Below are 57044 nucleotides of genomic sequence, written 5' to 3'. Positions count from 1 at the left end.
GACTCATGGCCGCCCACCGCGGCCGGGTGACCGTGAGGAGCCAGACCGGCGTCGGCACGAGCTTTACCCTGCTCTTCCCCGTTGCCCCCGTCACCCCCTAGGGCGGCGGGAGCCCGTGCTTCCTTCCCCTGAAACCGATTCGCCCCACCCCGCCAGGAGGCCCTTCCGATGACCGACGACACACGCCCCATCGTCCTCGTGGTGGATGACACCCCCGACAACCTCAAGGTCATGAGCGCCCTCCTAAAAGACCTCTACCGGGTCAAGATTGCGAACAGCGGAGAAAAGGCCCTGGCCATCACCACGTCCGACACCCCGCCTGACTTGATCCTGCTGGACATCATGATGCCGGAGATGGACGGCTACGAGGTCTGCAAGCGCTTGAAGACCGACCGCAAGACCAGGGACATCCCCATCATCTTTCTCACCGCGATGACGGCGACGGAGGACGAGGAGAAGGGCCTGAGGCTCGGTGCGGTGGACTACATCACCAAGCCCATCAGCCCGCCGGTGGTCCTGGCTCGGGTGGAGACCCATCTCAAGCTCAAGGCCAGCGCCGATTTCTTGCGCAGCAAGGCCGATTTCCTAGAGGCTGAGGTGAACCGCCGGACCCGGGAGGTGGTGGCCATCCAGGACGTGACCATCCTCTCCATGGCTTCCCTGGCAGAGACCAGGGACTCCGACACGGGCAACCACATCCGCCGCACCCAGCGCTATGTAATATTGCTGGCCAAGCAGCTGATGGACCACCCCCGCTTCTCCGCCTACCTGGACGAGGCTCGGATCAACCTGCTCTACAAGTCGGCGCCACTGCACGACATCGGCAAGGTGGGGATCCCAGACCGGATCCTGCTGAAGCCCGCCCGGTTCGAGCCCCACGAGTTCGAGATCATGAAGCGCCATACCATCCTGGGGCGCGACGCCATCGAGCACGCGGAGCAGTCCCTGGGCATGCCGGTGGAGTTCCTGGCCCTGGCCAAGGAGATCGCCATCTCCCATCACGAAAAGTGGGACGGCACGGGCTACCCCGAGGGACTGAGCGGCGACGACATCCCGATTCCGGCCCGGCTCATGGCCGTGGCCGACGTCTACGACGCCCTGATCAGTCGGCGGATCTACAAGGAGGGCATGCCCCACGCCATGGCCTACCAGATCATCGTAGAGGGCGCGGGGACCCACTTTGATCCCGATGTGGCCGAGGCCTTCACGAACCTCGCAGACGACTTCCAGGCCATCGCCCAGAAGTTCTCGGACAAGGATGCGGACATGGACAAGAAGAAGACCTACTTCGCCGAGGCCATCGGACACCCATGAGGCCGCTGGGTCCGGGCCGCATCGCGCGGACTGGACTCGATGGTCGGCAGGCGATCCAATCCGACGTTATTGGACCCCATGAGCTCACGATCTCCCCGGAGGCCATTCTCGATCAGGAGATTCTTCGCACGGCGAGAGAGCTTCTTGATCGCCAATTCCCGCCTGGAAGCCTCACTCCTGCACCCAACCAGTTCGCGGTAGACCACAACCAGGACGCCCCGACCACGGGTGTACTTTGCGCCCCTGCCAGCCTGATGCTTCGAAAGCCGCCCATCAACGTCTGTCGCAATGCCGGTGTAGAGCGTGTCATCACCACAGCGAAGGATGTAGACCCACCACTCGGGCTTTGGACCTGGGCTGGGCATGAATCCTCCGGATGCTGTCGGTAGCCAGACAAGGATTGTATGCTTTCACCCAGACCGTGCCCGCCTTTACACCTTTCGGCCCAATTGGACTCGGTCGGCTCCATCCATAACCGGTAAACTCACGACTTGATGGAGGTCCCATGCGTCTGGCGATTCCCCTCTCCGCCCTTTTCCTTGGCACCCTGATCGCCTGTTCTCCCCTACAGGTCAAGTACGACTATGATGCCCGTGCCGACTACGCTCAGTATCACTCCTTCGATTGGGAGGCCGACTCAAAAGATACCTTCACCGAACGACGGATCCGGGCTGCAGTGGAAAAAGATCTGACAGCCAAAGGCTTCCGAAGAGCTGAAGGCAACCCGCCCGATCTCCTGGTGAGCGCCTATCCCGTCTACCGCGATGAAAGGGTCCGCAGCGTTGGGGTTGGCGTCGGCATCGGCCTGCGCATCCTGCCAGGCGTCAGTGTCGGGGTGGGAACCGGTTCGGCCAAGGCGAAGGTGCAGACCATCGGGGGCATCGTCATGGCGTTCAAGGACACCCGGAACAGCCAGCTGATCTGGAAGGCCGAAACAGAGGACGCCCTGGAGGAAGGCAGCACCCCAGAGGAGTCCGAGGAGGCCATCCAGGCCGCCGTAACCAGGATGCTGGAACGCTTCCCGCCCGAGGCGCGGCCATCTAAATAGCGCGGAGTTTCCGCGACTACGCCAAGCTTCTCAGGCGGTTGGCCGTACTCTCGATCTCGGTGATGCGGAAGGCGAAGTTGCCGTCCACCACCACCACCTCGCCCTTGGCGATCTGCTTCCCGTTGACCAGCAGCTCGACGGGTGCGTCGGCGGCCCGGTTGAGCTCCAGGATGGAGCCCGGGGTGAGCTTCAGGAGATCCCCCAAGGGCATCTCGGTCTGGCCCATGCGGACCATCAGGGGCAATTCGATATCCAGCAAGAGGTCCAGATTGCCCGTATCCACAGGCGCCCCCATGGGGGCCGAAGAGCCCGCCGCCGCCCGTGGCGCTGCGGCGGGTGCGGGGGCCTGGGATACAACCGGCTCCGGAGCTCCGACGGGTTCGGGCGGAGGAGGTGGGGCGGCCACCTCACCAAACCCGAGCTTCCGCTTCATCTGCTCGGAAAGAAGATCGGGGATCAGGACATGGATGAGGGCCTGAAGCGATTCCTGGGTGGTTTCCAGGGGCAGGTCGAAGAAGGGGCCAGGCCCCAGGAGCTCTTCGAGCATGGACTGACCCGCCTCGGTGGATGCATGGATCTCCACATTGGAGATGGAAAGCGTCTCCCCTGCCATATCCGATAGGGCCTGATTGGCGCTGCCCATGCTCTGGTTGATGGTCTCCGCAAGGGCATCCTTGGAGTCCCCGGCCAGTTCCTCCGAGGGTGCCCCATCGCCCCCAAGCATGAGGTCCACCAGCATGGTGCCCTCCCTGAGCGGCATCGCGAAGAGCATGGGGCCGGTCATCCCCTTGGTGTACTGAACCTTGGCATAGACTGCGGGCCCATCGTAGAGGGCAGTGATACCAGCATGATCCACCAACACCCCCTCCTTTGGGGTGATGGCGAAATCCCGGCCCGTAAGCATGGAGAACACGGAGCCCATGCTTTCCGCGAAGCATCCTCCAACTTTTTTCCCCAGTTCCTCCATCGCGGAATCCATGTCAAACCTCCTGTTTCATGCTTGATATCTGGAAGATCCGCTTCTGATTGGCATTGAGGGCCACGTAGCCATGGAACCTGGGAATGCCGTCCAAGGTCAGATCCAAGGGAGCATCAAACCGCTGGGTCAGGGGAATGATGTCCCCGACCTGGAGGGCGAGGATATCCGACAGCCGGAGGTTGGTGCCCCGGATCTCCGCGCAGACCCTCATATCGCAGCGCTTGATACTCTCCATCAGCAGACGGGCTTCTTCATAATTGGAGGATTTCTTGTAGCCCGTGTACATCTCCTGGTCGAACTTCCCGGCGACGGGCTCCAGGATGATGGAGGGGATGGCCAGATTTACCATGCCCACCACCGAGCCCATCTTCACCTCGAAGACCACCAGGAGCACCACCTCGTTGGGAGCCACGATCTGGATGAGCTGGGGACTCGTCTCCCGGGCCTGGATCCTGAATTCCAGGTCGATGATGCCCCGCCAGGCCTCCCGGAGATCATCCAGCAGCAGCTTGAGCACACCGTCGAAAATGCTCTGTTCAATGTCGGTCATGGTCCGCATCTGCTTCAGGGGCTCGCCGGGACCGCCCAGCATCTTGTCGATGATGGGAAAAACCAGCTGGGGATTCACCTCCAGGGCGAAGGCCCCCTCCAGAGGTCGAATGGAGATGGCGTTGAAGCAGGTGGGATCCGGAACGGAAAGGAGGAATTCCTGGTAGGAGAGCTGCTCCACGGAGACCAGATTCACTTCCGTGATGGTCCGCAGGTAGGCAGAAAGGGAACTGGAGAAGTTCCGCGCGAAGCGGTCGTGCATGAAGTGCAGGGTCCGCATCTGCTCCCGGCTCACCCGATCCGGGCGGCGGAAGTTGTAGAGGCTGACCTTCTTCTGAATCTGGGCTTTTTTTGCCCTCTGGGCGGCGCCCGCCGAGGCCCGCTCGGGGGCTGGCGCGGCGGCAGGTCCCGCCTTGGCCCCCTTGGCGTGGGACCTCAGTAGGGCATCGACCTCTTCCTGGCTAAGTATCTTCGCCATGCATCAACCTTCGATCCGATGTTCCTTGAGTCGGCCCCGCAGCCGGAGCATGGACTTGGTATGCAATTGCGATACCCGACTCTCGGTAATATTCAGGAGCGTACCGATTTCTTTCATGGTCAGCTCATCAAAGTAGTAGAGCTGCACCACGAAGCGTTCTTTGGTCGGCAGGCGGTCGATGCTCTCCTTGAGGAGGGCCTTCAGCTCCCTGGCATGGAGGGTGAGCTGGGGATCCTCCGCATCAGGATCGGGCACAAAGCTGATGAGGTTCTCCCCCTCCCCATCGTCGCCCGCATCCATGAAGGTGCCGAGGGTCACGCCCTTGAGCTCGTCAAGGGAGTGGTGGAGATCCTCCAGGCTCAACCCGAGGTGCTGTGCCACTTCCTCATCGGAGGCGGCCCGCCCCAACTGCTGTTCCAGGAGGTGGTAGGCCGTCTCGATATCCTTCTTCTTCCGGCGCAGGCTGCGGGGCACCCAATCCAGATCCCGCAGGCCATCCAGGATGGCCCCCCGGATCCGCTGCTCCGCATAGGTCTTGAACTTGACGTTGCGCCCGGGCTCGAACTTCTTCACCGCGTCCATGAGCCCCAGGATGCCGGAGTGGATCAGGTCCTCCACATCCACATGGGAGGGTAGACGGCTGGAGATGCGGTGGGCAACGAACTTCACCAGAGGCAGGCAGTCCGTGATGAGTGCATCCCGGTCCATGATCTCCAGATCCTCAGGGAGATCCTCCATATGGGGATTCTCCTGGGGAGGCTCAGGTGTCGGTGGCGTCTGGGCATAGGCTGCCAGAGCGGCCTTGGCCACTGGGGATGGAGGGGCCCCACCTTTCTTCACAACCGGATTCATGATTCCTCAGCAGTAAGCTGTTTCCAGAATGCTGCAAAACCGTCCTTTTGTAAGGGCACTTTTTTCTTCAGTTGATCCGCGAAGGCCCGGAAGGCCTGGGCCGAAGGGGACCGGGGATAGAGCTCGACCACGCCCCGCTGCTGGCGGACCGACTGCAGCAGGTGGGGGTCGGTGGGAATCATGCCCAGAATGTTCAGTTCCTTCCCCAGGAAGCGCAAGGTGGCGGCCTGGAGTTGCTCCAGGGTCTCCTCCGCCTCTGACTCCACCTGGGCGTTGTTCACCACCACCCAGATGGGCTTCTCGGGATCCCTCAGATGAATCACCTTGACCATGGCGTAGGCGTCCACCAGGGAGGTGGGCTCTGGGGTGGTCACCAGGATGACCTCCTGGGCCGCCATGAGGAGCTTCACCACGGAATCATGGATGCCAGCGGCGGTATCGATGAGCAGCCAGTCCTGGGTCTCGGCCACCCGCTGGAGCCCCTGCACGAGGCGCAGCTCGGACATGGTGTCCAGGCGAGTCAGTTCCTGGATGCCGCTGGAGGCGGGAATGACCTTGATGCCCAGGGGGCCATCGAGAATGATCTCCTCAAGGATCTTCTCGCCCCGGAGGACGTGCTCCAGGGTATGGGTGGGCGTGAGCCCCAGCAGGATGTCCAGATTGGCCAAGCCAAAGTCAGCATCCAGCACCACCACCCGCTGCCCCACCCTGGCCAGGGACATGGCCAGACCCGCCACCACATTGGTCTTGCCGACACCACCCTTCCCGCTGGTAACCGCCAGCACCCTGGAGGGGAACAGGGTGCTGTCAGCCTGCTGGCCCTGTGCCATGGCCCGGAGCCGGGATGCCTGATCGATCATAGGTTCACCTGGGGAACAGGAAGGATGAGATCCGCCACCCGACGAGAGGTGGCCATTTCGAGGTCCTGGGGCACTTCCTGCCCAGTTCCCAGATAACTCAAGGGGCGCTTGACCCGCACCAGGGTCGAGAGGATGGGACCGTAGGTGCTGGTTTCATCCAACTTGGTGAAGATGATACGCCCGGGTTTCAGGGGTTCGAAGCGTTGGGCCAGATCGGCGAGATCCTTGGGCTTGGTGGTGGCGGAGAGCACCAGGTGCGTCTCCACCTCCGGCAGTTCGTCCAGGAAGCGCCGCAACTGCCCGAGCATCTCGGTGTCCTTGGGGTTGTGGCCGGGCGTATCGATGAGCACCAGGGCGCGGTCCTGATAGAAACGGAGGGCGCTGCGGAGGTCCTCCACCGTCAGGGCCACATGGATGGGCACCTGGAGGATCTGGGCGTACTGCTGGAGCTGGTCCACCGCCGCCACGCGAAAGGTATCCAGGGTGAGGAGGGCCACCTTCTGCTTCAGCTCCAGCTTGGCGTAGGCCGCCAGCTTGGCGATGGTGGTGGTCTTGCCGACCCCCGTGGGCCCCACCAGGGCCGCCACCCGCATCTTGCCCGGATCCAGCTGGATGGGAGCCGCCACCGGGATGAAGTTGGCGATGACCCGCCGCATGAAGATGCGGGCCTTCTCGGGATCCACCGTCTCATCCCCGCACTGCTCCAGCAGGGAACGCTGGGTGTATTCACAAAGCCTCAGGGCGATGAGGGGATCCACGTCATTGCCCACCAGATCCCCGTAGAGTTCCAGAAGGCTCGGGGGCAGGTGGAGCTGGGCCTGAGGCATCCCCTGCTTCTGGATGCGGCTCAGCATGGCCTTGAGCTGATCCAGCTCCCGGAGAATGGAGGTGTTCTTGGACTCCTGTTCCTTGAGGGCCTCCACAGCGCCCTTGATCTCCAGCAATTCCCGCCGGAGGGGTTGGAGATCCACTGGAGGCGGAGGAGGAGGGGGTGGGGGCGAGACCTTGGGTAGAGCCGCCTTGAGGACCGGTGCCGCTTCGCTCCGGAGAGGCATGGGAGGATCCACCTGGACCGGACGAGGGTTTCGCCCTGCGAGAGGTGACCTCAGCCCATAGGTGTCCCCCACCGCCAGGGCGGGCTCGGGAGCCCCGACCGGAGCCATGGCCTCATCCACCGCCGCCGTCACCTCGATGAGGGCGGTCCCGGAGGGGTTCTTCCGGGTCTTGGTGGAAAGGATGAAGGCCTCCTCCCCCATCTCCCGCTTGATCGTTTCAAGAGCATCCTGCATGGAGGCAGCTTCAAAGGTCTTCACACGCATAGGGCACCAAAAGAAAATTCAACCACCAAGGCACCAAGACACGAAGAAAAGACCAAGGAATTGTTATATTTAATATTTATTTCTTTTATCATTTCTTTCTTTGCTTTTCCTTGGTGCCTTGGTGTCTTGGTGGTGGAATTCTTCATTCTTTTCATGACACCGTCCCCAGGTTCACCACCCGCACATCCAGGGGGATTTCGCTGTGGCTCAGCACCACGAGGTGGGGCATGACCCGCTCCAGGAGGCGCCGGAGATGGGGGCGCACCACGGGATTGGTCAGGAGCACGGGCTGGGCCCCGGGCAGAAGCTGATTGATGCCGCTGGTGATGCGGTTCAGGACCTCCTGGATCCGACCGGGGTCCATGGCCAGGAAGCTGCCCCGATCCGTGGTCTCGATCCCCCCCTGAAGGGCCTGCTCAAGACCGGGGTCCAGCACCAGAACACCCAGCTCGTTGTTCTCCGAGAGGTGGGGAGTGGTGAGGGTGCGGCCCAGGTGCTGACGCACGTATTCCGTGAGCATAAGAGGATCGCGGGTGATGAGGGCCGCGTCTCCCGTGGCCTCCAGAATGCGCCCGAGATCCCGGACGGAAACCCGCTCCCGCAGAAGGTTCTGGAGCACCTTCTGCAGCGTCCCGGTGTTGACGACCCCCGGCACCAGTTCCTCCACCAGCTTGGGCGAGTGTTCCTTGAGCGTCTCCAGGAGCTGCTGCACCTCGGTCCGCCCCAGGAGTTCGGGGGCCTGCTGCTTGACGAGTTCAGAGAGGTGGGTGGAGATGACGGTGGCGACATCCACCACGGTGTAGCCCATGAGCTGAGCCCGATCCCGCTGGTTCTCCTGAATCCAGAAGGCCGGAAGACCGAAGGCGGGTTCGGTAGTGGAGATGCCCTGGATGTCCTCGGAGGCGGTTCCGGGATTCATGGCCAGGAAGAGGCCCGGAGAGACCTCGCTGCGGCCGATCTCCTCGCCCCGCAACAGGACACGATATGCGTTGGCTGGAAGCTGAAGATTGTCCCGGATTCGGATGGGAGGCACCACGATACCCAGATCCTGGGCCATCTGCCGCCGGATGGCCTTGATGCGCTCCAGCACCGTGCCACCCTGGGCCGCATCCAGCAGGGGGATCAGGCCATAACCCACTTCCAGCCCAAGGGGGTCCACCCTGAGAAGGGCCTCCACCCGCTCGGGTCCCTCGGCGGGTTTGAGTTTCTCCTTGGCATCGGCCAACGCCTTCTCATCGGCCTTCTGATGGCTCAGCTTCCAGGCAGCGTAGGCAAGGATGCCAAAGATGATGCCCATCGCCCAGAAAGGCACCAGGGGGAGTCCAGGAACCGCGCCAAAGAGGATGAGCACCGAAGCGGCGATGGCCAGAGGCCGGTAGTCGATGCCAAGCTGCCCGACGATCTGGGAGCCAAGGTTGAGGGACTGGCTGCCGCTGCGGGTCGTCAGAATGGCACCCCCCACCGAAATGAGGAGGCTGGGGATGGCCGTCACCAGACCGTCGCCCACGGTCAGGAGGGTGAAGGTCTCCATGGCCTGCATCACGGGCACGTTGTATTTGATGATCCCGATGAGGATGCCCGCCACGATATTGACGGCCAGGATAATGAGGGCCGCCACGGAGTCCCGCTGGGTGAACTTCACCGCACCGTCCATGGCGCCATAGAAGCTTGCCTCCTCCTGAATATCCTTGCGCCGCCGCCGCGCCTCGTGCTCATCGATGTAACCCGCATTCAGATCGGCATCGATGGCCATCTGCTTGCCGGGCATGGCATCCAGTGTGAAGCGGGCCGTGACCTCAGCAATGCGTCCAGCGCCGTGATTGATGACCAGGAACTGGATAGCCAGCAGGATCAGGAAGACCACCAGACCGATGACGTAACTGCCTCCCACCACGAACTGGCCGAAGGCCTGGATCATGTGCCCGGCGGCTTCAGGCCCTTGCTCACCACCGTATAGCAGGATGCGCCGGGTGGCCGCCACGTTCAGCGAGAGACGGAAAAGGGTGACGATCAGGAGCACCGAGGGGTAGGCATTGAACTCCTGGGGCCGCGCCACATACATGCCCACGATCAGGATCAGCAGGGAAACGGTGATATTGAGAACGATGAGCACGTCCAGCACAAAGGCCGGCAAGGGCAGCACCATCACCACCAGGACAATGATGACAAACACCGGCGCAGCCAAATCCACCCGCTTGGAGAGTCGGGCCATATAGGGCAGCAATCGGTCCAGAAAAGTCAGCATGTTGACACCGTCAGGGACGGGGGCGAAAGGGGTGCCACATGGCGTCCAGAGAGCGATGTTCGCCCCAGGAGACCCAAAACCCTTTGGATGGATTCTCCATCCCCCCTACTTCCTTCTCGAGAAAAGGACTATCCTGGTGACTGGAATCGCCCAAGAACCAATAGAGGAGGCACCATTGAAGATCCTGGTTGTCGATGACTCTTCAACGATGCGCCGCATCATCATCAACACCCTCTCCCGCATCGGCTACACCGATGTCGTGGAGGCCGAGCACGGCAAGGCGGGCCTGGCCAAGCTGGCCCTAGGCGGAGTCGAGATGATCATCACCGACTGGAACATGCCCGAGATGGATGGCCTGGAGTTCGTCCAGAATGTTCGCACCCAGAATGCGGCCATCCCCATCCTCATGGTCACCACCAACGCTGCCAAAGAGGACATCGTCCAGGCCCTCCAGTCCGGCGTGAACAACTATGTCGTGAAGCCCTTCACCCCTGAAACCCTCAAGGAGAAGATCGAATCTCTCCTGGGCTGATGTCCACAAGACTTGCTTCTATGTTCAACAGGAGCCGATTCCGGCTCCTTTTTTTGGCCCAGCCGCTTCCCTCCATGTCAGCTTTCCGCGCCCTCCGCCACCGCGATTTCTCCATCTATTTCGCAGGCCAACTCATCTCCCTGGTGGGAACCTGGATGCAGAGCGTGGCTCTGGGATGGTGGGTGTACCGCCTCACCGGCCGGGTTTCTCTTCTCGGCCTTGTGATGTTCGCAGCCCAGGCTCCGACCCTGCTGCTGGCTCCCCTCGGAGGAATGCTGGCGGACCGCATGCCCGCCCGAACCCTTCTCCTGATCACCCAGGCGACCTACCTGGTGCAAGCCCTCGGCATGACGCTCCTGGCCTTCTCCGGGCACCCCACCATCCCCATGATTCTGGGCCTTGCGGTTGCCTCCGGGGCCATCACAGCCTTCGACCTGCCCGGACGCCAAGTCCTGGTTGCCCAGGTCGTGGACCAGGAGACCCTGCCCAACGCCATCGCCCTCCAGAGCGCGATCTTCCATGGCAGCCGCATCGTCGGCCCCTTCTTCGCCCTGCACATCGTGGCCATCAGTCACGAGGGATGGTGCTTCCTGGTGAACGCCGTCAGCTACATGGCCTCCATTGCGGCCCTGGCAGTACTGCGCACCCGTTACCAGCCGGAGTACAAGGAGCGGCACAGCGCCCTGCAGCAGATCACGGAGGGGTTCCAGTTCATCTGGGAACGCCCCGCCTTCCGACACCTCATGGGCCTGCTGGCCCTGATCGTCGGACTGGGGATGCCTTTCACAACGCTCCTTCCCGCCCTGGCCCAGGGGGTACTGCACATCGACGCCCGGGGCCTGGGCTGGCTCGTGGTCAGTTCAGGCCTCGGGGCTACCGCCGGCGCCATGCTCCTGGCCACCCGAAAGGAAGTGAAGGGCTTGGACCGGATGGTGTTCGCCTCAGCCGTCTTCTTCGCCGCCTCCCTAGGATGCTTCGCCCAGGCCCGCAGCCTGACCCCCGCCATGATCCTCCTGCCCCTCGCCAGCTTCGGCCTGGTGGCCTTCAACACCGCCACCAACACCCTCGCCCAGCTCATGACCCCCAATGCCATGCGGGGTCGCGTCACCTCCCTCTATAGCATGGTCTTCATGTTCGCCATGCCCCTGGGCATCCTGGGCACCGGTTTCCTGGGACAGCGCCTGGGTTTGCCCCTCACCCTGGGACTGGGAGCTGGAGGCTGCCTGGTGGGCGCCCTGGTCTTCGCCGGGGTCTACCCGAAGCGAACGGTGGCTCCGGTGGACACCGTCGCCTGAGGCGAAGGATCCGAACCTTGACATGGCATTCAATTGAGATAGAGTCTCAATATGCTGGAACTCTTGGATCATTCCAGCACGAAAGGGTGTCCCGCATGCGCTCCCCGATCCCCGAAAGAAGCCCTGCCCAATGGCTGTCTCTGGCCCGAGGTCTGGCTTGGTTCACCATTTTCTATAATCTCGTGGAGGGCTTGGTCTCCATGGGCTTCGGTATGACCGACGACTCTTTGGCCCTCTTCGGGTTCGGGGCGGACAGCTTCATCGAAGTAGGGTCGGCCATCCTGGTCCTGTGGCGCCTGAAGACCTCTGGATGTGCAGCGACGCGCCTGAGGCGGGAGCGGATGGCCACCCAGGGAATCGCACTCCTGCTGATCCTTCTGGCCATTCTCACGATCCTGGGGGCCATCTGGCGTCTCTGGAAGCACCAGCATCCGGAGACAAGCCTCCCCGGGCTCATCATTTCCCTACTCAGTCTCAGCTTCATGTACTGGCTCTGGCGTTCGAAGAAACAGTGCGCGAGGGCCATGGACAGCAGGGCCCTGGTGAGTGATGCGGCGTGCAGCCTCGCCTGCATGCAGCTCTCCGGGGTTCTTCTCCTGGGCAGCTTGGCTTTTTTGCTCCTTCCCGCCCTGTGGTGGATCGATTCGGCTGCCGCCCTGGCCATTGCCGCCTTCATACTGAAGGAAGGTCTGGGCAGCCTTCGCGCAGCCCGGCACCCTGACTTTTCCGGCGGCTGCGGCTGCCACTGAGGGAGCATTCTTGAACCAGTCCAGCCAGAGCCTGCGTGTAGCCATCGTGGATACAGAAACCACAGGCCTCTACCCCAGCCGGGATCGCATCATCGAAATCGCCATCGTCCTGGTTGAGGCCGAGCGCCCCACAGGACGGATCCTGGGGGAATTGGCCAGGTACGACGCCCTTCAGGACCCTGGCTTTCCCATGCCCTACGGAGCCTATGCCGTCCATGGCATCAGTGATGGCATGGTGAGGGGGAAGCGCATCGACACAGGAGCCGTGCAAGAACTGCTGGGACAGGCGGACCTGCTGGTGGCCCACAACGCGGGCTTCGACAAGGGCTTCGTGGCCCAGGTGATGCCAGAATGCGCCGACCTCACCTGGGGCTGTTCCTGCCGGGGCATCCCATGGAGGCGCCACTTCCCCGTGGACTCAGCCAAGCTCCAGGTCCTGGCCGAGCATCTTCAGCTCCAGCGCGGCACCGCGCACCGGGCCATGGGGGACGTGGAAACCACCCTGGCCCTCCTGAAGACCGAACTGCCCGGACAGGATCTGACGGCCCTGGGACACCTCATCCGCAAGAAGGTCCCCTGTCCGGCCTGAGCAGCTAAAGTCACGACCTTTTCACAGCAATGTCCGCAGAGAACCCCATCCTTGGGTTGGGACAACTCCTGCGCCGCGGAGGTTGCCATGGCAAGCGCCAGCGTCCTTCATCACCTGGACATCCACTGGTTTGAATCCCACGACAGGCTCCTGGACTGGATATTGGTCGTCCTGGGAGCCTTGGTTGGCTTCATGGTCTACAGCTCCAATCCAGAGGCATTCTGGCACTGACCTACCCGTTCGACCGCCCCTTGCCGTGGCCTTTGCCACGCTCCTTGTCCTTACCCTTACCCTGGCCACCCTGGGGCCTGCCATCAAAGCGAAGATCCCCACGCTTCAGGGCATGGAACTCCGCTGAACCGGGCTTGATGCCCAGTTCCTTTGCCATCGCCCGCCAGCCGTGGCAGGCATGGCCAGGAAAACCAGGGCCGCTGGGATCAGATGGTTCATGGTGTCCTCCTTGGCGGCCGGAAGCCCGCCACCGCATCCTACACCTTCAGACCGGCGGGAAATCTCACAGAATCTCACCAATCCACAGAAAAAACCGGAGACCGCCAAAGACGGCCTCCGGTTTCCAGGAAAGCACGAAGACTAGAGTTCGACGACGCGGCAATCGGTGTCGATGACGATATCGGCGTCGGTCTTTTCCTTGATGAACTCCGCCGTGTAGGGAGCGAAGACTTCGCGGAGGTGGAAGCGGTCGCCCACGACCTCGAAGAGGCCGAGGTCGGTCACCACGAAGTTGACTTCGCGGGCGGCGGTCAGGGGCAGGGTGCAGTGGCGCTTCATGCGGGAGGCACCCGAGGGCTCGAAGTGCAGGGTGGAGGCGATCACCACCCGGGCACCGGACACGAGGTCCATGGCGCCGCCCATGCCGGGAACCATCTTGCCCGGCACCTTGTAGTTGGCCAGGTTGCCCATCTGGTCCACTTCCAGCACGCCCAGGACCGTGTAGTCCACGTGGCCGCCCCGGATGATGCCGAAGCTGGTGGCGCTATCGAAGAAGCAGCCACCGGTGAGGACGCTGACGGGTGAACCGCCGGCGTTCACGACGTCGTAGTTCTCCTGGCCGGCCTCGGGGGCAGGGCCAAGGCCCATCATGCCGTTCTCGGACTGGAGGATGATGGTGATTCCCTCGGGGACGTAGTTGCCCACCAGGGTCGGAAGCCCGATGCCCAGGTTGACCACGTCGCCGTTGTGGAACATGCGGGCGATGCGCTTGGCGATATTCTCTTTGTTGGCTACGTATTCCATGCCGTCCCCCTTACATGTCCAGCTTTTCAGCTTTGACGATGAAATCCACGAAGATCGACGCGGTGTGAACATCGTTGGGATCGATCTCGCCGATCTCCACCAGTTCCTCCACCTCGGCAACCACCAGCTTGGCGGCGGTGGCCATCATGGGGTTGAAGTTGCGGGCGGTCCCGGCATAGACCAAGTTGCCGGCCTTGTCGCCCTTCTTGGCCTTCACGAAGGCCACGTCGGCGGTGAGGGGCAGTTCCAGCAGGTACGCCTTGTTGTCCACCGTGATGACCTGCTTGCCTTCCTGGACCTCGGTGCCCACGCCAGTGGGGGTCAGGATGCCGCCCAGACCGGCGCCGCCGGCCCGGATCTTCTCGGCCAGGGAGCCCTGGGGCACCAGCTCGACCTCGGTCTCGCCGGAATTCATCTGCCGCTGGGTCTCCTGATTGAGGCCGATGTGGCTGGCGAAGATCTTCTTGAACTGCTTGTTGGCCACCAGGATCCCGATACCATTGACCACATTGGTCTTGAAGTTATGGGTGGCGGTATCCGTGCAGATCAGGGTGAGCCCCTTGGGAGCAGTCTCCTTGATGGCATCGATGACGGTGTAAGGGGAGCCGGAGGCCATGAAGCCACCGATCATGATGGTGTCCCCTTCCTTGATCTTGGCGGCTGCTTCAGCCGCAGTGATGATGGGTTTCTCTATCACTAGACCCTCCTGTTTGTAGACATAGGCAACCTGCGGGATCCACACCCGCACTTGATAAGACCAGTCCAGGCGGAAGAAGGCCACACGCTCCGCACAACCCACCTTGCCGCTCCCCTATCCTAGCCACTTTTTTGGCTCGCCTGACGAGGGAAGAGAAGGCCAAATCTAAAAAACTTGTGACCGGGGTCCCAAAAGACTCAGGCCCGGACCGTTGGCGCGATCCGGGCCTGAAATGTGAATCACCAGAGTCTAGAGATGATTCGTCTTTTCCCAGCGACGCGTGAAGGTCGTGGCGGAGGCGTAGCTGCTGACCGGAGTCCCCAGCATCGGCGCCAGGCAGAAGGCCCTGGGAGCGGCATCAGCCAGGTAGACGTTGGGAGTCTCGCTGGAGAGGGTGGCATAGCGAGGGAGCAATCCCACAATGGCACTGCGCACACCAGTCAGGTCCAGCTTGGTCCCGCCCGTCGCCTGGAGAGCCTCGCCCAGGAAGCTGACGTTGTCGAAGCCTGCCAGGGGCTTGAAGGCCCGGCGGAACTTGATCACCCGACCGTCGAAGGCAACGGTGGAACCGTCCTCCTCGGCGAGGGGGCTCAGGGGCACCCGCACATCGGCGCGCTCCGTAGCCTCGGTTCCGAAGAGATCGAGGACGGCGGTGAACGGGACCTTGGCCAGCGCCTCGGCACAGGGCAGCGCCTCAGGGTCGACCCCCAGCAGGACCACGGCCTTGATGGCGCCGGAAGCCAGGGCAGCCTGGGCCTTGACCAGATCATCGCTGGAGGCGAAGCCGCCACCATAGACGATGTCCTGGAAGCCCTGGCCATTGGCCTCGTTCCGGACCACCAGAAGCCCGGCGCCCGTCAGGAGTGCCAGATCGGCGGCCCACTGAAGTTCCGAGCCATCGCTCCCGGCAGCGGCATCCCGGTTCACGATCACGGCTGGCTTGGCAGCGTCCTTGAAGAAGGCGGCTGCGCGTTCGATGGCCTCCGAAGCAGCCGCGAAGCCGAAGCCCTGAAGGGCGGCGGCGTTCGAAGCGGTGGCCACGCTTGCGCCATCCTGGAGACCGGCCTTGAGAATGGCGCCGGACAGAGCCGAAAGCACCTGGGCCTCTTCCCCGGCAGCGCAGGGGATGTGGCAGGTGGCCAGACGCTTCCAGGCCAGATCCGCGGGGCCGACGTGGATCAGCTTGGCACCGGCCGTGAGGGCCCGGCGAACCTTGAAGGCGAAGACCGGGTTGTACGTCACCACGTTCTCGCCCACGGTGACGATGAGGTCTGCCTGCTCCACGGCCTCCTGCTTCAGGGTGGAAGCGATGGCGCCCGGGAGCGAGGGCCGACGGAGGTCCTCCGCCGCGAAGACATTGCGGGAACCAAATTGCTTGGCCAGGGAGGCGAAGAGGAAGGCCGTCTCGTTGGAGATGCGGGGGGAGGCCAGGAAGAGGATCTCCTCGCCATTGAAGGCCTTGAGGCCCGCAGCCAGGGCGCTGGCGGCAGCCCCCATCTCCACCTTACCCCTGCCCTTCAGCTCGGGGTTGGCAATGCGATCCCTGGAGCCCACATAGTAGGTTCCGAAACGGCCCTTGGCGCAAAGTTCCCCTTCGATGAAGGGATCGATGGGCTTGGCGGTGACGAAGAAGTAGTCGCGCCCGGAGTGGTTGATGTCGAGTTCGCAGCCCACGCCGCAGAAGGAGCAGGCGGAGCGGTAGGGAGCGGTGCGGTAGGGACCGGGCTTCTCCAGGTTCGCCTTGAAGGTGATGGCGCCGGTGGGGCAGACCTCGATGCAGTTGCCGCAGGAGATGCAGGTGGTATCGGCCAGGGCCTTGTTGAGGCTGGGCTTGACCACCGTATCGTAGCCGCGGTCGATGAAGCCCAGGGCGCTGACATTGATGAGCTCACCGCAGTAGCGCACGCAGCGTCCGCACAGGATGCACTTGTTGGCATCCAGGATGATGTAGGGGTGCCGATCATCCATCTTGTGCTTCTTGAGCTTGCCCTTGAAGTGCTCCTGCTGGACATCATAGTTGCCCGAGAAGACCTTCAGATCGCAATCGAAGACGCTGTTGCAGCCGCAGGAGAGGCAGCGGTTGGTCTCGGCCTTCACCTGGTCGGCGGTGACACCCAGGTCCACCTCCTCCCAGTTCTTGGCCCGCTCGTGGCGGTCCAGCTTGGGCATTTCGGGGCGCTCGGCCTTCTGGTAGCCCACGAAGAAGTCGGAGGTGGGAACCTCCAGGACGGCGCGCTTGCTGAGGAAGCCCGCCTGGAACTTCTCGACCTTGCCGGTCTTGAACCACTTCTCGATGATCTTGGCGGCCCGGCCACCGGCGGCGATGGCGTCGATGGCGGCGGCGGGGCCGGACATGGCGTCACCCCCGGCGAAGACCCCTTCCACACTGGTGAGCAGGGTCTCGGGATCGGCCTCAATGCTGTTCCACTTGGTGGTCTTGATCTCGCCCAGGGTCTGGTTCTTGAGGCCCGAGAGGTCCTGGTCCTGACCGATGGCGGAAACCACCCAGTCGGCCTTGAAGAGGAATTCGCTGCCCTTGACCTTCTCGGGCTTGCGGCGCCCCGAGGCGTCGGGCTCGCCCAGTTCCATCAGATAGCACTCCAGGCCCAGGAGCTTGTCGCCCTCGGTCACCACCTTGTTGGGGGCCGTCAGGTAGGCGAACTCCACGCCCTCCTCGATGGCGTCCTCGACTTCAATATCATCGGCGGGCATCTCGGTGCGGGTGCGGCGATAGAGGACCGTCACCTTGTCGGCGCCGCAGCGCAGGGCGGTGCGGGCCGCGTCGATGGCGGTGTTGCCGCCGCCCACGATGGCCACATTGCCCTTCAGCTCCGGGGGACCGTTACGCTTCACGCCCTCCAGGAAGACGATGCCCGGCAGGATATTGGGGTGGTTCTCGTTCTCAAGGCCCATGCCCTTGGCCACCCAGGAACCCAGGGCCAGGTAGATGGCATCGAAGCCCTCGGCCTTGAGGCTGTCCAGGGTGAAGTCCTGGCCCAGCTTGACCTCGGTGCGGACCTGGATGCCGCCGGACAGGAGCTGCTTCACTTCCTTGTCGAGGACGGCCTGAGGCAGACGGTACTCGGGGATGCCGTAGCGCAGCATGCCGCCCAGCTTGGGCTGCTTGTCGAGGATGGTGACCTCGAAGCCCTGCTGGCGGAGATAGTAGCCGCAGGTGAGGCCCGAAGGACCGCCACCCACGATGGCCACCTTCTTGCCGTTGCTGGGCACAGGCTCGGGCGTGCCCAGGCGATCGTATTCCAGGTCGGCGACGTAGCGCTTCATGAAGTTGATGGCACCCGGGGAGTCCACATCCTGGCGGCGACAGTTGGCCTCGCAGTAGCGCACACAGACGCGGCCGCAGGAGAGGGGCATGGGGTTGGTCTCACGGATGAGATCCAGGGCCTCCTTGTAGAGCCCGGCATTGGCGAAGGCCAGGTAACCCTGGATATCGACATTGGCAGGGCACTTCACGTAGCAGGGCCCACGGCAGTCGGCGTAGTGGTTGGAGAGCAGCATCTCCAGGGCCGACTTGCGGGCCTTGAGGGCTGACTCGCTGTCCGTCCAGATGTCCATGCCCTCGCCCACGGGCGTAGTGCAGGACATGAGGGTGCGCCCCATGTTGCGGACTTCCACCACACAGACCAGGCAGGAGCCGTAGGGGGGGAGGCGGGGGTCGTAGCAGAGGGTCGGGATATCCACCCCGTTGTCCCGAGCGACCTGAAGGATGGTCTTAGAATTGTCGGCAACGACCTCTTTGCCGTTGAGCTTGAAGGTGACACTGGCCATGGAATCGGTCCTCAAACTTTGCTGATAGCGCTGAAGTTACAGACGGTGTAGCACTTCCCGCACTTGATGCACTGGGATTCATCGATCAGGTGGGGCTTCTTGGCCTCACCGCTGATGCACTTGGCGGGGCACTGGCGGGCACAGAGGGTGCAGCCCACGCACTTGACCTCGTTCACCACGAACTTCACCAGGGCGCCGCAGGAGTGGGCGGGGCAGCGGTGCTCGCGGATGTGGGCCTCGTACTCGTCCCGGAAATACTTCATGGTGGTGAGCACGGGGTTGGGGGCGGTCTGGCCCAGACCACACTGGGAGGAGCCCTTGATGATCTGCCCCAGCTCCTCGAGCTGCGCCAGGTGCTCTTCCTTGCCGCGACCGGCGACGATTTCCTCCAGGATCTCCAGCATCCGCAGGGTGCCGATGCGGCAGGAGGTGCACTTGCCACAGGATTCCAGCTGGGTGAAGGTGAGGAAGAAGCGGGCCATTTCCACCATGCAGGTGGTGTCGTCCATGACCACCATGCCACCGGAGCCCATGATGGCGCCGGTCTTGGTGATCTGCTCGTAGTCGATGATGGTGTCCGCCAGGGAGGCCGGGATGCAGCCGCCGGAGGGTCCGCCCATCTGCACCGCCTTGAACGGCCGATCGTCCTTGATGCCGCCACAGACATCGAAGACCACGTTCTTGATGGTGAGGCCCATGGGGACTTCCACCAGACCGGTGCGCTTGGCCTTGCCCGCGATGGCGAAGACCTTGGTGCCCTTGCTCTTCTCGGTGCCCATGGCGGCGTATTTCTCGGCGCCGTTGAGGATGATCCAGGGCACGTTGGCGAAGGTCTCGACGTTATTGATGTTGGTGGGCTTGCCCCAGAGCCCCTTGATGGCGGGGTAGGGGGGACGGGGGCGCGGTGTGCCGCGCTTGCCTTCGATGGAGGCCATGAGGGCCGTTTCCTCACCGCAGACGAAGGCGCCAGCGCCCTCCTTGACCTTCACCTCGAAGCTGAAGCTGGAGCCGAAGATGTTGTGGCCGAGGTAGCCCTTGGCCTTGAGCTTCTCAATGGTGCTCCGCAGCCGCTTCACCGCCAGGGGGTACTCGGCGCGGCAGTAGATGTAAGCGTGCTCGGCGCCGATGGCGTAGCCCGCGAGCATCATGCCCTCGATGACGGAGTTGGGGTCCCCTTCCAGCACCGAACGATCCATGAAGGCCCCGGGATCACCCTCGTCGGCGTTGCAGATCATGTATTTGGTGTCGCTGACGGAGGCGGCAGCGAACTTCCATTTCATGCCCGTGAGGAAGCCGCCACCGCCCCGCCCCTTGAGGCCGGAGTCCAGGACCGTCTGGATCACGTCGGCAGGCGTCATCTCCTTCAGGGCCTTCTGGATGGCCTTGTAGCCATCCCGGGCCTCATATTCCTCGACGGAATCAGGATCCATGAAGCCGCAGTTCCGCAGCACGACCTTCACCTGACGGTCCAGGTAGGAGAATTCGGGCCCCTCGCTGTAATCCTTCAGGGCCACGTACTGGGAAAGTTCAACGCCCCCGAGGACATGGCCATCGAAGACCTCCTTGGCCTTCTCGGCGGTCATATCGCCGTAGAGGGTGCGGTGATCGCCCTCCCAGATCTCCACCAGGGGCTCGCGGTAGCACATGCCCACGCAGCCCGTCGTAGCCAGTTCTGCCTTATCGGCATTGGAGGCCACCAGGCCCTTGAAGGCTTCAAGCACCTTGGCGGCCCCGGCAGAGACGCCACAGGTGCCCATTCCAACCACAATCTTTTTCATCATTGTCCTCGTCACAAGGGAGAGCTGGATCAGCCCTTCTTCCGGTAGTCGTTGAGGATCACGCGGACCTTCTGGGGCGTCAGGCCGCCGAAGGTCTCGTCATTGACCATGATCACCGGCGCCAGGGAGCAGCAGCCCAGACAGGCCACAGGGCTGATGGTGAAGAGACCGTCCGCCGTGGTGTCACCCGTCTCGATCTTCAGGCTGTCATAGAGCACGTCCAACAGGGTGCTGGCGCCCATCACGTGGCAGGCGGTGCCATCGCAGACCTTGATCAAGTATTTGCCAGGTGGCTGAAGCCGGAACTGTTTATAGAAGGTGATCACGCTGAAGATGTCGCTCTCGGGTGTGCCCGTGATTTCGCAGATCTCCCTGATGGCGCCTTCAGGCACGTAGCCGTGCTTCTCCTGGACAACCTGAAGCAGCGGAATGACCTGACTGCCATCCCCCCTGCAGGGCTCAACCGCCTGCAGGTCAAAGTAAGTATAGGATGTAACCGACATCACAAAAACCTCCAGTAGTCATACGGTATTATCAAGATGAAATTTTCTACACAAACAACGCACTTAGCCTATTGAAGCTCTATTCACTCACCATGGTAATCGAAGATGTTATTCACCTGCAAAAGGGAATTTATTCTCGATTCCGCAAATGGGAAGCTATGAGCTATAGCACACGTTTGAAGAGAACCTCGTTCTCGAGATAGATGTGCTGCATGAGGCTGTCCGCCAGCACCTCGAAGGCATGGTAGAGCCTTCTCTGGAGAGCCTGGGCCGACTCCGGTGGCTGGAAGCCCTCCGTCAGCTTATGGATCCGGACCAGCAGCCCCGCGGCGGCATTGTGCTCATCCTCGAAGAGTTCAAGGGGCTCCATGATCTCCTTGTCCATCTGGAACGCCCGCCCTTGCTCCTTGGCGAGAATGGCCGGAAACAGGGTGGCCTCCTCCATCCGAAGGTGGTCGCGCATCTCTCTGCAGAAGAGATCAACCTCATCGCGGATGGCCAGGAGTTCGGGAAAGTGGTGCCCTTCCATGAGCGCCGCCTCTTCCACCAGGTTCTCCAGCTCCGCCATCCCGTGACGGGTCTCCCAGTGGTAGTGCTCCATGAGATGGCGGATCAGGTCCACGACAGGGACCTCCATCCAAGCGTCCAGCGCCGCCCGATCCGCCTCCCTGTGTGCATCCGCCATGGACATATGAACTCCTTGCCGCCAAAAGCCATCTTCAGCTATTTCCTTCCAGATTAACCGAAAGGGGCGGAGGGTCATTCCTCTGTGAATGCCAGGGCGAGTGCGGTGGCCTCCGGGGAGAGGTGGGCGAATCGCATCAGACGGTCGTTGAACTCCGCGTGCAGTTCCCGATCCTCATCCAGGATCAGTTCAACGTGCTCCCGGTGCACAGTCTCGTCCGAGAGGTAGCGCCAGTAGAGGGCCTCCCCCAGAGATTCCAGCCCCCGTGCCTTGGCTTCCCAGTAGACCTTGACAAGGGTGCGCCATCCCACCATCCGCATCCCCCCCTCGCTCAGAATGGCCTCCTGCCATAGGGGACCCGCCCAGAGCTGCACCAGCTCCACAGCCCCTTCCTCCCGACGCTGAGCCAGACTGAGCACCAGTTCACCCATGTCGAAGACCACCGTCTTGAGCCCGAAGCTCATGCCCACTTCCTCGGCCAGACGCCCGTATGCAATCAGGTGCTCGGCCGCCCGGTACATATGATCCGGCTGCTCCAGGAAGGCCTCGATGAGCAGACGATAGTGGTACGAAAGATTCTGGAATCGCCGCAGATCCTTCTCTTCAATGGACTCCCGGAGCAGAGAATTGAACGCCATGATGTGAAGTTCCACCACCTGATCCCGCCCAAGCACAGAAGCCAGCTCGGCACTCTCCACCAACTGGCTGGCAAGCTCTGCCATCAGTTCATGCTGGCGCTTGTTGGCCACCTCCATCACCTTGAGGAGCTGGGCCAGAAGGTAGGCCTCGGGCCAGAGGCATTCCTTCACAAGGAAAGCCTGCCCTTCCCGCGCCAATCCCGGCACGAAGTGGGGCCGGAGGGGGCGCCAGGGGGAGGGTTCGAGGCACCCGCCGCCCACCAGCTCAGTAAGGATGGAGTGAATGGACTGGATGGAGAGCAGCACCAGCTGCCTGTCCCCCCTGGCCATGCCCGTGAGGGCGATGTTGGCAGCCACATCCGTGAATTCGAACAGATCCCTGGAATTCGCCTCCACCTTCCGGCCCCGCAGGACTTGTCCCAGACAGCGGATGGCCTTCCGGGTGAGCATGGGCATGAAGAAGCTCGGTCTCAGGAACTGGCTCAGACCATAAAGGAACGGCAGGGTTCCCGCCAGCACCAGGAACAGGAAGAAGGCCATCACTGCCGTGTATGCACGGAAGACGGGAAGGCCCCTTGGAACGAAAACCGCCCCCAGCAGGAGCAAGTGGGTGAACAGAAGCACCGAAAGCCCTGAGACGATGATGGGATGAGCCACATAGAGCTTCACGAGCTTCGGGGAGTAAAGATTGGCCGTCAGGGGGATGATCAGGGCGATGCTGGTCACCACCACCGCCGTGATCTGGTTCACCATCCGGCTGGGCACCGCGAATTCCGAACGTTCGAAGCCCCCCATGGAGCCGAATAGCGACAGCCCTCCCCCGGCCAGCAGTGCCCCCAGAAGGCATACTGCCACCAGAGACAAGCTGGTACTGCGGCTGGAGGATGGATCTATCCGATGATTGACCATGCCCCGTTTTCGGCGGGAAAGCAGCTTCCACTGAATATCAGGATTTCAGAAGCCCCTGGATCGTGAGATGGAAGTCCAGCAGGGAGAATGGGCGGGCCAGAAAGGCCGACTTGCTGGCCTGCACCCGACCGCTGGCCTCCCATTCCGAGAAGAGCCCCCCGTGAAAGAGAACAGGCAGATCACCGATCAGGCTCCGGCATCGACCCAAGGCAGGATCCGTGGCTCGCGACAGATCGGTGACCACCAGATCCGGGAGGAACTCAGGCACCATTGAGATCGCCTCCTCAAGGGTGTCGCACTCCTGGATTTCAAAGCCATGGAGCTGAAGGAAGCGACGGAAGACCCGACGATCGTCTGGACCATCCACCAACAGAGCCTTCTTTGGAACACCTCTTTGCATATGCAAAACTCATTAAATGGATGCGTTTTTACACTAAGTCCTCTACGAAAAGGTACATTTCCCCCCTCGAAGCACCTGCTGCCCGACAGGGAATGACAGATCTTCCACAGGGAATGACACACCTTCGTCACGGAGCGCCCCAAGAGGGACAACTTAGGTCTACAACCCCAGACGCATCGCCAGATCCTGGCTCCCCTTCCGGCTGGCGGCATATTCCTGACCGTCCGCCAGAAGCACCATGCGCCGGCCATAGGGGAGCACCCGGAGGCCGCGCACGGATTCGGGGCGCACCGTGATGGTCCGGTTGAGCCGCACCAGAGAAAGCAGCGGAAGAGCGGCTTCCACCTGCATCAAAGAGCGCCAGCGGGTCAGGAAGCGCCCATGGGAGGCACAGACAAAGACATTCCCCCCTTCGATCTCGAAGTGACTGATCTTGGCCAGTTCCAGGAGGACCGTGCCCTTCCCGGCGATCACAGCGATCTTAGTGGGGGTGGAAAGCGCAGGCAGGGCGCTCCGCCCCAGGGTCCGTCGACGAAGCCGTTCCAAGGTCTTGGCCAGCCTGGCTTCCTCCACCGGCTTGAGCAGAAAGTCCGCTGCGGCGAAATCGAAGGCGGAAACAGCGAATTCCGAATTGCTGGTGACCAGCACGATGGGCACCCGCTCCTGGAACTCCGCCAGGATATCGAGCCCAGTGGCTCCTGGCATCTTGACATCAAGAAAGAGGCAGTCCGGCAGTGGATGATCCTTGAGCCAGTCCACCATGGCCATCCCATCCCGGAACTGAGCCAGCACCTCGCAACCACCCCGCTCCAGGAGACGCGCCAAACGCATCAGAGCCAGGGGCTCGTCATCCGCAATGGCCACCCGAATCCTGGAATCCATCATCCCTGCCTGTGAGGTTGGCACAAGCATAGCAGTATGTGTTCAAGCCGCCGGATGAGGGCGTTTACAGCGTTCCACAGCTCCCGGATCCTTGTATGATTAGGGGCCGTACCTTGAAGGCTCCGGAGCATCATGGAACCCACGCTTTATATGTTTTGCGCTCCCCACCATCCCCTGGAGCAGGTCGGCGAGCATGTTGTATCTGAAGGCCTTCCCGAGAAGCTGAAGGAGTGGCAGCGGAAAACCGGAGCCCGTGAACTGGTCTACCTCTGTACCTGCCAGCGTGTCCTGTGGATGCTCTGGGAAGGGGATGTCCAGGGTCTCTCCCTGGCACCGGAGGTCATGAAGCTCACGGGCGATGCCGCCTGGCTGCACCTCCTCTCCCTCGCCTCGGGCCTGGAGAGCGCCAATGTCGGGGACCGGGAGATCCCCGGGCAGATCCGGACCGCCCTGGACACCGCCCTGGACGCGGGCACCGCCGGGGAGGAAGCCCTGTCGGCCCTGGAGGACATCCTCCGGGAAGCCCATCGTCTCCGTTCCCGCATCGGGCTGGACCACGGCCAGGCTAGCGTCGCCACCGTGGCATTGAAGCACGTCGAGCGATTCCTGGACACCTCGGGACACGTCCTGCTGGTGGGCGTCGGCCCCATGACCCAGTACCTGGCCGCCCGACTCCCGGAGCGGGGCTACCGGGTCACCGTCACCAACCGGAGCCTTTCCAGGGCCCACGAGATGGCAGATCCCCTCGGGCTTCCGGTGGTCCCCCTGGACCTCATCCAGCGCGATCCCGGCACCTATGACTGTCTGGTGACGGCCACCGCCAGTCCTGAGCCCATCTTTACGCGAGCCGCCTGGCAGCACTGCGAACGCGAGAACCGGTTGCTGATCCTCGATCTGGCCCTCCCCCCGGATTCGGAGCCCAGCCTGGAGCAGCTCCCCTGGGTGCAGCGCCTCAATCTGGGCAACTGCCTGGAGGAGACCGAACAGGCCAAGCGTCACCGCAAGGAAGCGGCCCGTCAGGCCGACCCCTTCCTGAACGATGGCGTGGAGCGCCTGAGGGGCCGCGCCCGCAAGCGGGCGGCCAAGCGGCGGCGGGCCATGGCACACGAACGCCTCAGCATCGCCTGGGAGGCCCTGAACGCCGAAGCGGCGGAGGGCCCCCTGGCGGAACTGCTTCCCGACCAGGCCCTGGCCCTCCAGGCCATCCTGCGCCGGGGCCGCACCCTGGCCTTCCGGGCCCTGGCCCAGAGCGAACCCCGGGCCACCGGTGAGGAATCGCCCGAGGACGAGGACGACCAGTGAGCCGAATCATCGTCGGCACCCGAAACAGCCTGCTGGCCATGGGGCAGGCCCGTCCCATGGTCGACTGGCTCAAGGCCCAGGGACATGAGGTCATCTGGAAGGAATTCACCACCCACGGGGACCGCTGGCTGGCGGGCCCCCTGGAGAAGGCCGGAGCCACGGGCCTCTTCACCAAGGAACTGGAGGATGCCCAGGCTGCCCGGGAGGTGGATCTCCTGATCCACAGCCTCAAGGACGTCTCCATGGAGCGCCCGGCGGGAACCCTTCGGGCCTGCATCCCCCTGCGGGAGGACCCCTTCGATCTCCTGATCCTCCGCCCAGACCGCCCCGAGCACCCCACCCTGGGCACCAGTGCCGTACGCCGGGAACGGATGCTCCGCCAGGCCATGCCCCAGGCCCGCTTCACCTGGATCCGGGGAAATGTCCCCACACGACTCCAGCGGGTCCGGGACGGCATCCTGCGGGAGGAACCCCTCCACGGCACCCTCCTGGCCGCCGCCGGCGTCAAGCGGCTGGCCCTGGATCTTTCGGGGCTGGAGGTGCGTCCCCTGAGCCCCGAAGAGCTCCTTCCGGCCCCGGGACAGGGCGCCCTGCTGGCCGAGACCCGCGCGGACCGCCCCGATATCGTCGAGGCCCTGCGGCCCCTGCACCACAGCGACACGGCCCTTTGCGTGGATCTGGAGCGCCGGGTGCTTGCAGGACTCGGCGGCGGCTGCCAGCAGCCCCTGGGTGCCCTGGCCGAAGTGCTCGAAGGCGGCCGGGTACGCCTCCGGGCCGCCTTCGCCCAGGAGGATCGCGTGGTGCATGCCCAGGCAGAGGGAGAACCCGACGAGGCCCTGGGCAGTGTCCTCGCCCAGTTCCGGGCCGAAGGCCTGACATGGGCCCACTGAAACCGAGCTTCCGACGCCTTGCCCTGGCCCGTCCCGGGGACCACCCCCTCTCCGAGTGCGTCCGGGCGGCTGGCTGGACGCCGGTGGCCTACTCCTGCACCACCATGTCCCCCACTCCGGAACCCCCGCCCCCGGGCCCCTGGGATGCCGTCCTCATCCTGAGCCCCGCCGGAGCCCGGGCCATCCGCTCCCAGCTCCCGGGCGGCACCCCCTGTCTCGTGACGGGAGCCGGCACCGCCGAGGCCCTGAAGGGCTGGGATCTGCTTCCCACCCTTCCCGCCGAGCCCCGGGCCGAAGGGCTCTGGTCGGAACTCCAGGCCCGCTTCCCCTCCGGCGGCGCCTTTCTCCTGGTGAGGGGTGAGCGGAGCCGCGCCTTCCTGGAAGCCGCAGCCGAAGGTTCCCCCTGGCACCTGACGCCCTGGCTGAGCCACGGCGAGATCCCCCTGGATCCCGTCCCCCCCCTGCCAAGCGTGGAGGGTGTCCTGGCCCTCAGCCCCCTCCAGGCGGAAGTCCTGGCCCCCCTGAGCCGGGATATACTCCGCTTCGCCTGGGGGGAGCGATCCGCCCAGGCCTTCGCCTCGGTCGGCTTCCCGGCCACCGCCTGGTGCCAACCCAGCCCCTCGGCGCTGGAGATCCTGCTTCGATCCGTGTAAGGAGTTGCCATGTTCATCCGTCCCCGCCGCCTCCGCCGCACCAAGGCCATCCGGGATCTCGTCGCCGAAACCGATCTGAGGGCCCGCCACCTCATCCAGCCCTACTTTGTCCAGGATGCGGAGGGCGTGAGCCCCATCGCCAGCCTGCCGGGCATCGCCCGCACTGGCCTCCAGGCCACCCTGAAGCAGGTGGAGGCCGATCTCAAGCTCGGCCTCCGCTCGGTGGTGCTCTTCGGGGTGCCCGACACCAAAAGCCCCCTGGCCGAACATAGCCATGACCCCAAGGGCTCCCTGCCCCGGACCATCAGCGCGCTCAAGCAGGCCTTCGGGGACGATCTGATCGTCATGACGGACGTCTGCCTCTGCGCCTACACGGACCACGGCCACTGCGGCGTGGTGGAGAACGGCGAGATCGTCAACGATGCCAGCGTGGCCATCCTGGCGGAGATGGCCCTCACCCATGCCCAGGCCGGGGCCGACGTGGTGAGCCCCTCGGACATGATGGACGGCCGGGTGGCCGCCATCCGGGCCCGCCTGGACGAAGAGGGATTCCAGAACACCGCCATCCTCTCCTACGCCATCAAACACAATGGCGCCTACTACGGCCCCTTCCGGGAAGCGGCGGACTCCAGCCCCAAGTTCGGCGATCGCCGCACCTACCAGATGGACCCCCGGAACGCCCGGGAAGGCATCAAGGACGCCCTGCTGGATATCGAGGAGGGCGCCGACATCCTCATGGTCAAGCCCGGCATCCACAACCTGGACCTGATCTGGCGCCTGCGGGAAGCCTGCCTCCTGCCGATCTGTTCCTACCACGTCTCCAGCGAGTTCAGCAGCGTCAAGGCCGCGGACCAGCTCGGCTGGGTCAACGGCGATCAGCTCCTGTACGAACAGCTCCTCAGCCTGCGCCGGGCCGGAAGCGACATGATCATCACCTACGCCGCCCGGGAGGCCGTGCAGAAGGGGTGGACCGCATAGACCGCTTGCATTGGAATTCACAAATTTATTACAATAATTAAAATTACCAGCGAGTTATCCATGCCAAACGATGCCCTGTTTGCCGAAGCTCTGACCCACTTTCCAGGTGGCGTCTCCTCCCCTGTCCGGGCCTTCAAGTCCGTGGGAGGCCACCCCAAGTTCTTCAAAAAGGCATGGGGCGCCTGGTTCGAGGACGAGGACGACACCCGCTACCTGGACCTCTGCATGTCCTGGGGCCCCCTGATCCACGGCCACGCCAACAAGGAGATCCTGGCGATCGTCGCCGAGACCATGCGGGAGGGCCTGACCTTCGGCGCCCCCTCCCGGCGCGAACTGGCCCTGGCCCGGCGCATCAAGGAAATGGTGCCCTACATCGAAAAGATGCGCTTCGTCTCCAGCGGCACCGAGGCGGTGATGTCCGCCCTTCGGGCCGCCCGGGGATTCACGAAGCGGGACCTCATCCTCAAGTTCGACGGCTGCTACCACGGCCACAGCGATTCCCTGCTAGTGAAGGCCGGCTCGGGACTGGCCACCTTCGGGGAGCCCACCAGCGCTGGCGTGCCCAAGGCCTTCGCCGACCTGACCCTGGTGCTGAGCCTGGACGATCCGGAGGCCCTGGAGGCCACCTTTGCCAAGCATGGAAGTGATCTGGCCGCCGCCATCATCGAGCCCATCCCCGCCAACAACGGCCTGCTGCTCCAGGACCGCTCCTTCCTCCAGCGCCTGCGGGAGCTGTGCACCAAGTACGGCACCGTGCTCATCTTCGACGAAGTCATCAGCGGCTTCCGGGTGGCCCCGGGCGGCGCAGCGGAACTCTTCGGGATCACCCCGGACATGGTGACCTTCGGCAAGATCATCGGGGGCGGCATGCCCGTGGGCCTCTACGGCGGGCGCAAGGACATCATGGGGATGGTGAGCCCCGACGGTCCGGTCTACCAGGCCGGAACCCTCTCGGGCAACCCCGTCGCCATGGCCGCGGGTCTGGCGACCCTCCAGCGCCTGACCCCCGGGGTCTATCGGGACCTTGAGGCCAAGAGCGAACGCTGGGCCAAGACCTTCGAGAAGATCCCCGGCCTCCACGCCCCCCGGATCGCCAGCCTCATCTGGCCCCTCTTCCAGCCGGAGGTCAAGCGGGCCGACCGGGTGGAATCCGGCGCCATCGCCCAGTTCAGCCGCCTCCACAAGCTGATGCTGGAAGAGGAGGTCTACCTGGCCCCCAGCGGCTACGAGGTGGCCTTCCTGTCCACCGCCCACGGCGATGCGGAATTCACCCACTTCGAGCGGGCCGTGGAGAAGATCGCCGCCCAGTGGTAGGCCCCCGAGCGGGGCAGACCGTATACTGAACGTTTCGCAAGGAGCATCCATGACCCGTATCTTCACCTTTGGCCTGGAAAGCGGCACCGATACCGAGGGATCCTACCTCGTCATCCAGGTGGCCCACCGGGACAGCAAGCGGGCCGCCAAGGCCGCCCAGCTTGAAGCCGCCAAGCGTGGCGGATCCTGGCGCGTGGTCCACAAGGCCGAACGCCGCACCGGCATGGCCATCCCCCAGGGCGAGATCCTCGGCGCCACCGGACCGATCAACTTCGCCGTCGAAGAGTAGTCGCGGAAAAGATCGCCACGAAGCACACGCAGTCCGTGTGCTTCGTGGTTTTGTTTTGGAGCGTTCATGCCTCAGCCCCTCCTCCAGGTCCTCCATGGCGAAGCCCTGGCCCCTCCCCCGGTCTGGTTCATGCGCCAGGCGGGGCGCTTCCTTCCGGAGTACCGGGCCATCCGGGCCAAGGCATCCTTCGAGGAGCTGCTGAACGATAGCGATCTGGCGGCGGAGGTGACCCTCCAGCCCCTGCGGCGCTTCCCCAAGCTCGATGGCGCCATCATCTTCAGTGACATCCTGGTGATCCTGGATGCCCTGGGCTGCGGGGTGACCATCCCCGAGGGCGGCCCCAGGCTGGCCCGCACCCTGGACCAGATCGACCTGGACCAGCCCCTGGACGAACGGATCTTCGAGCCGGTCCAGGCCGCCATCCGCAAGGTGAAGGCCCAGCTCCCCCCCCACGCCACCATGCTGGGCTTCGCCGGGGCCCCCTGGACCCTCCTGGCCTACGGCATCGAGGGCAAGGGCTCCAAGACCTGGTCCAGGGCCAAGGCCTTTCTCCACGCCGAACCCGTCAAGGCCCAGGCCTGGCTCGACAAGCTCGCGGATGCCGCCGCCCGTCTTCTGAACCTGCACATCGGTGCCGGTGCCGAGGGGGTGCAACTCTTCGACACCTGGGCCGGGGAACTGGACCCCGAGGACTACGCCCGCTTCAGCCTCCCCGCCGTGGAGCGCACCCTCTCCCAGGTGACAGGCGCCCCCAAGCTCTTCTTCGCACGCTCAGGCCATCTCCCCCAGGCTCTGGAGTCCCTCTCCTGCGAGGGTCTGGCGGTGCCCTGGCAGGTGCCCATCCAGGAGGCCCGGCAGCGCTTCCCCCGCATGGTGCTCCAGGGCAACCTGGACCCCATAACCCTCCTGGCGGGACGGGAGATCGCCTGCGCCAAGGCCCGGCGCATCGTCGAATCCATGATGGGGCACCCCCATATCTTCAACCTGGGCCACGGGCTGACACCGGAAACCGATCCGGAGATCCTTGGAGCAGTCATCGATGCGGTGAAGGCGGGCTGACCCCCTGCTCTTACCGGGCCTTCCACTGGAATGCGTGGGGCCATTTGGATGAGGTCGCGGCATCCGTGAAGCCGGTATGGCAGACGCTGCATGCCGAAGCGCGACCGGAGCCGTGTTCCTCTGCGAAATCGGCGGCAGAGTCTGGCTTAGAACTGTCGTGACACACCCCGCAGCTGCCCATGGAGCGAAGGGGATCCGAGGCTCCCGACAGCGATCCCATATATTGGTTCATCTGGTAGTTATCACTGGATTCCCGACTGGGCGCCATGGCATGGGGACTTCCATGACAGGCCGCACAGCCTAGGCCACCGTGCCCCCGGGCATTCCGGTAGAGGGTGGCTCCGGTATCCACCTCCGAAATGGCGACGGTGGCGTTGTGGCAGGTCGCGCACTGGGGTTCGCTGGCCCAGGGAATGCGGCCGCCCGAGGTGATGGAACTGGCCACCTGGGCCATGTCCCCGTGACAGGCCACACAGTTGCCATCGGAGTCGGTGTGGCGAAGGCTCCGGTTGCACTGGGTGGTGGCCCCGGGGTGGCAGTCGTAGCATGTGATCCCGGCCTTGTCCGCATGGTAGCCATGGATGGCCTCGGAAAGGTACTTGCCGGAATATCCGGCCCCGCTGGTCCCGAGAGCCGGACTGCCGTGGCATGAGGCACAGAGCACCGGCGCATTGTCGGCAAGATGGAGGGGCATGGCTGCGTCGTGTCTGGACAGGACATCCGCCATGGCATTGGCCCCATGGCACTTAGCGCAGTTGATCTCATCAGAGGTGGGCACCGTGGCTCGGGTCTGGGCCACGGTATTGCCTGCGGCATCCTTCACCGTGATCTGAGCCACCTGGTATGGGCTCCACACTCCGGAGTCATTGACGGGGGTGACAGGAATCCCGTTCACCTGGAAATGGTCCCCCTTCAGGACCATCGCGCCGGAAAGGCCGTTATGGAGGGCCGGGTCTTCCAGGTTCAACCCCGTGTCAGCCACAAGGGTGATGCCGAAGAGCTTCAGGCAGTTTGTCCAGAACTGGCCATAGCTCCGCTTGTCGGCGGAACGGGTGTTGTTGAGGATGCTATAGCTGACAGAAATGCCCGAGGTGACCACCTGGGGGGGATTGCCCTTCCGGACCACCTGGGCCCAGACCGTGTTGTAGGGCGGCAGGATGACCGCCTGGTCATAGGTGGGATTCAGGCAGTGCATCCCCAGGTCGTTCCAGGCGAAAACCACATAAGTCTCGGGACTCGACGTTGGGCTGGACCTACCGCCACCTCCGCAATGGGTCAGCCCCAGGGCGACCACCAATACCCCGGCCAGGGTCAAACGGATCAGGTTCCTGCCCATGCCCCCTCCGTCCATGGCCCCACCGAGGTGCCCAGCCAAAGGTGCGTCTTTTCCCATCAATCGACAAGGGAGAGCGGGTACTCCGGCGTTCAGGAGCTCCTGGGACCCCTGCAGGGCTTAGCTTCGTGCGATCCTATTGAAGATCCACCAACCCTGCGTGCCCCATGCCCCTGCCCCTCTCCGATCTCGTCAAGCACTATGACCGCCCAGGCCCGCGCTACACGGGCTACCCCATGCCCCCGGTGTGGCAGGACGGATTCCCCGAATCCGAACTCCTGGCAGCCCTGGAACGGGCCAACGGGGAGTCGGCTCCTCTCTCCATCTACGTCCACCTGCCCTTCTGCCACCGCAAGTGCGCCTACTGCGGCTGCAACGCGATCATGAGCCCCCGCTACACGCCGGTGGAACCCTACCTCCAAGCCCTGGAGGCCGAAGTCGGGCTCTGGGCGGAGCGCCTGCCACTACGCCGCCAGGCCATCCAGCTCCATTGGGGCGGGGGCACCCCGACCTTCCTCAAGAGCCCAGAGCTGGAGCGGGCCTTCCGGGCTGTCACGCGGCACTTCCAGCTCCTGCCCGGGGCCGAGGTGGCCATCGAGGTGGACCCCACCTTCCTGGAGCCGGACCAGCTCCCCACCCTGCGCCGCCTGGGCTTCAACCGGGTCTCCTTCGGCGTCCAGGACCTGGACGAGCGGGTCCAGGCCCTCATCACCCGGGGGCAGACCTGGGGGCAGACCCTGGGCACCGTCCAACAGGCCCGAGAACTAGGCTTCGAGGGCATCAACCTGGATCTGGTCTACGGACTGCCAGGCCAGACCCGGGGGACCTTCCGCCGGACCCTGGAATCCACCCTGGAGCTGAGGCCGGACCGCATGGCCATCTACGGCTTCGCCTACCTCCCCAAGATGCTCCCCCACCAGAAGAGCATCCCGTTGGAGACCCTGCCCCCGCCGGAACTCCGCCTTGAGCTGCTGCTCATGGCCACGGAGATCCTGGAGGCCAACGGCTACGTGGCCATCGGCATGGATCACTTCGCCCGGCCCGATGACCCCCTGGCCAAGGCCGTCCGGGAGGGCCGCCTGATCCGCAACTTCATGGGCTACGCCGTCCAGGCCGGCAGCGACAGCCTGGGGCTGGGCCCCAGCGCCATCTCCAACCTGGCCGGGGTCTATGCCCAGAACGAGAAGGTCCTGATCCGCTGGGAGCGGGCAGTCAAGGAGGGCCGCTTCGCCGTCCACAAGGGACACCGCCTCTCCCAGGACGACCTCATGCGCCGCTGGGTGATCCACCACCTCATGGGCAGCTTCGAGCTGCGTTGGAAGGAGCTTCTGGAACGCTGGGGCGTGGACGGTCCATCCCTTTTCAGGGAGGCCATCGAGGAGCTTCGGGCCGAGGAGCCCTACGGCACCGTCCGGGTCACGGAGGAAGGGGTCTTCGTCACCGAACTGGGCAAGCGCTTCGTCCGGAACATGGCCATGCCCTTCGACGCCTACATGAAGCGCCTCGCATCAGGAACCGAATTCTCCAGAACGGTATAGGGTTTCCCCGGCCCAGCCGCCGAAGGCGAGACACGGCGACAGTCGCTGTCAGTTCATGCCTGGAATCCCTGGTGCTCAAAGTCCAGGCGAGGATGCAGGCCCGCCAGGAACGGAGCCATTGCAAAAGCAGAACCGTCCACAGATGCACACAGATGCACACCGATAAAGAAATGGTCTGCTGGCGGGGCACCTGGGTCTACCCCGCAACGCGGGGGCGGACGGCGAAGCCGCCCGCGTTCAGCAAGGGAGAGGGAGGCGATGGCACGCACGCGTGCCTCTGCCTCCCTCTCCCTTGCTGAACCAGCCCCAGGCGCCCAGGTGGACTTCTTTGATCGGTGTCCATCCCCTGCATCTGTGGATGAAACTGCTTTTGCTTCTTTCCTCGAAGAAAGCGCGATTCACCGCCCCGAACTGAACGACTATTTATTCTTTTGTTTGCGAATGCGTATCAGAGCTGCTTTGCAAGGTCCACATATCAACGGGACACCACAGCAGCTGATGATAATCAAAAGTAAGTACATGATTATCATTCAATTAAGATAAATCAGAAACACTTCGCTTTTGACAGGGGCACAGCGGCGGAATCGGAAATCCATCAAACTATTTTATACATCCATAAAAAAGTTTAAAGTAGTCAATACCAAATATAAGCCTTAGACTGATCCCATTAATCCATATTTTTCCTACCAACTGTCTCGCGGCCTCACCTAACGTGCCTTTTAAATGGTTTAGGAAAGGTCTACCTATCATTCCACCCACCCCGCAAGGCGAAGCGCCTTGCTCTCAACCCAACCCTATGAGGACACCATGAAAAAAACCTACGCGTTCCTGAGCGCCCTTGCGTTCACCACCGCTGGCTATGCAGCAGCTCCTGCCGAGGCACCGGGCCTGAAGTTCACGGGCTTCCTGCAGTACCGGTACGAGTGGATCAAGAATCCAGAGGCCCTTGCCGAAGACACGATGACCATCGACACCAATGGCGACCATACCCCCGATACCGGCTACGTCTCCGACCCCTCCACCGAGGGCAATGCGGGCATCGATGGCAAGAGCCAGACCGAGACCCTGCTCTGGTTGAATATTGACAACCAGTTCGATGGCCACACCCGCTTCCATGGTGCCGCCGTTGCCCGGAGCCTGGGTGGGCGCACCACCAGGACCAATCTCGCCATCTACGAAGCTTATGTGGCCGCCAAGTTCGGACCTGCCGAAGTCGCCGTGGGTCGCTTTCTTTCGGACACTGGCCTGGGCATGATCGCTGGCGCCCCCTTCATGGACGGCATCCACGTCTCCGTGGGCAACGAACTGGTCAAGGGTCAAGCCTACGTCACCAAGTTCGGCAACGTCCATAGCGCCCAGGAGTATCCGGACGGCCTGAACGGACACATGACCTTCGCCTCCGGTGATCTAAAGATCATGCCCATCAAGGGCCTGACAGTGTCCCTCTCCTACTTCGCCGATGTCACCAGCGATGGCAACGCCAATCTCTACAAGGCCTACAAGGCTGGAGCCGAGTACCGCTACGTATCCAACAACATCCCCTGGTTCACCGTCATGGGTGAATACGGCAAAAACAAGGCGGATGGCGCCAAGAACCTGAATACGCCGCTCAATGCCTATTACCAGCCTATCGGCGAAGCCAAAGAACCCGCGGCCTTCATCGCGAGCGCCAAGGTCCTGGGGGCCCACCCCTTCATGCCGGGCACCGGCGGCTTCCAGATCCAGTATCGCAATGCGGATGCCGGATTCGATGCCATGGGCATGTGCAATCCCCTGCTCGTCAACAATCCCTTCAACTGGATGACCCCTTCAGCCGGCGGCATCATGGACAACTGCAAGGGCATTGAGATCTCCGGCGAAATCACCCTGCTGCCCCGCACGATCCTGAAGGCCGCCTACGGGATGATGAAGGTGAAGGATATGAGCGCCCTCCAGTGCCTGAGCACGCACAACGTCGGCGGCTCCCTCCGCACCGATGACACCAAAAACTACTTCAGTGCCCAGATCTTCTATCTCTTCTAGGAGGTGACGCACGAATAGCACCGTTCACTAGGTTATTCGCAGTAGGAAGGGGGCCTGGGTGGGTCCCCTTTCTCTATCGGCACCATCCCTTGGGGCAGCATAGAATTCATCTATACCAATACATACAACTTCTTTTAAACCAACAAATAAGCAGAGATGTAGACTTCAATCATCCTTCACACCAAAAGAGCAGCCCAGAAAGGAATCCGCCATGAAGGCTCCTCAGGAACTCTATGCAGAACGCCTCAACCGCATCCTGACTGCCGCATCGCTCGGCACGCCGGACCGGGTACCCATCGTCACCGGGGGAACGATATTCTCGGGTCTCCATACCGGAGTCACCCCCGGCGCCTTCTGCGCCAGCCCCCAGGTGGCTCACGAGGCCATGCTGAAGTCCCTCCAGAAGGCCGGAGAGGTGGACGGCACCCAGTTCGCCGTCTTCAATCCCCACTTCCTGAGCCTCCTGGGCCTGGCCAAGGTCCAGGTTCCCGGTGTGGAACTCCCGGAGGATGCCCCTTTCCAGGTAGATGAGCAGGAACTGATGACGCCGGAAGACTACGACGCGATTGCCGACCAAGGCTGGAAGGCCTGGGTCGAGGGCTACCGTTTCCAGCGCCTGGACAACCTGATGGCCAAGGTGGGGCCGACCTTCGGCTACCTCCCCACGGCGATGAAGAACTTCGCCATGGCCGGGATTCCGGTCATCTCGCCCATGATCACCATGACGCCCTTCGAGTCCTTCATGGGGGGCCGCACCCTGGTCAAGTTCATGCGGGACATCTTCACCCAGCCGGACCGGGTCAAGGCCGCCGCAGACACGGTCCAGGCCGAGCGGCTGGCCGAACTCAGGCACATGATCGGCGTGACCAGGCCCATCTCGATCTTCGTGGGCTTCGGCCGCTCCAACCGCGGCATGATCTCCAAGCGGTTCCAGGACAGATTCGTCTACCCCTATGCCCGGGAGATCGTGGACACGATCATCGAAGCGGGCTCCATCCCCCTCCTCCACTGCGACCAGGACTGGTCCGAGGACATGGACTTCCTGAAGAGCCTCCCCAAGGCCAAGTGCATCCTGCAGCTGGACGGCTCCACCGATATCTTCAAGGCCAAGGAAAGCATTGGAGACCACATGTGCCTGATGGGGGATGTGCCGCCCAACCTCCTGGTCCTGGGCAGGCCGGAGGAAGTCCATGCCTATTCCCGCAGGCTCATCCGGGAGATCGGCCCCTCGGGATTCATTCTCTGCCAGGGCTGCGATCTCCCTTCGAATGCCAAGCCTGAGAATTTCGAGGCCATGGTGGCGGCTGCGACAGGACGTTAGCGGCAGATCATGAACCCAGCAGCCCCTTTTCAATAGCTATATCATTTTCTCAATCATTTCATCCTTCCGATCCTATCTATCCTGTTCAAAATTATTTACAACAGGATAGACAGGATCGGCAGGATAAAAGCAGAAGGGAATGGGGCAACAACGAGGCGTTGCGTCACTCTGCTCCAGGTGCCAGATTGGGGAACCAGACCTGCCAACCTTCCACACCACCCCCTCGGGAGAACCCATGGATATCCGCCACCTGGATATCTTCGTCACCATCGCCGAATGCCGGACCTTCACGGAGGCCGCCAAGCGCCTGTCCATCACCCAGGCCTCCGTCAGCTATCAGGTTGCGGAGATGGAAAAGCGGCTCAGCATGCGCCTCTTCATCCGGGATCGCGCCTCGGTGCGTCTCACCAGCGCCGGAGTCATCCTCTACGAGGGTGGGAAGAAGATCCTGGCGACCATGGGTGACCTGATCGAAGAGGCCCGCTCGGCTGACGAGGGACGCCAGGGCAGCCTGAGGATGGGCTATGTGGGCTCTCTGGAGCCTTTCCTCTCCGAGGCCATGCGCAGACTCCACCGCGAGCACCCCGCCATCGACCTGAGCCCGGAGCGGCTCAACATGGAAGACATCTGTGTGGCCCTGCTCGCGGACAAGCTCGACATCGCGATCACCTATGACATCGGCCTTATCCGGCGGCCCGATGTGCAGCGCCGCACGCTGTTCACCGACACGACCCAGGTGGTCATGAGCCTGGATCACCCCTTGGCCTCCCGGAATTCCCTCAGCCTGAAGGACCTGGTCGAGGTGCCCCTGGTCCTGATCTCCCGGGAGGCCAGCGGGGCTTCCCGCCAATGGCTGCTGAACCAGTTCGCCCAGGCAGGCGGTGTTCCCGGAACGATCCTGGAGGCGGCCACCCCGGAAAGCCTCCTGCTCAGGGTGGAATCAGGACTGGGCGTCACCCTCCTGGCCCGTCAGGTCCTGGAGAACATGCCCCAGTTCAAGGTCCGCTGCATTCCGCTGGAGGAGGAACTCCCGGTGGATACGGTGGTGCTGTGGAAAGAACAGAACGGCAACCCCTGCATCCCCATGTTCCTGCGGGCGCTGGAAATCTAGCGTTCTTTTCGTCTGAGCCTCGCTGATGAGCGGGCAGCGGAACAAGAGTCCCTACAGAAGCCCAAGTGCCAGCTGGGGGTAGGAGCGCACAACCGCCTCGCGCCTGTCTGCATCCACCACAAGGACAAAGGCCATGCCTTCGACCGTCGCGGACACGCGATGCGGACGCTTTCGCAGGTATGCCTCGAGTTCCAGCAGCCCATGGGGAAGGTCGTCGGGCCGCACAAGCCGCGAGCCTTCTTCCCCTTCGAGCCTGACTTCACCCATGACGAGCTGGAAGAGCTTGTCGGCGGGTTCGCCCGCGGAGAAGAGCACATCCCCGGCATCGGCCATGCGTTTCTCGGGAGCCAGGGAGAACCTCGACTGGAGATCCTTCAGGTTGTCGTTGGTCTCGATCAGGCGCTGGGCCAGCTGGCGGAAGATGATCCTCAGCAGCGCAGGAAACTGCTCCACGATGACTTCGATATGATGCTGTTTGAGACACAAGGCGAGGGTCCGGCCGGAAGAGCGCACGGATGCGGAACGGCGCTGGGTTCCGAAATAGGCCATCTCCCCGACGATGGAGGGCAGGCAGGGATCCACCGTCACCGTGGCAAGGATCGTGGGTTGGGCCCGACGCACCTCCGGAGCGCGTGCGACGACGTAGGCGCCGTCCAGGACAATGAAGAGCTCTTGGGACTCTTCCCCTTCGCGCATCAGGTACTCGCCATCGCGATAGACCCGGGGCTCGATATCAGGGCACTGGCTCAGGAGAGCCGGGAGTTCCGTGCCCTCGTCCAGGTTGAAGTGGCTGACGTCAAAGGTGTCTGGCATTCGGACTCCGCCGGAAGGCCCTAGTAATCAAAGGAACTCCCGCCGATGAACTCTCGCAGGATGGAGGTGTGGGGAACCTCGTCGGAAAAGACGGGCACGAACATCCGGAGGAAGTTGAGCAGGCGGTAGGCCTCACCGAAGGATTCGTCATCATTGGGCACCTCCAGGAGGAAGCGCTCGGCGTACATCCGCAGCACAGCGGGTTCGTAGATCAGGGTGGAGTTGAAGAGCACATCCGCCTCCTCCTGGAAGGGGTAGATGTTGCGCTGTTCGCCCCGGAGCACCGATCCCCACATGGCGATGGTGCGGCTGGCGCTGTGGCCCCGGTACTTGCGGTCCCGCACGATGCGGCGGATCAGGCGGACATCCGTGGTCATGATCCGATTGTGATCGTCCAGACTCAACTGAGTAAGGGCGCTGATGTAGATCTTGAGCTTACGGTCCGCATCGACGGCAGCGGTCAAGGCAGGATTCAGCCCGTGGATCCCCTCCACCATCAGGATGTCATTGGGCCCAAGCTTCAGGGACTCGGTCTTCCGGGCACGGGTGCCACTGAAGAAGTCGTAGGTGGGCACTTCCACCGTCTCCCCGGCCAGGAGCTGCTCCATGTGCTGGTTGAAGAGGGCCACATCCACGGCCTCCAGACACTCGAAGTCCGGCTTCCCGAATTCGTCCAGGGGCGTCTCGTCCCGACCTACGAAGTAGTTGTCCGTGGAGAGGGTGATGGGACGCAGGCCGTTCACCCGCATCTGGATCATGAGGCGTTTGCTGAAGGTGGTCTTGCCGGAGGAGGAGGGCCCAGCGATGAGCACCAGCCGCACCCGATCCTTCCGGGCCGCCACGACATCTGCGATCTCGGCGATCTTCTTCTCGTGGAAGCCCTCGGCGATCTTGATCAGTTCGTCGATCTCCCCCGAAAGACAGCCCCCGTTGAGCTCCCCCACATTCGTCACCCCCAGGATGCGATTCCAGTCCTTGGTCTCCCGGTAGATCTGGAAGAGATGGGGCTCGGGGAGGAAGGGAGGGATGGTATCGGGCTCGGTCGTGCTGGGAAAGCGCAGGATGAAGCCGGAAGCATAGGCCACCAGCTCAAAGCGATCGATGAGGCCCGTGGAGGGAACCACCGGCCCCTGCTGGATGTCCTTGAAGACCCCGCAGCCCACCAGCTTGACCTCGATCCATCGGGTGGTCGTGAGGAGTTTGACCTTGTCCTCGTACCCCTCGGCCTGGAAGTATTCCTTGGCCTCGGCGCTGGTGAGGGTGCTTCGCTGGAAGGGCCGGTTCTCCGCCACGATCTGCCGCATCCTGGTCTCGACCTCCCGGAGGCAGTCCTCGGTCTGGGGCGTCTCGCACACCAGTTCGAAGTGGTAGCCCCCCGCCAGAGACTGGCCCACGATGATCCGGGCCGCAGGGTGCAGTTCCTTGATGGCCTCGAAGAGGATCAGGCAGGCCGAGCGGCGATAGACCGCCGTCCCCTCCCGCTGCCCGTAGGCCACAGGGGTGAGATGGCAGGCATGCTGGATGGGGGTATCAAGGCTCACCAGTTGCTGGTTCAGCTTCGCCGCCAGGGGCCGACCCCCCCGGGGGGGATAGCGCTTGAAAAGTTCACTGATCCGTTCGCCAGCCTTGAGGGGAAGCCGCTGGCCCTCCATAGTGATCTCGATCTGGGTCATGAACACGTCCTTTGGAGGAGTCTATCGGAAGTCTGCTGGCGTCACATGATGGGGCGTGGCACCCCCCAAGCGTTCAGGGCGTGTTTCAGGAATAAATGAATTAATTAAATATATATCCACATTCACCCCCCGGATCGCACAGGTCAGCGCCACCCCCTGCCAGCCACAGGTGGTCACAGGTGGTCACAGGCGATTAACCCATTACTTTCAATGAAACAGAGACATTATCAGCTTGACAAAAGCACCCAGTTCAGCTTAAATTTCGAACGATCGATCAACGCCAAGTGATGGCGACAATGCACTGCGTTCAAGAAGACCAGGAGAACTCCATGGGAGATTTCGCTTCGGATCCCTATTACCGCACCATCAAGGCTCAGAGTGCCCGGTGGATGGCGGTAGTCTGCCTTGTGGCCACGGCAGGTGCGGCCCTCGGGTGCAAAACGACCCCTCCCCCCAGGCCCCTTTCAGAGGTGTCTTTCCAGGTCATCGCCCCCGAACGGACGGTTCTGACCACCGAACTCCCTGGACGGACCTCGGCATTTCTCGTGGCCGAAATCCGCCCCCAGGTGAACGGCATCATCCAGAAGCGGCTCTTCCAGGAGGGCTCGGACGTCAAGGCAGGGAGCACCCTCTACCAGATCGATCCGGCCCCTTACCAGGCGGCCTTGGATCAGGCCCAGGCAGCCCTGTCGATCGCCGAGGCCGCGCTCCCCACCGCCCGTTCCAGGGCCGAGCGCTCCAAGAAGCTTGTGGCCATCCATGCCGTGGGACAACAGGAGGCCGATGAGGCCGAGGCCGCCCACCAGCAGGCCATCGCCAATGTGGCGGCAGCCAAGGCGGCCGTGGACAGCGCCCGGATCAACCTCTCCCACACCCCCATCAAGGCCCCCATCTCAGGACGCACGGGCATGTCCAGCGTTACCGTCGGCGCCCTGGTCACCGCCTACCAGGCTACGGCCCTGGCCACCGTCCAGCAGCTCGACACCATCTACGTGGATGTCACCCAATCCAGCTCCGATCTGCTCCGCCTCCGCAAAAACCTGGAGAGCGGACGGATCAAGAGCGGCAGCGGCGAACGCAAGGCGAAGCTGATCCTTGAGGACGGCACGACCTACCCCCTGGAAGGCAAGCTTCAGTTCCGGGACGTGACGGTGGATCCGGCCACGGGTGCCATCACACTGCGCATGGTCTTCCCCAATCCCAAGCGAATCCTCCTGCCTGGCATGTTCGTCCGAGCCGTGATCGAAGAGGGGATCAGCGACCAGGCCATCCTGGCCATGCAGCAGGGCGTGACCCGCGACCTCAAGGGCAACCCCATCGCCATGGTCCTGAACGCCTCCAACCAGGTGGAGCAGCGCGTCCTCACCGTGGACCGCACCATCGGCAACAAGTGGCTGGTGACCAGCGGTCTCCAGCCCGGCGACCGCCTCATCGTGGAAGGCCTCCAGAAGATCCGGCCGGGCATCACCGTCAAGGCTGTGCCCTTCCAGGCCTCGGCCGCCGGAAAGTAGGAGAGTTTCATGTCTGAATTCTTCCTCAAACGCCCGGTATTCGCCTGGGTCATCTCCATCGCCATGATGCTGGGCGGCATCCTGGCCATCTACTTCCTGCCGATCTCCCAGTACCCGTCCATCGCTCCGCCCTCCATCAGCATCAGCGCAACCTACTCCGGTGCCTCCGCCAAGACCATCGAGGACAGCGTTACCCAGATGATCGAGCAGAAGATGACGGGCCTGGACCAGATGCTCTACATGTATTCCACCAGCGACTCGGCGGGCAACGCCCAGGTGACCCTCACCTTCGCCCCCGGCACCGATCCGGACATGGCCTGGGCCAAGGTCCAGAACAAGCTCCAGCTGGCCCTTCCCTCCCTGCCTGACGTGGTTCAGCAGCGCGGCGTCACCGTGAGCAAGTCCACCCGCAACTATCTGATGATCGTGGGTCTCACCACCGATGACAGCAGCCTGGACAACGCCTCCCTGAACGACTACGCCTCCTCCAAGCTGGAGTCCACCCTCTCCCGGGTCCCGGGCGTGGGCGAGGTGACCATCTTCGGCACCGGCCTGTCCATGCGGGTATGGTTCGATCCCGACAAGCTCACCCAGTACGGCCTGACCCCCGCCAACGTGGCCACCGCCGTCGGCGCCTACAACGTGGAGGTCTCCGCCGGCCAGCTGGGCGGTGCCCCCACGCTCCCCGGCCAGCGCATGAACGCCTCAATCCTGGTGCAGTCCATGCTCACCACCCCCGAGGAGTTCGCCAACATCCCCATCCGAACCAATGCGGATGGCTCCGTGGTCCGGGTGAAGGACATCGGCCGCACCGAGTTGGCCTCTGAGTCCCCGGACATGCGGATGTCATTCAACGGCAAACCCGCAGGCATGATCGCCATCCGTCTGGGGGCCGGGGCCAACGCCCTGGATACCGCCAACGGTGTGAAGGCCAAGATGGCGGAGCTTTCCAAGTTCTTCCCCCAGGGCATGAAGGTCGTTTACCCCTATGACACAACCCCCTTCGTCCGGGTGGCAATCAACGAGGTGTTCAAGACCCTCATCGAGGCCATCATCCTGGTGTTTGTGGTGATGTATCTCTTCATGGGCAACCTCCGGGCCACCCTGATCCCCACCATCGCCGTGCCGGTCGTGCTTCTGGGCACCTTCGGCGTCCTGGCCCTCTGCGGTTACTCCATCAACATGCTGACCATGTTCGCCATGGTGCTGGCCATCGGCCTCCTGGTGGACGATGCCATCGTGGTGGTGGAGAACGTCGAGCGCGTGATGAGCGAGGAGGGCCTCTCCCCCTGGGAAGCCACCCGCAAGTCCATGAAGGAGATCAGCAGCGCCCTCATCGGCATCGGCCTGGTGCTTTCCGCGGTCTTCGGCCCCATGGCCTTCTTCCCGGGCTCCACCGGCGTCATCTACCGTCAGTTCTCCGTCACGGTGGTGGCTTCCATGCTGCTCTCCGTGCTGGTAGCCCTGATCCTGACCCCCGTGCTCTGCGCGAGCCTCCTCAAGCCGGTCCCGAAGGGACACGAGGCCGCCGAAACCGGATTCAAGCTCCTGCGCCCCTTCTTCCTCTGGTTTGACCGCACCTTCTACAAGGTCCGCGATGCCTACATGCGCTTGGTCAGCCACGTGCTGGGCAAGAAGGTCCGCTACGGCGTGGTCTTCCTCCTGATCATCGTTGCCATGGGCTACTCCTACAAACGGATGCCCACCGGCTACCTCCCGGATGAGGATCAGGGCTCCCTGATGGCCATGGTCCAGCTTCCTGCGGGCTCAACCCTGGAGCAGACCGAAGCCTTCTTGCAGAAGGTCCGGCAGCACTTCCTGGTGGATCAGGCCGATGCGGTCAAGTCCTGCATGACCGGCGCCGGTATGAGCTTCGCGGGCAGCGGCCAGAACCAGGCCCTGGTCTTCGTGCAGCTCAAAGACTGGCACCTGCGCGAAAAGCCGGGGCTCAAGGCCCAGGATGTGGCCGGCAAGGCCATGATGGCCCTGGGCGGTTCAAAGGATGCCTCCTTCTTCGCCTTCGCCCCCCCTCCCGTCACCGAACTCGGCACCGCCACAGGCTTCGACTTCATGCTCCAGGACCGCGGCGATCTCGGCCACATTAGCCTCACGGGCGCCCAAGGCCAGCTCCTGGGCGCCGCCGCCCAGGATTCCCGGCTCACCCGGGTCCGTCCCAACGGCATGGCCGATGTGCCCCAGTACAAGGTGGACATCGACTGGGCCAAGGCCGGTGCCCTGGGGGTTTCGGTCAGCGACATCCAGAGCTACGTCTCTGCCGCCTTCGGCAGCGACTACATCAACAACTTCGTCCAGGGCGGCCGCGTGAAGCGCGTGTATGCCCAGGCTGACGCCCAGTTCCGCACCAGTCCCGAGGACTTCAACCGCATCCACATCCGCAACAGCAAGGGCACCCTCGTCCCCCTCTCGGCCATCGCCACCAGCCGCTGGGTCTATGGTTCCCCGCGCCTGGAGCGCTACAACGGCTTCCCCGCCATGAACATCCAGGGCGAGGCCGCCACCGGCAAGAGCACCGGCGAGGCCATGCAGGCCATGGAGGAGCTCGTCAAGAACCTGCCCCAGGGCGTGAGCTCCGAGTGGACCGGTCTCTCCTACCAGCAGCGCATGTCCGAGTCGCAGACCGGCCTGCTCTACAGTTTCTCGATCCTGGTGATCTTCCTGGTGCTGGCGGCCCTCTATGAGAGCTGGACGGTGCCCATCACGATCATCATGGCCTTGCCCCTGGGCGTGATCGGCGGCGTGCTCGCCACCTCCCTGCGCGGGCTGTCCAACGACGTCTACTTCCAGATCGGTCTCCTGACCGTGCTGGGCCTCACCACCAAAAACGCCATCCTCATCGTCCAGTTCGCCAAGTCCGGCATGGAGGAGCAGGGCCTGAGCCTGATGGATGCCACCCTAGAGGCGGCCAAGCTCCGGCTGCGCCCCATCCTCATGACCTCCATCGCCTTCGGCTTCGGCGTGCTGCCCCTCGCCATCGCCTCCGGCGCAGGCGCAGGCGCCCAGGTTGCCATCGGCACCTGCGTGCTGGGCGGCATGATCACGGCCACCTTCCTGGCGGTGATCTTCATCCCACTCTTCTACGTGGCGGTGGTCCAATTTTTCAGCCGGAAGAAGAACGTAGAAACCAGTCTCCCGGTGGAGGAGTGACATGAAGACTCTAAAGCTCCTCCCCGTCCTGGGGCTCCTCCTAGCCACCGGATGCAACCTGACACCCAAGCTCGACCGGCCCGCCGCCCCGGTGCCGCCGGACTGGGGGCGTCCCGCCCAGGAGGGGGCCCCCCAGGCCGCCGCCCTGAACTGGAAGGAATACATCACCGACCCGGGCATGCGGACCGTCATCCAGATCGCCCTGGACCACAACCTGGACCTGAGGGCGGCCGCCCTCAACGTGGAGAAGGCCCAGGCCACCTACCGAATCCAGCGCGGCAACATCCTGCCAACGGTGGGTGTCCAGGGGACTTCCACCAACTACCGCGTCTCCGAGAGGCAGGCCAGCGATGGCCAGGCCTACGTCTACCGCCAGAACACGGCCTATGCCGTTGGGGTCTCCTGGGAGCTGGATTTCTTCGGCCGACTCCGCAGCCTCAAAGACCAGGCCCTGAACACCTACCTCGCCACGGAGCAGGCCCACCAAGCCACCCAGATCTCCCTGGTGGCCACCGTGGCCCAGGCATACTTGCAGTGCGCGGCGGATGCCGAGTGCCTGGCCTTGGCCCAGTCCACCCTGGAGGCCCATAAGGCCACCCTGGACATGCAGGGCAAGAGCTACGAGGTGGGCGTGGCCTCCGAACTGGATCTGAAGCAGACTCAGAGCCAAGTCGAGTCCGCCCAGGTCGAGGAGGCCCGCTACAAACGCCTGGTAGCCCTGGACCGGAACGCCCTGGACCTGCTGGCCGGCCAGTCCCTCAGCGCCAACCTCCTGCCCTTGGACCTCAGTCGGGTCCAGGAACTGAAGGACGTGAGCGCGGGTCTATCCTCCCAGGCGCTCCTGGGTCGACCCGACATCCTGATGGCCGAGTACCAGCTCAAAGCGGCCAACGCCAACATCGGCGTAGCCAGGGCGGCCTTCTTCCCCAGCATCAGCCTGACCTCCGGCCTGGGCGCCATGAGTTCCGAGGTTTCGGGCCTCTTCCAGTCCGGCAGTCGGACTTGGCTCTTCACCCCCACGATGCAGATGCCGCTTTTCTCCGGCGGTTCCCTATGGGCCAATCTCAAGGTCTCCAAGGTCAGCAAGGAGATCGCGGTCGCCGATTACCAAAAGGCCATCCAGACGGGTTTTCGGGAAGTGGCGGACGGGCTTGTCACCCGCGAGTCCCTGGTGGACCAGGTGAAAGCCCAGCAAGCCCTAGTGGCCTCCCTGGACACCGCCCACAAGCTAGCCAAGGCCCGCTACGAAGCGGGCATGGACGGCTACCTGAACGTCCTCGTGACCCAGCGCTCACTCTTCAGCGCCCAGCAGGCCCTGGTAGCTACCCGTCTGGCCCAGCAGACCAACCAGATCACCCTCTATAAGGCGCTGGGAGGGAGGCTGTAGGCTCCGGCAGGTAGATCCGCCAAATAGGGCGAAAGGGCATGGCAGAAGCACGACTCTGCTTTCCCTTTCGCCCTTGGCAGCAAATACGTTATTGATTCGTACCCTCCTTTTCAGTCCTTACCAACGATCCGATCCAGGGCTAACCTAGCTCCATGCACCCCACCGCCATCGTCCTTCTCAACCTGGGTGGCCCCGCATCTCTGGACGAGGTGCAGCCATTCCTGCTGAATCTCTTCCAGGACCGGGAGATCATCAAGCTGGGCCCGGCCTTCCTCCAGCCCCTCATCGCCCGGCTCATCGTCGCGTCCCGCCTCCTGGAGGTCCGGACCCGGTATGCCAGCATCGGAGGCAGGAGCCCAATCCTCCCGGAGACCCAAGCCCAGGCGGTCGCCCTGGCCCAGGCCCTGGCGGAGACCGGGCACCCCATGGAGGTCCGTCCCGTCTTCCGCTACAGCCCCCCCAGGGCAGGTGGGGTCCTTCGGGAATTGGCGGGGCTGGGCATCCGACGCATACTGCCCGTGACGCTCTATCCCCACGCCTGCAACGCCACTACCGGCTCCAGCATGGGCGAGCTGAAACGGGAGGCCGCTGACCTGGAGCTGGAGATCCTGCCCGGCGTTCAGTCCTATGCGACCGACCCTGGCTACCTGGACGCCCTGGAGGCTTTGCTGCGGACCACCCTGGCCCAGGCTCCGGGCGCAACCGTGGTCTTCAGTGCCCACAGCCTGCCCCTCAAGCAGATCCAGGGGGGGGATCCCTATGAGCGCGAGACCCAGGCCACAGTGGAGGCCCTGAAGGCACGCCTGGGGGATATCCCCGGGGGCTATCGCCTGGCCTACCAGAGCAAAGTGGGGCCCGTGGCCTGGCTGGAACCCTCCCTGGGTTCGGTCCTCAAGGAACTCGGGGGCCGCGAGGTCGTGGTGATGCCGATCAGCTTCGTGGGGGAGCACATCGAAACCCTCTTCGAGCTGGATATCGAGTACCGGGAACTGGCAGGGAAGTGCGGCGTGACACGCTTCCTCCGGGTGCCCGCCCTGGGGACGGATCCCACTTTCATCGGCGCCCTGGCGCACCTCGCACTGCAAGGACTCTCATGAGCACCCTCGTTCTCGGCGCTGGCATCTCCGGACTCCTCGCGGCCTGGCACCTCCATCGCAGAGGGGAATCCGTGGAGGTCTGGGAGGCTGAGTCGCAGATTGGCGGATGGATGCAGACCCTGCCCTGGCCCACCCTGGACGGCCGGGAGGGCCGCATGGAGCGGGGCCCCCAGGGGCTCCTGGTGGCTCCCGGCAGCGCCACGGATCTGCTCTTCAAGGAACTGGGGCTGTCCCTGAACAGCCCCGGCAAGGGCGCCCGGTGGGTCGGCAAGGGCCAGGGCCTCATCTCTGTGCCCGCCCACCCCATGGGCCTTGCCTTCACCCCACTGATGTCCATCCGCACCAAGCTGCGTATGGCTCTGGAGCCCTTCCAGCCGGTGCGCCCGGCGGAACCCGAAGAGAGCCTCTACGACTTCATCGCCCGCCGGGCAGGCAAGGGCATGGCCGACGAGCTCCTGGCTCCCATGGTGGCGGGCATCCTGGCGGCCCCCCCCAAGGTCCTGAGCGTGGACGCCATCCCCAAGCTGCGGCAGTGGGAAGCCTTCGGCAGCCTCTTCAACGGAGTGCGCAAGTCCGGCATCAGCCACCTCATGGTCCCCGAGGGCGGCATGGGAAGCCTTCCCAAACGTCTGGCAGAGCAACTCCCCCAGGTGCGCACAGGACTGCGTGCGACGGGCCTGGAGCCTTGCGCCTCCGGCTGGCGGGTGAAAGCCCAGGGGGAGAGCCGGGAAGTGGCGCAGGTCATCCTGGGCCTTCCGGCTTTCGAAGCGGCGGCCCTTCTGGCCCCCGTGGCCCCGGCCAGTGCCCTGGCACTGGAATCCATCCCCTACACTTCCGTCAAGCTCTGGCACAGCCGTCACGCCCCCCTGGCCCCCTTCAAGGACGGTTTCGGCTTCCTCATCGACCCGGAATTCGGTCGCCCCTACCTGGGCACCCTGGTGCCTTCCTGGATCGATCCGGGGTCGGCTCCCTCGGACCTCATGCAGCTGCGCAGCTTCATCGGGGATTCGGCCCTGTGGGAGGATCCGGAACCGGATACCCCCAAGGATTGGCTCTGGACCGCGCGCCATCTCCGACGCTGGCTCCCGGAACTGGGGGAGGCCTTCCAGACCCACGAGGAGATCAGTCCCAACGCCATCCCTCGCCCGGTGGTAGGCCACCGGACCTGGGTGCGGGAGGCCCTGGAAGGACTTCCGAAGGGATTGGACTGGATCAGCAACGCCCGCTTCGGCGTGGGCGCCCGGGATGTCATCGAAGGGGTGCCGGAGGCCCTGGATTAAACCGCTGTCCAGGAATAACATGAGCAGGCATCCATACAAGCGACATAAGGGACCTTAGCGGAACGACCTGAATCGCACAGGTGGTTCAGCAAATGCCCCATGGAAGCCGCAGGAGTTCAATCCTGAAGCTCCGCTCGTCGATGGAAAGCCAAGTTCTTCAATCAGACCCTCCATGCCCCTCACTCTCACCCTCACCCTCCTGGCAGTCCCGCTCCTGGCCCTGGGGGCGGCCCTGCTTGCGGTTTGGAGACTGAAGACGGGGCTCCAGAAGGTCCAAACCATGGATCAACTGAACCGGGAGCGCTTCCACAAATGCCTTTCCGGGGTCCATGACCTCGTGTGCGAAGTGGACCACGAAGGGCATCTGACCTTCATGAACAGCCACTTCAAGCACGAGTTGGGATACACATCCGAAGAATGCCTGGGACGCCGTCCCTCTGAATTGGGAATCATTCCCCCCGATGAACTGGAGATGCACCGGGAGGTGCTGGCCAAGGCCCTGGCCGTGGGGAACACTCCGCCCCTGGAACACCGGATGAAACACAAGGGCGGGGAGCTGCTGCGCTATGAAAGTCGCGCCACGGTTTTCATCCATCCCATGGGCGAGAGGCGGGTCACCATCATCTCCCGCTGCATCGAAGGCGAACGGCAGACCCAGGAGCAACTCCATCAGACAAGCGCCCTCCAAAGCCTCCTGCTGGACAACAACGCCCTGGGCATCGCCCTCATCAGTCACCACACCATCGACTGGGTCAATCCCAGGTTGGCGGAGATGCTGGGGGTACCCCAGGAGCAGCTCCAGGGCGCCCCTTCGGATATCGTGGAGAGCAGCCTGGGGACTGGGGAATCATTCAGAGAAAACGCCATTCAACCCCTATCCCGAGGCGAGTGGTTCGATCAGGAAGCCGAGTTCTACAGGTCCGACAGCACCCCTTTCTGGGGTCGGGTGATGGGCAAGGCCCTCCACCCCGAGAACGTGGATGCGGGCACCATATGGCTTCTGGAGGACATCACCGCCCGCCACCATGCCGAAGTGGCCCTCCGGCAATCCCTGAAGCTGGAAAGCCTGGGCATCCTGGCTGGGGGCATCGCCCACGACTTCAACAACCTGCTGGCTGCCATCCTGGGGAACCTCAACCTCGCCCAGAGCAAACTCCCCGAGGACTCCAAGGCCCTGGACTACCTGGAACGGGTGGAACGCACGGTGATCAGGGCCTCGGACCTCACCCGTCAGATGCTGGCCTACTCCGGCCGGGGCCAGTTCGTGATCAAGCCCCACGACCTGAACCGGGTTGTCGAGGAGGTGACCCACCTCCTCCAGGCCTCCCTCTCCAAGAAGATCAGCCTCCGGTTCAAGCTGAGCCCCGGACTCCCCCCCTTCATGGCAGATGCGGCCCAGATCCAGCAGGTGGTGATGAATCTCGTGACCAACGCCGCGGACGCCATCGGGGAGGGCGAGGGATCCATAACCATCGCCACGGAATTCCAGGCCCTGGATAGGGCATTCATCTCCACGACCTTCCCCACGAACCACCTGCGCCCAGGCCCCTATGTCGTCATGAGCGTGGAGGATACGGGGTGCGGCATGAGCCGGGCAATCCTGAACCGGATCTTCGACCCATTCTTCACCACCAAGCTCACCGGGAGGGGCCTGGGGCTATCAGCCATGCTGGGCATCCTCCGGGGGCACGATGCCGATATCAAGATCTACAGCGAAGAGGGCAAGGGCTCGGTCTTCAAGGTCTTCTTCCCGGCCTCGATCAACGGACCTGAAGCTCCCTTCGAAGTCGAAGAGGAGACCACGGAGCTATTCTCCGGGAAGACCCTGCTGGTGGACGACGAGACCGTGATCCTGGAGATCACGCACGCCGCCCTGGGAGCCCTGGGCTTTGAGGTGGTGACGGCCGGGGACGGCCTTGAGGCCCTGCAGATCTTCAAGAAGAGCCCCTACGACTTCGACCTCGTGCTGATGGATGTCACCATGCCACGGATGGATGGCATGGAGGCCTTCGACGCCATGCGCCGAGTTCGCCCCGATGTGCCCGTAATCCTCACCAGTGGCTACAGCGATCTGGAGTCCCTCCAGGGCCCCCTGGGACAAGGCCTGGCGGGTTTCCTTCAGAAGCCCTACCAGATCAAGGATCTCCGGAAGGCCATCAGGGCCTGCCTCCAGGGGAAGTGATAGAGAAAAAGACACCACACTATATCTTGAGCTTCCGCCGCAGCATCCCGAGCATCATGTTGCCCTCGGGAACCCGCAGGGCGAGGATCGCCAGGAAATAGACGAGGGAGCCGACGGCAATGAGGGGGAACAGCCGCAAGGCCATGCCCCAGAAGCCATGGAAGGTCCCCAGTCCCCCGAAACGCCCCCCCAACCAGACCGCCAGCCCCATGGGCACACTGGCGCAGACCATTCCACCCCAGCCCCGCAGCACCCGAGCATAGGGAATCCGCGGCATCTGCCGGGCCAGACTGGGGAGCAGCACCGAAAGCCCAGCCAGGCTCGCCAGACCGTTGGCCAGGGCGATGCCCCGGGTCCCCAGGGGACCCATCAGGAGTGCGGAGAAGAGCACATTGGCCCCGAGCCCCACCAGGGCGGCGTAGGCGGGGGTCCGGTAGTCCTTGAGGGCGTACAGGCATTGGGCCACGATCCGTCCCGTGGCGATGAAGAGGAGTCCGACGCACTGGTAGGCCAGGGTGTCACCGGTCCAAGCCACGGTGGCTGCCCCGTAACGACCACTCTGGAAGATCAGGGAGATGATGGGCCTGGCCAGGACCGCCATGCCCACACTGGCCGGAATGGCCAGGAGGGCCGTGCCTCGCAGAGCCCCAGCCAGGCTGTCCCGGAGCCCGTCCATGTCCCCGGCGTCCACCAGACGACTCATGACCGGCAGGCTGACGGTGGCCACACTGGCGGAGAAGAGCCCCAGAACCATCTCTCCCATCATGTTGGAGTTGAAGAGCACCGTCTGGGCCCCCACGGCGAGGTGGGAGGCCAGGAAGGTGGAGACGAAGACATTGATGGGGTGGACGCCGGTGCCCAGGAGGCCGGGGGCCATGCGCTTGAGGGCCTTCCTGACACCGGGGTGGCGCCAGAAGAAGCCCCATTGGATGCCATAGCCCAGCGTCCTGAAGGTAGGCCAGAGGACGAAGAGCTGGACCAGTCCCCCCACCAGCACGGCCAGGGCGAAGAAGAAGCTTGCCCGCCGGGGATCCTGGGCCGCCCCAGGCACCCACGTCATGCAGCCGTAGCCGAAGACCATGAAGGCGAGGTTCCAGAAGGTCGAGACGGAGGCGGGAAGGCCGAAGCGGCCCTTGAGGTTGAGCACCGCCGCAAGCCCGGCGGTGAGGCTCACCAGGGCCAGGTAGGGGAACATGATGCGCCCCAGGGCAGTGGTGAGGATCAGATCCTCGGGAGCGGGACGAGTCCCGGAGAGCACCTGCCCGAGGAGGATCAACTGCTGCCCCAGGGGCGCCCCGGGGGAAAGGCGCCCCATCATCAGGAGCCCGGTCAGCACGCCCATCAGCAGAATCCCGGCCACGCAGAGCAGCAGCAGAACCATGGCCAGGGTCCCCAGGAACCGTGCAACAAGCTCGCGCCCCGCCTCCGGACCCTCCTGGGCCTCGGTCTCGCTGAGTGTGGGCAGGAAGGCGCTGGTCATGGTGCCCTCCGCCGTGAAGCGCCGCAGGAGATTGGGCAGGCGGAAAGCCACGAAGAAGGCGTCCGCCGCCGGCCCCGCCCCCAGGAAAGCCGCCAGCAGCCGGGACTGAAGCATGCCGGAGATCCGGGAGAGGAGGGTCATGAGGCCCACCACCACTGCCGAGCGGAGGTGGGAGGAAGGGGCTTTGGACGGTTCTGCCATGCCTCCATTCGACCATGAAACCAGCCAGGGTTACCCTCCGGGAGCGCAGAGATCACAGCCAGGCCACACCAGTGGAACATCCTGAGGCATGCCACGCGTACGTGCCGTCTTCCTCTCGGATCTCCACCTGGGCACCCGGGCCTGCCAAGCTGAGCGCCTGTTGGCGTTCATGAAGGAGCATCCAGCCGAAAGTGTCTACTTGCTCGGAGACATCGTGGACTTCTGGGCCATGGGGCGCTCACTGCATTGGGCGGGATCCCACAACACCGTGGTGCAGAAGCTTCTCCGACGCGCCCGCCGGGGGGAACAGGTGATCATCGTCCCGGGCAACCACGACGAGGCCCTCCGGGACTACTGTGGGAGCGACTTCGGGGGGATCCGCCTGGAGCGGGAATGGATCCATGAAAGCGCCGATGGCAGGCGCTTCCTGCTGGTCCATGGCGATGAGTTCGATCACGTGACCCGGTATCACAAGTGGGTGGCCCTCCTTGGGGACACGTCCTACAACATCCTGGTGCGGATGAATCTCTGGATCTCCTGGTTCAGACGGCAGCTGGGCCTCCGGGGACACTGGTCCCTGGCAGGCTATGCCAAGCGGAGAGTCAAAACGGCCCTTGAATACCTCTTCGAGTTCGAGGGAAACGTGCTCCGGGCAGTCCGGGCCAAGGGACTGGATGGCGTCATCTGCGGGCATGTGCACTGGGCCAAGATCCACGAGCATGACGGCCTTCTCTACGCCAATTGCGGAGACTGGGTGGATAGCTGCACGGCCATCGTCGAGCACCTGGACGGGCGGCTGGAGGTGGTCGAGTGGACGGAAGACGCCCTCGATTCGGGCCAGAGAACAGACGCACAGGAGGTCTTGACATGAGGGTGCTGCTCCTTTCGGATGTCTACTTCCCCCGCATCACCGGGGTCTGTACAGCCCTCCAGACCTATCGGGCCCAGCTGGCCCATATGGGGGTTGAGACCCACCTCATCGCCCCAGCCTACGGGAAGGGGTGCGAGGAACCGGGCATCACCCGCCTATCCTCCCGTCCCGTCCCCTTCGACCGCGAGGATCACCTCATTCGCCCATCCCTCTTCAAGACCACTGCGATACGCATGGCCAGGGATTTCGATGTGATCCACATCCACACCCCCTTCTCCGCCCATGGAGCGGGACTGGCGGCAGCCCGAAAGCACGGCCTCCCGGTGCTGGCCACCTACCACACCCTCTTCGAGGAATACCTCCACCTCTACGCCAAGTTCCTCCCCAGAGCCTTCACGCGAACCCTGGCCCGGCGCCTTTCCAGGCGACAGTGCAACCAGATGGATGGGGTGATCGTTCCATCCACGGCCATGGCCCAGCGCCTCAAAGACTACGGCGTGAGCAGCCCCCTGCATGTGCTGCCCACGGGCATCCCGGTCGAACGTTTCACAGGGGGTGACAGGCGGCGCTTCCGGGCCTCCCAGGGAATCTCTCCGGAGCGGACAGTCGCACTGTTTCTGGGCCGGATGGCCCACGAGAAGAACCTGCACTTCCTGCTGGAGGCCTTCCGGCAAGCCTTGGCTGAGTGTCCGGACCTGCTGCTAATCCTGGCCGGGGAAGGGCCCGCGGAACTGGAGATCAGGGCCCAGGCCGCAGCCTGGGGCATGAATACCTCCGTGCGATTCCTGGGCAACATGGACCGGGTCCTGGCCCTGCCAGACTGCCTGGCAGGGGCGGATTTCTTCACCTTTGCCTCCCTGACCGAAACCCAGGGACTGGTGCTCCTGGAAGCCATGGCGGCGGGACTCCCCGTCGTGGCTTTGGGGGAGATGGGCACCCTGGACATCCTCAAGCCCGAGTCGGGGGCCAAGGTGCCGCCCAACGATGCCAGGGCCTTCGCCATGGCGATGGCGGAAGTCGCCCGCAACGCAGAACTCCGTCAAAGCATGTCCGAGGCTTCCCGAGCGTGGGCCTCAAGATGGTCCGACCGCAGCTTGACCCAGCGCCTTGCGGATCTCTACCAGCTGGTTGGGATGCGCGGGGACAGACCAGGGCAGCCCCTGATGGCCAACCCTCTGGTGCAATAGAATGGAACGCATGATTCCACCCCCCTTCCGGCAACGCATCCCCTACGGCCCAGAGCCTTCCCAGTTCTATGAGCTCTGGCTACCGGAGGGGCCTCTCCGGGGAGCGATCCTGGCGATCCACGGGGGCCTCTGGCTTTCCCGATACGAACTGTCGCACCTGAACCCGATCTGCGCCGACTTGGCCGCCGAGGGCTTCGTCGTGGCCAACCTGGAATACCGGCGTGTCGGCAACCCAGGCGGGGGATGGCCCGGGAGCTTCGAGGATGTCCTGACGGGATTCAAGGCCGCTCGCTCAGCCTTCCCGGATCTCCCATGGAAGGTCCTGGGGCATTCGGCGGGGGGCCACCTCGCCCTGCTGCTGGGCTGCGCCTCCCAGGCCATGGAAGCCGTCCTGGCCCTGGCCCCGGTTTCCTGCATGGCCTGGCCCCCACAATCCCCCCTGTGCCAGGAAGCCATCGCCGATTTCCTGGGGGGAGATCAGGCCGAGATCCCCGAGACCTACCGGGAGGCATGTCCTTCTGAACGTGCGTCCACAGTTCCACGATTCCTGATCCATGGGACGGCGGACGACATGGTGCCCGTAGAGATGAGTCGCCACTTCCTGTCCAAGAGGCAGGCCGACCCGGGCCCCGTCAACCTCCTAGAGATCGCTGGTGCAGACCACTTCCAGCTGATTGATCCGGCGTCGAACGCTTGGCACACGATCCGGGCCCAGGCGACAGCCCGCCAGCACCATTAAGCCGTTCCATACCGACATTCGGCGATCACACAACCCGATCAAGCCATTCCACACCGACTCAGGCACGCAGTCTGCTGTCACCACCCCCAGTGTCAAGCTCCCTGGGGTAATCATGTCGATCAAACACCTGTTTCCTCTCACCATCGTCTCCCTCCTGGCCTGCGGCGGGGGGGGCGGTGGTGCAACCATAGCCAATGGCACCTTGTCCCTCAAACTCGGTAGCGATAGCACCTCCAGCTACTCCAAAGTCTATGCCAGCCTCCAGAAGGTCGAGTACAAGAGCAGCGGTACTTCGACATGGAGCACTCTGGCCGAGGTGGAAACCACCTATGACCTCCTCGCTCTGCAGAACGGCAATAGTGCAACCCTTGCATCTGCAACCTCTCTGAAGCCAGGCACCTACTCCTTCCGCCTCACATGGGCAGGCGAGAACTACGCCTACCCATCCAAGTATCCTGGTTTCCTCCAACGGGCAGACAATTCGACGGAGTACCGGATGACCCTGCCCACCACCACGTCCGTCTCCGGCACGGTGGACGTGGCCGAAGGCTCACTCACCACCGCTGAGATCCTATTCTCCGGCAACCAGATCGCCCAGAAGCACGCCTCCCTCTCGGTGCCTTACACATTCCAGGCCACAGCGCAGGTCCTGGATCTGGCGAACTGCGCAAGGATTCTGGGCCAAGCGACCAGCGGCAGCACCCCCCTGGAGGGGGCCGAGGTCTTCGCGGAAACCGTCGACGGTAGCGGCTTGGCAACGGTTCAGCGGCGAGCTCTCACGGACAGCAATGGCCAGTTCGTGATGGAAGGCCTTCCCATCGGCAAGATCTACTACCTTGCCTCCCAGCCTGGTACCGCAACTCTGGCCTATGGTGCCGTCAGCACCAGCCCGATCACTGCCAGCAGCGCCACCGACTTCAGCGCCAACCTCTCCTTCACCTCCAGCATGGCCCCCGGCAGCCTGGATGTGTCCGTCACCCCAATCTCCACAAGCTCCCAGGGCACGTGGGTAGAACTGCGCGAGACCCTGGCAACCGCCACGGGAGTGTACAAGACCCTCGTGGTCCGATCCCAAACCGTGGACACGGAAACCGCCAAGGACACCACCTCGTTCACGGGCCTGCTCCCCAGCACCTACGGGATCATGGTTCAGCGGAGCACCAGCGGGGGCGATGCCAGCGCGTCGACAGGAAACGAAGAGCTCGTGGAAACCGGTGCCACCACCACCGCCGTGGTCGCTTATACCGACTGAAAGACTGGCGAATCTTCTCCATGTGCCACAGAATCAGTGAGCATTTCGTCGG

At 63.5% G+C, this 57044-nt stretch carries 51 protein-coding genes (1 of these 51 only partly in view); 30 read left to right on the top strand and 21 right to left on the bottom strand.

The features are described from left to right. Both HOLFODRAFT_RS0214860 and HOLFODRAFT_RS0214855 read left to right on the top strand, forming a co-directional pair. Window positions 1-101, top strand: the final stretch of a protein-coding gene (locus tag HOLFODRAFT_RS0214860) for a hybrid sensor histidine kinase/response regulator (RefSeq protein ID WP_005034498.1). 1048 nt of this gene lie to the left of the window's left edge; 101 of the gene's 1149 nt are visible here — the last part of the coding sequence; the start codon falls outside the window, past its left edge; the stop codon is at window positions 99-101. Window positions 102-168: 67 nt separating this feature from the next. Beyond that, window positions 169-1314 carry a response regulator gene (locus tag HOLFODRAFT_RS0214855; RefSeq protein ID WP_005034496.1) on the top strand — a complete coding sequence of 382 codons (1146 nt, stop codon included), beginning with the start codon at window positions 169-171 and terminating at the stop codon, window positions 1312-1314. Here HOLFODRAFT_RS0214855 and HOLFODRAFT_RS21605 read toward each other — a convergent pair. Beyond that, a complete protein-coding gene (locus tag HOLFODRAFT_RS21605) occupies window positions 1284-1679 on the bottom strand; it encodes a GIY-YIG nuclease family protein (protein WP_005034493.1) in 396 nt (131 codons plus the stop codon). The two genes, HOLFODRAFT_RS0214855 and HOLFODRAFT_RS21605, sit on opposite strands and share 31 nt — an antisense overlap. A gap of 140 nt (window positions 1680-1819) precedes the next feature. On the opposite strand from HOLFODRAFT_RS21605, the gene HOLFODRAFT_RS0214845 reads away from it, so the two are divergent. Next, window positions 1820-2362, top strand: coding sequence for a DUF4136 domain-containing protein (locus HOLFODRAFT_RS0214845; RefSeq protein ID WP_005034491.1), 543 nt, complete (start codon window positions 1820-1822; stop codon window positions 2360-2362). Window positions 2363-2378: 16 nt separating this feature from the next. Here the strand turns inward: HOLFODRAFT_RS0214845 and fliN are convergent, their stop codons facing one another. From fliN to flhA, 6 genes are all read right to left on the bottom strand, one after another. Beyond that, window positions 2379-3341 (bottom strand): flagellar motor switch protein FliN, encoded by a 963-nt coding sequence (fliN, locus tag HOLFODRAFT_RS0214840; RefSeq protein WP_005034489.1) that lies wholly within the window; start codon window positions 3339-3341, stop codon window positions 2379-2381. 1 nt (window position 3342) lies between these two features. Next, entirely contained in the window at window positions 3343-4368 is a 1026-nt protein-coding gene (fliM, locus tag HOLFODRAFT_RS0214835; protein WP_005034488.1) for a flagellar motor switch protein FliM, read from the bottom strand. 3 nt (window positions 4369-4371) lie between these two features. Continuing rightward, window positions 4372-5220, bottom strand: a complete 849-nt coding sequence (locus tag HOLFODRAFT_RS0214830; protein WP_052572577.1) for a FliA/WhiG family RNA polymerase sigma factor — start codon at window positions 5218-5220, stop codon at window positions 4372-4374. After that, a complete protein-coding gene (locus HOLFODRAFT_RS21600; protein WP_005034482.1) occupies window positions 5217-6080 on the bottom strand; it encodes a MinD/ParA family protein in 864 nt (287 codons plus the stop codon). Before HOLFODRAFT_RS21600 ends, HOLFODRAFT_RS0214830 begins: the two co-directional genes overlap by 4 nt. Continuing rightward, complete coding sequence (gene flhF / locus HOLFODRAFT_RS0214820) at window positions 6077-7399, bottom strand: flagellar biosynthesis GTPase FlhF (RefSeq protein WP_005034479.1); 1323 nt, start codon at window positions 7397-7399, stop codon at window positions 6077-6079. The genes HOLFODRAFT_RS21600 and flhF overlap by 4 nt, the downstream gene beginning before the upstream one ends. 151 nt (window positions 7400-7550) lie before the next feature. Next, window positions 7551-9644: a flagellar biosynthesis protein FlhA gene (gene flhA / locus HOLFODRAFT_RS0214815; protein WP_005034477.1), complete on the bottom strand. Its 2094-nt coding sequence runs from the start codon at window positions 9642-9644 to the stop codon at window positions 7551-7553. Window positions 9645-9819: 175 nt separating this feature from the next. On the opposite strand from flhA, the gene HOLFODRAFT_RS0214810 reads away from it, so the two are divergent. The 5 genes from HOLFODRAFT_RS0214810 (at window position 9820) to HOLFODRAFT_RS24915 (ending at window position 13040) form a co-directional block, all read left to right on the top strand. After that, entirely contained in the window at window positions 9820-10176 is a 357-nt protein-coding gene (locus tag HOLFODRAFT_RS0214810) for a response regulator (RefSeq protein ID WP_005034474.1), read from the top strand. A gap of 74 nt (window positions 10177-10250) precedes the next feature. After that, window positions 10251-11471, top strand: coding sequence for an MFS transporter (locus tag HOLFODRAFT_RS21595; RefSeq protein WP_158412966.1), 1221 nt, complete (start codon window positions 10251-10253; stop codon window positions 11469-11471). Window positions 11472-11566: 95 nt separating this feature from the next. Then, window positions 11567-12220, top strand: coding sequence for a cation efflux transmembrane domain-containing protein (locus tag HOLFODRAFT_RS0214800; RefSeq protein WP_005034471.1), 654 nt, complete (start codon window positions 11567-11569; stop codon window positions 12218-12220). Between the two features lie 10 nt (window positions 12221-12230). Beyond that, complete coding sequence (locus HOLFODRAFT_RS21590; protein ID WP_005034469.1) at window positions 12231-12809, top strand: exonuclease domain-containing protein; 579 nt, start codon at window positions 12231-12233, stop codon at window positions 12807-12809. 87 nt (window positions 12810-12896) lie between these two features. Further along, window positions 12897-13040 (top strand): hypothetical protein, encoded by a 144-nt coding sequence (locus HOLFODRAFT_RS24915; RefSeq protein ID WP_005034466.1) that lies wholly within the window; start codon window positions 12897-12899, stop codon window positions 13038-13040. A gap of 1 nt (window position 13041) precedes the next feature. On the opposite strand, the gene HOLFODRAFT_RS25000 is transcribed toward HOLFODRAFT_RS24915, so the two are convergent. From HOLFODRAFT_RS25000 to HOLFODRAFT_RS0214740, 10 genes are all read right to left on the bottom strand, one after another. After that, entirely contained in the window at window positions 13042-13197 is a 156-nt protein-coding gene (locus HOLFODRAFT_RS25000) for a hypothetical protein (RefSeq protein WP_169732719.1), read from the bottom strand. 203 nt (window positions 13198-13400) lie between these two features. Beyond that, on the bottom strand, window positions 13401-14063 hold the full coding sequence (locus HOLFODRAFT_RS0214780; protein ID WP_005034463.1) for a 3-oxoacid CoA-transferase subunit B: 663 nt from the start codon (window positions 14061-14063) through the stop codon (window positions 13401-13403). Window positions 14064-14073: 10 nt separating this feature from the next. Beyond that, a complete protein-coding gene (locus HOLFODRAFT_RS0214775; RefSeq protein ID WP_026939359.1) occupies window positions 14074-14760 on the bottom strand; it encodes a CoA transferase subunit A in 687 nt (228 codons plus the stop codon). A 249-nt stretch (window positions 14761-15009) separates the two neighbouring features. Next, entirely contained in the window at window positions 15010-18549 is a 3540-nt protein-coding gene (locus HOLFODRAFT_RS21580; protein ID WP_005034458.1) for an FAD-dependent oxidoreductase, read from the bottom strand. Between the two features lie 11 nt (window positions 18550-18560). After that, the gene (locus HOLFODRAFT_RS0214765; protein ID WP_005034456.1) at window positions 18561-20327 is read right to left on the bottom strand and encodes an NADH-quinone oxidoreductase subunit NuoF; all 1767 of its coding nucleotides are present in this window, start codon (window positions 20325-20327) and stop codon (window positions 18561-18563) included. Between the two features lie 29 nt (window positions 20328-20356). Next, window positions 20357-20830, bottom strand: a complete 474-nt coding sequence (gene nuoE / locus HOLFODRAFT_RS0214760) for an NADH-quinone oxidoreductase subunit NuoE (protein ID WP_005034454.1) — start codon at window positions 20828-20830, stop codon at window positions 20357-20359. Between the two features lie 163 nt (window positions 20831-20993). Then, window positions 20994-21521, bottom strand: coding sequence for a hemerythrin domain-containing protein (locus tag HOLFODRAFT_RS0214755; RefSeq protein WP_005034452.1), 528 nt, complete (start codon window positions 21519-21521; stop codon window positions 20994-20996). Between the two features lie 68 nt (window positions 21522-21589). Next, window positions 21590-23017, bottom strand: a complete 1428-nt coding sequence (locus HOLFODRAFT_RS0214750) for a hypothetical protein (protein WP_148300467.1) — start codon at window positions 23015-23017, stop codon at window positions 21590-21592. Window positions 23018-23099: 82 nt separating this feature from the next. Further along, on the bottom strand, window positions 23100-23432 hold the full coding sequence (locus HOLFODRAFT_RS0214745) for a DNA-binding transcriptional response regulator (protein WP_148300466.1): 333 nt from the start codon (window positions 23430-23432) through the stop codon (window positions 23100-23102). A 189-nt stretch (window positions 23433-23621) separates the two neighbouring features. Continuing rightward, a complete protein-coding gene (locus tag HOLFODRAFT_RS0214740) occupies window positions 23622-24344 on the bottom strand; it encodes a LytR/AlgR family response regulator transcription factor (RefSeq protein WP_005034446.1) in 723 nt (240 codons plus the stop codon). Between the two features lie 132 nt (window positions 24345-24476). Between HOLFODRAFT_RS0214740 and HOLFODRAFT_RS0214735 the strand changes: the two genes are divergently transcribed. The 7 genes from HOLFODRAFT_RS0214735 (at window position 24477) to hemE (ending at window position 30829) form a co-directional block, all read left to right on the top strand. Then, a complete protein-coding gene (locus HOLFODRAFT_RS0214735) occupies window positions 24477-25646 on the top strand; it encodes a glutamyl-tRNA reductase (RefSeq protein ID WP_005034445.1) in 1170 nt (389 codons plus the stop codon). Further along, on the top strand, window positions 25643-26536 hold the full coding sequence (gene hemC / locus HOLFODRAFT_RS0214730; RefSeq protein WP_005034443.1) for a hydroxymethylbilane synthase: 894 nt from the start codon (window positions 25643-25645) through the stop codon (window positions 26534-26536). Before HOLFODRAFT_RS0214735 ends, hemC begins: the two co-directional genes overlap by 4 nt. Continuing rightward, window positions 26524-27189 (top strand): uroporphyrinogen-III synthase, encoded by a 666-nt coding sequence (locus tag HOLFODRAFT_RS0214725; RefSeq protein ID WP_005034440.1) that lies wholly within the window; start codon window positions 26524-26526, stop codon window positions 27187-27189. Before hemC ends, HOLFODRAFT_RS0214725 begins: the two co-directional genes overlap by 13 nt. Window positions 27190-27198: 9 nt before the next feature. Next, window positions 27199-28167, top strand: coding sequence for a porphobilinogen synthase (hemB, locus tag HOLFODRAFT_RS0214720; RefSeq protein ID WP_005034437.1), 969 nt, complete (start codon window positions 27199-27201; stop codon window positions 28165-28167). A 60-nt stretch (window positions 28168-28227) separates the two neighbouring features. Beyond that, window positions 28228-29481 carry a glutamate-1-semialdehyde 2,1-aminomutase gene (hemL, locus tag HOLFODRAFT_RS0214715; protein ID WP_005034436.1) on the top strand — a complete coding sequence of 418 codons (1254 nt, stop codon included), beginning with the start codon at window positions 28228-28230 and terminating at the stop codon, window positions 29479-29481. 49 nt (window positions 29482-29530) lie between these two features. Then, window positions 29531-29770 carry a hypothetical protein gene (locus HOLFODRAFT_RS0214710; protein WP_005034434.1) on the top strand — a complete coding sequence of 80 codons (240 nt, stop codon included), beginning with the start codon at window positions 29531-29533 and terminating at the stop codon, window positions 29768-29770. Between the two features lie 66 nt (window positions 29771-29836). Then, window positions 29837-30829: a uroporphyrinogen decarboxylase gene (gene hemE, locus HOLFODRAFT_RS0214705; protein ID WP_005034431.1), complete on the top strand. Its 993-nt coding sequence runs from the start codon at window positions 29837-29839 to the stop codon at window positions 30827-30829. A gap of 10 nt (window positions 30830-30839) precedes the next feature. Here the strand turns inward: hemE and HOLFODRAFT_RS0214700 are convergent, their stop codons facing one another. Next, window positions 30840-32165, bottom strand: coding sequence for a multiheme c-type cytochrome (locus tag HOLFODRAFT_RS0214700; protein ID WP_005034430.1), 1326 nt, complete (start codon window positions 32163-32165; stop codon window positions 30840-30842). A gap of 164 nt (window positions 32166-32329) precedes the next feature. On the opposite strand from HOLFODRAFT_RS0214700, the gene hemN reads away from it, so the two are divergent. From hemN to HOLFODRAFT_RS0214680, 5 genes are all read left to right on the top strand, one after another. Then, window positions 32330-33700, top strand: a complete 1371-nt coding sequence (gene hemN / locus HOLFODRAFT_RS0214695; protein WP_005034428.1) for an oxygen-independent coproporphyrinogen III oxidase — start codon at window positions 32330-32332, stop codon at window positions 33698-33700. Window positions 33701-33958: 258 nt separating this feature from the next. Further along, the gene (locus HOLFODRAFT_RS24615) at window positions 33959-34243 is read left to right on the top strand and encodes a hypothetical protein (RefSeq protein ID WP_148300464.1); all 285 of its coding nucleotides are present in this window, start codon (window positions 33959-33961) and stop codon (window positions 34241-34243) included. A 264-nt stretch (window positions 34244-34507) separates the two neighbouring features. After that, a complete protein-coding gene (locus tag HOLFODRAFT_RS0214690) occupies window positions 34508-35722 on the top strand; it encodes a hypothetical protein (protein WP_005034426.1) in 1215 nt (404 codons plus the stop codon). A 211-nt stretch (window positions 35723-35933) separates the two neighbouring features. After that, window positions 35934-37043, top strand: coding sequence for a uroporphyrinogen decarboxylase family protein (locus tag HOLFODRAFT_RS0214685; RefSeq protein ID WP_005034424.1), 1110 nt, complete (start codon window positions 35934-35936; stop codon window positions 37041-37043). 235 nt (window positions 37044-37278) lie between these two features. Then, window positions 37279-38154, top strand: a complete 876-nt coding sequence (locus HOLFODRAFT_RS0214680) for a LysR family transcriptional regulator (RefSeq protein WP_005034421.1) — start codon at window positions 37279-37281, stop codon at window positions 38152-38154. 51 nt (window positions 38155-38205) lie between these two features. On the opposite strand, the gene HOLFODRAFT_RS0214675 is transcribed toward HOLFODRAFT_RS0214680, so the two are convergent. Both HOLFODRAFT_RS0214675 and HOLFODRAFT_RS0214670 read right to left on the bottom strand, forming a co-directional pair. Further along, window positions 38206-38967 (bottom strand): cyclic nucleotide-binding domain-containing protein, encoded by a 762-nt coding sequence (locus HOLFODRAFT_RS0214675; RefSeq protein ID WP_005034419.1) that lies wholly within the window; start codon window positions 38965-38967, stop codon window positions 38206-38208. A gap of 20 nt (window positions 38968-38987) precedes the next feature. Continuing rightward, a complete protein-coding gene (locus tag HOLFODRAFT_RS0214670) occupies window positions 38988-40640 on the bottom strand; it encodes a nucleoside kinase (protein WP_005034417.1) in 1653 nt (550 codons plus the stop codon). A gap of 329 nt (window positions 40641-40969) precedes the next feature. Here HOLFODRAFT_RS0214670 and HOLFODRAFT_RS21575 point away from each other — a divergent pair, with 329 nt between their 5' ends. The 6 genes from HOLFODRAFT_RS21575 (at window position 40970) to HOLFODRAFT_RS23420 (ending at window position 51262) form a co-directional block, all read left to right on the top strand. Further along, window positions 40970-42151 (top strand): efflux RND transporter periplasmic adaptor subunit, encoded by a 1182-nt coding sequence (locus tag HOLFODRAFT_RS21575; protein WP_005034415.1) that lies wholly within the window; start codon window positions 40970-40972, stop codon window positions 42149-42151. Between the two features lie 9 nt (window positions 42152-42160). Continuing rightward, a complete protein-coding gene (locus HOLFODRAFT_RS0214660; protein ID WP_005034413.1) occupies window positions 42161-45316 on the top strand; it encodes an efflux RND transporter permease subunit in 3156 nt (1051 codons plus the stop codon). Between the two features lies 1 nt (window position 45317). Beyond that, a complete protein-coding gene (locus tag HOLFODRAFT_RS0214655; RefSeq protein ID WP_005034411.1) occupies window positions 45318-46703 on the top strand; it encodes an efflux transporter outer membrane subunit in 1386 nt (461 codons plus the stop codon). Window positions 46704-46855: 152 nt separating this feature from the next. Then, window positions 46856-47800 carry a ferrochelatase gene (gene hemH / locus HOLFODRAFT_RS0214650; RefSeq protein WP_005034408.1) on the top strand — a complete coding sequence of 315 codons (945 nt, stop codon included), beginning with the start codon at window positions 46856-46858 and terminating at the stop codon, window positions 47798-47800. Next, on the top strand, window positions 47797-49080 hold the full coding sequence (locus tag HOLFODRAFT_RS0214645; RefSeq protein ID WP_005034406.1) for a protoporphyrinogen/coproporphyrinogen oxidase: 1284 nt from the start codon (window positions 47797-47799) through the stop codon (window positions 49078-49080). The genes hemH and HOLFODRAFT_RS0214645 overlap by 4 nt, the downstream gene beginning before the upstream one ends. A 172-nt stretch (window positions 49081-49252) precedes the next feature. Then, the gene (locus HOLFODRAFT_RS23420; RefSeq protein WP_005034404.1) at window positions 49253-51262 is read left to right on the top strand and encodes a hybrid sensor histidine kinase/response regulator; all 2010 of its coding nucleotides are present in this window, start codon (window positions 49253-49255) and stop codon (window positions 51260-51262) included. A 19-nt stretch (window positions 51263-51281) separates the two neighbouring features. On the opposite strand, the gene murJ is transcribed toward HOLFODRAFT_RS23420, so the two are convergent. Beyond that, a complete protein-coding gene (murJ, locus tag HOLFODRAFT_RS0214635) occupies window positions 51282-52943 on the bottom strand; it encodes a murein biosynthesis integral membrane protein MurJ (protein WP_005034401.1) in 1662 nt (553 codons plus the stop codon). Window positions 52944-53031: 88 nt separating this feature from the next. On the opposite strand from murJ, the gene HOLFODRAFT_RS0214630 reads away from it, so the two are divergent. The 4 genes from HOLFODRAFT_RS0214630 (at window position 53032) to HOLFODRAFT_RS0214615 (ending at window position 56992) form a co-directional block, all read left to right on the top strand. After that, window positions 53032-53814 (top strand): UDP-2,3-diacylglucosamine diphosphatase, encoded by a 783-nt coding sequence (locus HOLFODRAFT_RS0214630; RefSeq protein ID WP_005034398.1) that lies wholly within the window; start codon window positions 53032-53034, stop codon window positions 53812-53814. Beyond that, window positions 53811-55001, top strand: a complete 1191-nt coding sequence (locus HOLFODRAFT_RS0214625) for a glycosyltransferase (protein WP_005034395.1) — start codon at window positions 53811-53813, stop codon at window positions 54999-55001. Before HOLFODRAFT_RS0214630 ends, HOLFODRAFT_RS0214625 begins: the two co-directional genes overlap by 4 nt. Before the next feature lie 10 nt (window positions 55002-55011). Then, complete coding sequence (locus HOLFODRAFT_RS0214620; RefSeq protein ID WP_026939351.1) at window positions 55012-55740, top strand: alpha/beta hydrolase family protein; 729 nt, start codon at window positions 55012-55014, stop codon at window positions 55738-55740. A 112-nt stretch (window positions 55741-55852) separates the two neighbouring features. After that, window positions 55853-56992 (top strand): DUF4382 domain-containing protein, encoded by a 1140-nt coding sequence (locus HOLFODRAFT_RS0214615; protein WP_005034390.1) that lies wholly within the window; start codon window positions 55853-55855, stop codon window positions 56990-56992. Window positions 56993-57044: the final 52 nt, after the last annotated feature.

Source organism: Holophaga foetida DSM 6591, from assembly GCF_000242615.2.
GTDB lineage: Bacteria > Acidobacteriota > Holophagae > Holophagales > Holophagaceae > Holophaga > Holophaga foetida.
This window is presented reverse-complemented; position numbering and strand designations above follow the sequence as displayed.

Bases quoted from the DNA above. Each gene is read 5' to 3' on its own strand.
- HOLFODRAFT_RS0214690 (WP_005034426.1), top strand. From the start codon at position 34,508: ATGAAAAAAACCTACGCGTTCCTGAGCGCCCTTGCGTTCACCACCGCT.
- HOLFODRAFT_RS21580 (WP_005034458.1), bottom strand. From the start codon at position 18,549: ATGGCCAGTGTCACCTTCAAGCTCAACGGCAAAGAGGTCGTTGCCGAC.
- HOLFODRAFT_RS25000 (WP_169732719.1), bottom strand. From the start codon at position 13,197: ATGGCAAAGGAACTGGGCATCAAGCCCGGTTCAGCGGAGTTCCATGCC.
- HOLFODRAFT_RS24915 (WP_005034466.1), top strand. From the start codon at position 12,897: ATGGCAAGCGCCAGCGTCCTTCATCACCTGGACATCCACTGGTTTGAA.
- murJ (WP_005034401.1), bottom strand. From the start codon at position 52,943: ATGGCAGAACCGTCCAAAGCCCCTTCCTCCCACCTCCGCTCGGCAGTG.
- HOLFODRAFT_RS0214780 (WP_005034463.1), bottom strand. From the start codon at position 14,063: ATGGAATACGTAGCCAACAAAGAGAATATCGCCAAGCGCATCGCCCGC.
- hemL (WP_005034436.1), top strand. From the start codon at position 28,228: ATGCCAAACGATGCCCTGTTTGCCGAAGCTCTGACCCACTTTCCAGGT.
- HOLFODRAFT_RS0214670 (WP_005034417.1), bottom strand. From the start codon at position 40,640: ATGACCCAGATCGAGATCACTATGGAGGGCCAGCGGCTTCCCCTCAAG.
- HOLFODRAFT_RS0214630 (WP_005034398.1), top strand. From the start codon at position 53,032: ATGCCACGCGTACGTGCCGTCTTCCTCTCGGATCTCCACCTGGGCACC.
- HOLFODRAFT_RS0214615 (WP_005034390.1), top strand. From the start codon at position 55,853: ATGTCGATCAAACACCTGTTTCCTCTCACCATCGTCTCCCTCCTGGCC.
- HOLFODRAFT_RS0214660 (WP_005034413.1), top strand. From the start codon at position 42,161: ATGTCTGAATTCTTCCTCAAACGCCCGGTATTCGCCTGGGTCATCTCC.
- hemB (WP_005034437.1), top strand. From the start codon at position 27,199: ATGTTCATCCGTCCCCGCCGCCTCCGCCGCACCAAGGCCATCCGGGAT.
- HOLFODRAFT_RS0214735 (WP_005034445.1), top strand. From the start codon at position 24,477: ATGGAACCCACGCTTTATATGTTTTGCGCTCCCCACCATCCCCTGGAG.
- HOLFODRAFT_RS0214800 (WP_005034471.1), top strand. From the start codon at position 11,567: ATGCGCTCCCCGATCCCCGAAAGAAGCCCTGCCCAATGGCTGTCTCTG.
- HOLFODRAFT_RS0214675 (WP_005034419.1), bottom strand. From the start codon at position 38,967: ATGCCAGACACCTTTGACGTCAGCCACTTCAACCTGGACGAGGGCACG.
- flhF (WP_005034479.1), bottom strand. From the start codon at position 7,399: ATGCGTGTGAAGACCTTTGAAGCTGCCTCCATGCAGGATGCTCTTGAA.
- HOLFODRAFT_RS0214625 (WP_005034395.1), top strand. From the start codon at position 53,811: ATGAGGGTGCTGCTCCTTTCGGATGTCTACTTCCCCCGCATCACCGGG.
- HOLFODRAFT_RS0214855 (WP_005034496.1), top strand. From the start codon at position 169: ATGACCGACGACACACGCCCCATCGTCCTCGTGGTGGATGACACCCCC.
- HOLFODRAFT_RS21605 (WP_005034493.1), bottom strand. From the start codon at position 1,679: ATGCCCAGCCCAGGTCCAAAGCCCGAGTGGTGGGTCTACATCCTTCGC.
- HOLFODRAFT_RS0214680 (WP_005034421.1), top strand. From the start codon at position 37,279: ATGGATATCCGCCACCTGGATATCTTCGTCACCATCGCCGAATGCCGG.
- HOLFODRAFT_RS24615 (WP_148300464.1), top strand. From the start codon at position 33,959: ATGGCACGCACGCGTGCCTCTGCCTCCCTCTCCCTTGCTGAACCAGCC.
- fliN (WP_005034489.1), bottom strand. From the start codon at position 3,341: ATGGATTCCGCGATGGAGGAACTGGGGAAAAAAGTTGGAGGATGCTTC.
- HOLFODRAFT_RS0214645 (WP_005034406.1), top strand. From the start codon at position 47,797: ATGAGCACCCTCGTTCTCGGCGCTGGCATCTCCGGACTCCTCGCGGCC.
- HOLFODRAFT_RS0214710 (WP_005034434.1), top strand. From the start codon at position 29,531: ATGACCCGTATCTTCACCTTTGGCCTGGAAAGCGGCACCGATACCGAG.
- HOLFODRAFT_RS0214685 (WP_005034424.1), top strand. From the start codon at position 35,934: ATGAAGGCTCCTCAGGAACTCTATGCAGAACGCCTCAACCGCATCCTG.
- HOLFODRAFT_RS0214655 (WP_005034411.1), top strand. From the start codon at position 45,318: ATGAAGACTCTAAAGCTCCTCCCCGTCCTGGGGCTCCTCCTAGCCACC.
- HOLFODRAFT_RS21600 (WP_005034482.1), bottom strand. From the start codon at position 6,080: ATGATCGATCAGGCATCCCGGCTCCGGGCCATGGCACAGGGCCAGCAG.
- hemN (WP_005034428.1), top strand. From the start codon at position 32,330: ATGCCCCTGCCCCTCTCCGATCTCGTCAAGCACTATGACCGCCCAGGC.
- HOLFODRAFT_RS21595 (WP_158412966.1), top strand. From the start codon at position 10,251: ATGTCAGCTTTCCGCGCCCTCCGCCACCGCGATTTCTCCATCTATTTC.
- HOLFODRAFT_RS0214830 (WP_052572577.1), bottom strand. From the start codon at position 5,220: ATGAATCCGGTTGTGAAGAAAGGTGGGGCCCCTCCATCCCCAGTGGCC.
- HOLFODRAFT_RS0214740 (WP_005034446.1), bottom strand. From the start codon at position 24,344: ATGGATTCCAGGATTCGGGTGGCCATTGCGGATGACGAGCCCCTGGCT.
- HOLFODRAFT_RS0214755 (WP_005034452.1), bottom strand. From the start codon at position 21,521: ATGTCCATGGCGGATGCACACAGGGAGGCGGATCGGGCGGCGCTGGAC.
- nuoE (WP_005034454.1), bottom strand. From the start codon at position 20,830: ATGTCGGTTACATCCTATACTTACTTTGACCTGCAGGCGGTTGAGCCC.
- HOLFODRAFT_RS23420 (WP_005034404.1), top strand. From the start codon at position 49,253: ATGCCCCTCACTCTCACCCTCACCCTCCTGGCAGTCCCGCTCCTGGCC.
- hemE (WP_005034431.1), top strand. From the start codon at position 29,837: ATGCCTCAGCCCCTCCTCCAGGTCCTCCATGGCGAAGCCCTGGCCCCT.
- HOLFODRAFT_RS0214845 (WP_005034491.1), top strand. From the start codon at position 1,820: ATGCGTCTGGCGATTCCCCTCTCCGCCCTTTTCCTTGGCACCCTGATC.
- HOLFODRAFT_RS0214700 (WP_005034430.1), bottom strand. From the start codon at position 32,165: ATGGGCAGGAACCTGATCCGTTTGACCCTGGCCGGGGTATTGGTGGTC.
- HOLFODRAFT_RS0214765 (WP_005034456.1), bottom strand. From the start codon at position 20,327: ATGAAAAAGATTGTGGTTGGAATGGGCACCTGTGGCGTCTCTGCCGGG.
- flhA (WP_005034477.1), bottom strand. From the start codon at position 9,644: ATGCTGACTTTTCTGGACCGATTGCTGCCCTATATGGCCCGACTCTCC.
- HOLFODRAFT_RS0214725 (WP_005034440.1), top strand. From the start codon at position 26,524: ATGGGCCCACTGAAACCGAGCTTCCGACGCCTTGCCCTGGCCCGTCCC.
- HOLFODRAFT_RS0214620 (WP_026939351.1), top strand. From the start codon at position 55,012: ATGATTCCACCCCCCTTCCGGCAACGCATCCCCTACGGCCCAGAGCCT.
- HOLFODRAFT_RS21575 (WP_005034415.1), top strand. From the start codon at position 40,970: ATGGGAGATTTCGCTTCGGATCCCTATTACCGCACCATCAAGGCTCAG.
- hemH (WP_005034408.1), top strand. From the start codon at position 46,856: ATGCACCCCACCGCCATCGTCCTTCTCAACCTGGGTGGCCCCGCATCT.
- fliM (WP_005034488.1), bottom strand. From the start codon at position 4,368: ATGGCGAAGATACTTAGCCAGGAAGAGGTCGATGCCCTACTGAGGTCC.